The following is a 57,671-nucleotide window of genomic DNA, read 5'->3' as shown; positions in this document are numbered from 1 at the left end:
GCCGCGCAGCGCGCGATGGCCAGCATGTCCGGACCGGCCGCCGACAGCTTCCAGCAGTACCTGGAGAAGTTCGCCGCCGGCGACGGCTCGCACGTCGCCACCACCCTGCAGGCCGGACACGGCCTCGCCCAGAGCCTGCACGGCGCGACCCGGGCGCTGACCGGCACCAAGAACGAGATGATCCGCGAACTCCAGTACGCCAAGGAGTACATCGAGCAGAACCCGGCCGGCAAGAACGACGACATCGCCCAGTCCGAGGGCATCAAGCAGGCCGCCGCCACCTACCACCAGTACATCGGCGAGGTCGGCAATGGCGTCGACGGCATGCTGCGCACCAGCGCCGGCCACATCGCCGACATGACCGGCATGGGCAAGACCTGCACCCTCAACGGCGCGGGCGGTTCCGGGGGCGGCGCCGGTGGCGACGGGACGCTGAGCGCCCGCACCGCCGTGGACGGCCGCCCCGCCCTCGCGATCGACCCGCGGACCGGCCTGCCGATCCCGGCCGGTACCGCCATCGACCCCACGACGGGCCTGCCGATCCCGCCCGGCACGGCGATCGACCCCACGACGGGCCTGCCGCTGGTGCCGGGTGCGGCGATCGACCCGGCCACCGGCCTGCCGATGAACGCCGTCGCCGGTACCGCCCCCTTCGCCATGCCCGCCCCCAACCCGATCGGATTCGACGGGGCCGGCGGTGACGGCGGCGGGGGCGGCGGGGGCGGATCGTACGGCGGTGGCGCCGGTGGAGGCGGCGGCGCGTACGGCGGCGGTGACGGCGCCCACGGCGGGGGCGGCGGGTCGGACACGCCGAGGCTGAAGCCGTTCACCCCGCTGACCCCCACCCAGCTGGACCTCGGCGGCGGCGCGGGCGTCGGCGCCGGCACCCCGACCTTCACGCCACTGCCGCTCAGCCCGAGCCACGGCTCGCTGAACCTCGCCGGGATGTCCGACCTCAACCTCGGCGGGGGCGCGGGCGGTTCGGCGCTCGGCACCGGCCTCGGAGTCGGCGGCGGACTCGGTGGCGCCCTGGGCGGCGGAGCAGGCGGCTCCGGGGCCGGCGGCCTGTCCCCGTTCGGTGGGGCGGGCGGCCTCGGCAGCGCGCTCGGCGGTGCGCTCGGTGGCGCCGGCGCCTTCGGCGGCGGGGCGGACGGCGTCGCCTCGGCGCGAGCGGGCGGCCTCGGCGCGGCGTCGGCCGGCGGCATGGGCGGCGGCATGGGCGGCGCCGCCGCAGCCGGAGCGATGGGCCGCGCCGGCGCGGCCGGTGGTGCCGGAGCCGGAGCCGCAGGCAGTGGGGCCCGGGCCGGCGCCGCGGGCGGCATGGGCGGCGGCATGGGCCACATGCCCGGCGCCGGTGCCGGTGGGCGCGGCGGCGGCGGGGGAGGCCGCAAGGGCAACCGTTTCCTCAGCCCCACCCGCTTCGGCACCGAAGGCGGCGAGGAGGAGGAGCTGCCGACCACGGACGCCGGCATCCTCGGCCAGGCCGGCGATGCCGTCCAGCGGGACCGCCGCTGGCAGCGCGCCCGCCAGGGCTGGCTGGACGACGCACGCGCCGACGGCACCTTCGCGGCACCCGCACCGGCACCCGCGGCCGCCCCCGGCCCCACCAGCGAGCAGGCGGTCCTCAACCAGCTCGCCGGCGTGCTGCTCGGCGCCCCGGCGGGCGGCGACGGCACCGAGCCGGCGACCGCGGCCGAGACGGCGACCGTGCCCGGGACTGCGGCGACGGCCACGGCTCCGGTCGAGCCGGCGGCCCGTCAGGAGCGCGCCGTCACAGCAGTGGAACCGGCCGGCGAGGAGGACGAGGGCTACCTGGAGCGCTCCCGGGCCGCTGCGGCGCGCCGCGGACACCCCGACGCGCCGGAGACCGCCGCCACCCCGGCCGTCTCCGTGGCCGCCACCCCGGGCACCCCGACGGCCGCCGCCCCCGGCACCCCGGCCGCGGAAGCCCCTGCCCGGCCCGCCCCGCTCCGCGAGGAGGGCGGCTACCAGGTCCCCAGCCCCTTCCTGCGCGCCGCACTCACCCGGCTCGCCGCGCCCGCCGCGGACTGAACCGCGCCCGCCCGTCGCACCCGCACTGACGAAGGAACACCGACACCATGAGCAACGACGAGCCGGCCTGGTACGAGGCCGAGGCCACCGCCCGGGTCGAACCCGCCCACCTGACCCGGGTGGAAGGCATGCGGATCGGCACGGTCGCCGCCGAGGGCGTCCCCGCCGAGCCGATGCTCCAGGCGCGCATGGCGGAGGTGCAGGCCGAACCGATGCAGCGGGCCCGGCTGGCCGACGCGATGCCCGCGGAGCCGACGACGCTCCGGGCCGCCGAGATGCAGGCCGAGCCGTTGCAGGCGGTGAGCGGACGGGTCGCGGCTGAGCCGTTGCAGGCGGTGTCGGGGAGGACGGCGGCGGAGCCGTTGCAGGCGGTGTCCGGGACCGAGCGGCTGCAGGACGGGCTCACGGCCCGCACCGCCGTGGACGCCGTCGCCGCGGAGCCGCTGCGCCGGATGTCGGGCACGGTTCCGGCCCAGGCCGCGCAGCAGCGTCTGACCGCGCCGGAGACGGGCAAGCGCAGGGCCGCGTCCGGTGACGGCGGGGGCGGTGCCGGGCAGGGCTTCCGGGTTGCCCCGGAGCAGTACCGGGCGGCGGTCTCGCCGCTGCTCGCCGCGTCCGAGCAGGTCCGCTCCCTCTACACCTCGCTGAGCGCCTTCCTGCCCTCGCTGGAGGCGCAGCACCCGTGGGGCAACGACGAGTCCGGCAAGAAGTTCGCCGAGGGTGAGAAGGGCTACCTGAAGTACAGCAAGGACACCCTGGAGGTCGTCAAGGGCCTGCCCGACGCGCTGAAGGGCATCGCCGACGGCATCAAGGCGATGGCCGAGGGCTACCAGAACGCGGACGAGTCGATCACCTCCGCGTTCAACGGCATGGACACCGGTGCGAGCCCGATTCCCCAGGCGCCGACGCTTCCGAGCGCGCCCGTGAACAACCCCGTACACATCCCGGTGACCCCGCGGATCCGTCCCAGCGGAAGGCACTGACCCATGGCTGTCGAACTCCCCGAGCCCCTCCAGTGGGTTCTCCTGCTGCTCGCGGGCTGCCGTTGGCCCGAGGCGGACGAGGACCAGCTCCGCGACATGGCCGAGCACTGCCGCAAGGCCGCCGAGGGCCTGAAGGACGCCACGCACAGCTCCGACGCCGCGATCAAGCGGGCGCTCGACGGCCAGCAGGGCGTCGCCGCCGAGGCGTTGAACACGTACTGGGCCAAGTTCACCACCGGCAAGGGCACCCAGGAGGACCCCGGCTACCTGCCCGGCGCGATCAACGCGCTCAACGGCATGGGCGACATGCTGGAGCAGATGGCCAACTCCGCCGAGACCGCGAAGATCCAGATCATCGCGCAGCTCGGCATCCTCGCCTTCGAGCTCGCCACCGCCGAGGCCGAGGCCCCGTTCACCGCGGGAGCCTCGCTGCTCCAGGTGCCGGTGATGATCGGGGCCAGCCGGACCGTGGTCTCCACCGTCCTGAAGACCCTGCTCAAGGAAATGCTCCAGATGGCGGCCAAGCAGGCCGCCCAGATGGCCGCGATCAACCTGCTCGCCCAGGGCATCGAACTCGCCGAGGGCCACCGCAAGAGCATCGACACGAAGGAGCTCGGCCAGAACGCGCTCGGCGGCGCGATCGGCGGCGCCTCCGGCCACCTGATCGGCAAGGGCATCGGCGGTGCCGGCAAGAAGCTCGGTATGGAAGGCGCGCTGAACTCCACCGCCGGCAAGATGGGCACCGGCGCGGTCGTCGGCGTCGGCGCGGACGTCTCCACCCAGCTCATCACCACCGGCAAGGTCGACAGCGAGTCCCTGCTCGGCTCCGGACTCTCCGGCGGTGCGGGCGCGGGCCTGCACGCCGGCGCCTCCGCGATCAAGGGCCACGCCAACGCCCCCAAGCCCGCCGAGGTCCCGCACCTGGACCTGCCGAACACCGGCGGGACCCACGACGGACCGCCCACCTTCAACAAGCCCAGCACCTCCACGGGCGAGGCCGGCTACCACGGACCGACCGGCGGCAGCGGCTCCCCGTCCGGCTCCGGCTCCGGCTCCGGCACGCGGTCGGTCGACGACGGGACCGGGACGGCCGCAGGGTCGGGCGCCGGTTCGCACGCGAGCGCCGGGTCGGGATCGGCTTCGGGTCCGGGCCTCGGTTCCGGTGCGGGCACGCACGCGGGCTCGGGCACCGGTACGGGCGCGGGCGAGTCGAAGGTGAACGGGCTGAGCCCGTTCGGCTCGGGACGGTCGAGCGAGGCCCCGGCGTCCGCCGGTGGCAGCCACACCGCACCGCCGACCCACGAGGCGACGGCCGGAGGCGCCGGCAACGTCCCGCGCCAGGGCGGCCACGAGACGCCGACCGCACACGAGCCGGCGCCGCGTCCGGAGGGTGCCGGATCGAACCACGGGCAGGCGGCTCCGCCGGTCGCCCACGAGTCGGTGCCGCGCCAGGAGACGGGTTCGCACGAGTCCGCGCCGCCGCGCCAGGAGCAGGCGCCGCGTCACGAGCAGTCGGTGCGCCCGGAGACGGCCCCGCCGGCCTCGCACGAGTCCGCGCCGCGTCCGGAGGGTTCCAGGCCGGGCCACGAGCAGGCGGCTCCGCCGGTGTCGCACGACCCGGTGGGCCGTCAGGAGAACACGGCCCGTCCGGAGACGGCTCCGCCGGCGTCCCACGAGTCCGCGCCGCCGCGTCAGGAGCAGGCGCCGCGTCACGAGCAGTCGGTGCGCCCGGAGACGGCTCCGCCGGCCTCGCACGAGTCCGCGCCGCGTCCGGAGGGTTCCCGGCCGGGCCACGAGCAGGCGGCTCCGCCGGTGTCGCACGACCCGGTGGGCCGTCAGGAGCAGCCCACCCACGAGCCGGTGGCGCAGCGCGGCGACCACGAGCCGGTGCAGCAGGCGGCGCCCCGGCACGAGCAGCCGGCGCAGGAGCACACACCGGCCCCGGAGCACGCCGGCCAGGGGAGCACGCCGCGGCACGAGCCCGCGGTGGAGCAGAACGGTGCCGGGAACGCTCCGCGCCACGAGCAGCCGCGGCACGAGCCCGCGACCGCGCACGACGGCCCGGAGAACACGCCTCGGCAGGAGCAGCCCGGCACGTCGGGCGGCCCGCGCCCGGCGGTGCACGAGCAGCCGCCGGCAGCTGACCAGGCAGCCGGGCATGCCGGCGGGCCGGTGCGGGGGAGTGTTCCGGAGTCGTCCGACGTGGCGCCGCAGCGCGGTGGCGCGGCGGTGCCCAACCTGTCCGGGATGCTCGGCGGCGCCGCGCACCTGGCCGGGTCCGGCAGTGACACGCACCTCGACGGCGGTACCCGGATCGCGGGCGGTCAGACCCAGACCAGGCCGGCCCCCGGGCCGGAGACGGTGCCGGGGCACGTCGTGCCCGACAGTGCCGGATCCACCGGGCAGCAGCCGGCGGGCACGCCGCCGATGCCGGGCGGGTTCGTGCCCGGCCCGGTGGCCGGCGGCGGCGCCGCCCACAACCCGGGCGGTGGCAGCCGTACGCCGTCGACCCACGGCCCGACCGGTCCGGTGTCGAACCGTCCGGTGGAGCCGACCCCGCAGCCCGCGGGCGGCACCCTCCGGCCGGGTGCGGGCCGTACGTCCGACACCCACGTGCCGCCGCCGCCCCCGCCGCCGCAGCACCAGGCTGGCGGTGCGCCGCGGACCCTCGGCGACCCGAACGGGCCCTCGTCGTCCACGCCCCGCACCGGCCGGACCGGCGACGAGCACCTTCCGCCGCCGCCCCCGCCGCCGTCGGGCAACGACCGGATCCGTCCGATCGACGAGGCACCGACCCCGCACGAGCTGGCGCAGCTGCACCAGCACCCGAACGGCCCGTCGCTGATCCACCCGCCACAGGCGGACGCGGCGGCGCTCGCCCAGTACAAGAGCAACAACAAGTTCAACTTCAAGCTGACCGGCGAGCTGCAGGCCGCGGCGAACACGCTGCCGCACAGCTCGTGGGGACGCCACGACTCGGGCGTCCTGACGCCGAGCGGCAGGCCGGACGTCAAGGTCAGCCCGTACTCGCAGTCGTTCAAGACGCACCTCGACCCGCTGACCCTCAAGGCCCTGCACCCGCACGCCTCCAACGCGATCACCGGGCCGCTGCGCACCGCGCTCGGTGACGGCGCCGTGGAGTTCAACGGAAACCGCGTGCTGGAAGCGGCGGGCGGCCTGGACTTCCGCACGCAGGAGCACTTCCAGCAGCAGGAGATCCGGCGCAACGTGCTGGAGCGACTGGCCCGCCACGACTCGGAGCAGACCTGGCACCCGGTCGGCGAGCAGCGGGTGAACGAGCACCTGGACGGTTCGAACTCCGCCATGGACGGCGCGAACCGGCTGCTGAACGGGCACGGCGGCCACCCCGGCCACGACGGGATCGTGCTGGGCGAGGCGCACAACCAGTCGCCGAGCTGGCGCTTCCTCAACGAGAACATGCACGACCTGAAGGCCGCGGGCGTCGACCGGATCTACGTCGAGTCGCTCCGCGACGACGCCTTCCGCCAGCACCTGGACGAGTTCCAGCGCCCCGGCGGCACCATGTCGCCGAACCTGGAGAAGATGCTCCGCACGTACGACAGCAACACGAACTCCCCGGCGGGCCACGGTCTGTACGAGACCGTGGTGAAGGCCAAGGAGGAGGGCGTGACGGTCCACGCGGTGGACGGCTACCCGGCGCGTCGGCCGGGAGGGGCCGGTCCGCTTCCGCTGCAGGAGCGGGCGCGGCTGCTCAACTCGTACATGAACCACGCCATTTCGGAGAGCGGCGGGACCGGCAAGTACGTGCTGGTCACTGGCAAGGCGCACGTCCACGAGCACCCGAACAGCGACGGGCACCGGATTCCCGGTGTGGCCGAGATGCTGGGCGTCCCGGCGGTGCGGCTGACCGACTCCGGCCGGCCGAACCCGGGCGGTGCGCCGCACGACGCGTCCGCCGCCACCGACCCGGGGAACATGCGGCTCGGCTACCTCGCCCCGGAGCCGACCGGGTACGACCCGGCGAACAGGCCCCTGCAGCACGGCAACGGTGCGCCGCCCGCGCCGCCGGCCGCGCCGGTGCCGCACCAGGGCGAGGGCAGTTCCTCGCAGTCGAACCAGCACCTCGGCAGTGACAACAGCCCACCGCCTCCGCCGGTGTCCCACCAGGGTGAGGGCAGCGGATCGCCCTCCACCCGGAGCCTCGGCAGCGACAGCACCCCGCCGGCCCCGCCCGCCCCGCCGACCCAGCACGGCACGGCCGGATCCTCGCCGTCCGGCCACCAGCCTCCGGCTGCGACCACGACGCCGGCCGCCAGCCACAACGCGCCGCCGTCCACCGCGCACAACCAGCCGCCGACGACGGGTCACACCAACCCGCCCGCCACCGGTCAGCACAACACGCCGTCGACCAGCAGCCACGACCAGTTCCTCGACCGGCAGAGGCAGGCGCGGGACGCGGAGCTGCAGGCTCTCTCCAACCGCACCCCGGTGCGCGACGCGGTGGACCAACTCGGCCGAGAGCAGCGACCGGTGGCGACGCCGCCGGTCGGCGCCGACCGGCTGCGCCAGGACCTGCCGGGCATGACCCCGCAGGAGCGGGCCCGGGAGCTGGCGAGCCTGACGCCGGAGAACCGGCGGTGGCTGGCGCGCGACCCGCAGACGGTGGACGCGCTGAAGAACGGGCTGCCCCCGAAGGACTTCGCCCGCACCGCGGCGGAGCTGATGGTCCACGTGGACCCGCGCGCCGAGCGCGCGGCCTCGGCGCGGCAGGAGGCGCAGCAGCAGATCGCCCGGATGCTCCAGGACCCGGAGACCACCGCGCGGCTGCTGAAGAACGGCGCCGACGTCGTGGTGGTCCCCAAGGACGTGCGGATGCCGGACGTCCCGGAGCTGAACAACCTGCGCGGCGTGCACAACAACTCCTCGGCGGGCGCCGGCCGCGGCTACGACGACATGCGCGGCTCCGGCGGACGCCACTCGGCGGTCACCGAGGAGAACCTGCTCGGCGAGCACACCCCGATCGGGCACGGCGGGCACTACGAGGACGGGTACTCCACCACCACGCACGAGTTCACCCACACCGTGCACCGCTACGGTCTGGACGCGAACGACCAGAAGCTGATCACCGACACCTTCAACCAGAAGCAGGGCGACCCGAACGCCGCCTGGCCGGACGGCCCGCGCCACGACGGCAGCGGGAAGCCGGTCGACAACTACTCCTCGCGCGACGAGCAGGAGTACTTCGCGCAGGTCACCAACGCCTACCTGGGCAACAACCACGGCACCGACCCGTACACCGGCCAGCCGCGCAACAACGGCGCGGACTGGGTCCGGCAGCACGAGCCGGCCGTGCTGCCGCTGCTGGAGCGGCTGTACGGCAAGGACCCGGGCGCGGTGCACGCCGGTCCGGCCAACCCGGTGCACGCCACCGCGGCCGAGAACCGGATGTACGAGGGCTTCCGGGAGTTCATGGACCAGGTCGACGGCAACGGGAGCAACCCCCCGGCCCACCAGCAGCCGACCACGCCGCCGCCCACCCCGCCGGCGGCCAACCCGGCTCAGCACGGCGGGAGTTCCTCCCACCTGCCCCCGCCGCCGCCGAAGGCACCCGGCTTCGGCAGCAAGCCCGCGGCCGACGACGGCTACTCGCACAAGATCGACGGCGAGAAGACCTTCGACGCCATCAAGGACTTCCTGCCGGACTCCGCGGAGTTCGACAAGGTCAAGGACACCCTGAAGAAGTACGAGCGGTCCGCCCTGATCGACGGCGACACCGACGCGATCATGCACGCGTACGAGCAGCAGAAGCAGTTGCACGTCGACGTGCTGCGCCGCAACGTCCCCGAGCAGCTGGACGCGGTCAACCACCGGCTGGACGCGATCGCCCACGAGACGCCGGACCGGCAGGCCGAACTGGCCGGTGAGAAGCACAACCTGGAGACCGCGAAGGCCCACCTGGAGGGCCAGCGGGACCGGCTGGCCGTCTACGAGCACGAGCTGGCCCGGCTCAAGGGCGAACCCAAGGCCGGGACCGCGGAGTTCAAGGCCCTGCAGGACGCCCGCGCGCAGGCCGAGCCGCGGATCGCCAAGGACGCGATGGCGCGGATCGAGGAGCAGCGCAAGTCCGTCGCCGACCTCCGCACCTCGGCCGACCAGCGCCTCCAGGACGCCGAGAACGCCTACCAGGGCGAGAAGACCAAGCGGATCTCCGGCGGCGGCAAGGACGAGAGCGCGGCCGAGAAGGCCGCGAAGACCACCCGGAACGTGTACGAGAGCCGGGTGGAGGACCTCAAGCTCCGCGAGCAGGAGCTCGCCAAGGACCTCCAGGCCCGCAAGGACGCCCTGGCCGGCAACTACGGCGCCACGCCGCCGAAGCCGAAGAAGGGCGCCGACCAGCTGTTCGCGGACGGCGCCTACCGGGCCGCGTTCGGGTACTCGGACCACGGCGTCATGGCGGGCGAGCCGCACGCCGAGAAGACCGCCCGCCGGATGGAGGACGGCAAGGTCAAGCTCGGCACCGCGGTGGTCAACCGCAACCACGTGGTGGCCGACTACATGGTGCACAAGTACGTGACGGCCGCCGTGTTCAAGGCCCGGTCGTTCGGCGACGAGCAGCACCGGGTCGAGGCGTCGCGGACCTTCTCCGACTTCGCCGACACCATGGCGCCCGACCAGCACCGCGTGCTCGACAAGGCCGGCAAGCAGGCCGCCAAGCGGCTCGGCGCCAACGACATGGAGCACGCCGCGCTCGCCTGGCGCGACCTCGGCTACACCGCCAAGGACGTGGACCTGGGCAAGGCCTACGGCAACGACGGGCTGGAGTCCGCCTTCGCCCCCGCGAAGCTGGACGACCCGGCGAGCGCCGCAGCGGCCCGCGACGAGGTGCGCAACCAGCTCGACCGCTCCGGACTGGTCGGACCGGCCAAGGCCGAGTTCGACCGGTACGCGGACACCGTGCAGCGGTTCTCCGACGCCCCGTCGCCGCAGCACCTGGCGGAGATGAAGGACGCCCTCGCGGACGTCCGCACCAAGGTCCGCGAGCAGGCCGTCGAGGACCTCGCCCTGGTCCACGGCATCACCGGGCCGCACCGCCTCGACGACGCCGTCGCGGCCGCCCGGCAGGCCGCCGCCGAGCCGCCCGCCGGCCCCGGCAACTCCCCGGCGCACGAGCGCCTCGCCGACCGGATCGACGACCTGGCGGGCTCGTACGACCGCCTCGGCCAGGACCGGCAGGACCTGAAGAGCCTGGCGGACCAGCTGCGCAACGACCCCGGCGCGGTGCGGCCCGAGCAGCTGGAGGCGTTCGCCGACAAGCTGCCGAACGAGCGCGAGCAGCTGCGGCAGGACGAGGTCGACCGGCGCCGCGAGGAGGCGGCGCAGACCCTCAAGCCCGGCGGCACCCCGGCCGCCCAGCAGAAGGCCGCGGAGAAGCTGCTGCCCAAGGCCGACGCGGACATCGCCGCCGTCGCCCAGCAGTACGGCGGCGGCTTCCCGCGGGCCGGCGCGGGGGAGAACCACCCCGCCGGCCTGTTCGACCGGGCCGTGCAGGCCAAGGTCGAGGACGTGCCGAAGCTGATCGAGGAGATCACCGCCGGCCTGTCCAACAGCGCCTCCAACCTGCGCTTCGGCGACGAACTCACCAACAAGTGGATCCAGAACTTCCTGGACCCGCACGTGGTCCGCGACCAGGACGTGCTCACCGCCGTCGCCAAGGGCGACCTGCCGCCCGAGGCGCTGTACTCGCCGCACACCCTGGACCTGCTGCGCGGCCTGCGCACCCTGGAGGACACCGGCCTCGCCCCGCGCGAGCTGCGCGACCTGATGGCCCCCAAGACCGAGGCCGACATGGTCGACCTCCACCAGCCGGGCCAGAAGCCGAGCGCCAGCGCGGTCAACATCGCCGACGAGCACGGCATGCTGAACCACGCGGGCGGCGACACCCCGGTCTCCTCGTCCGGCGACTTCACCCGTCAGCCGGGGCAGTCCGCCAACCCGGTGGTCGGCTCCGAGGCGCTGCACGACCCCGCCCGCGACGCCCGCCCGGGCGCCGAGGGCCACGAGATCGGCGCCACCCCGCCCCCCGCGACGCCCCGGCCCGCCACGAGCCAGGACACCGACGTGGTGATGGCCACCCAGGACCACGACACGCCCACCGCGTCGCAGGTCCACGACGTGCCGATGGCCTCGCAGGACCACGACGTGCCGATGCTGTCGCAGAACCAGAACCAGAACCAGAGCCAGGACCACTCGATGGCCTCGCAGCAGACCGTCCGGCCGGAGAAGCGGCGGCTCGATCCGGACGACGACGTGCTGATGACCGACGCGCCGCCGTCCAAGCGCCGGGCGACGGACGCCGTCCCGACGCCGCCGCCCCCGCCGCCGGTCACGCACCCCGCCGCGGACGGCCACCAGGGCACCGGCACCCGGGGCTTCGGCTCGCTGCCCTCACCGCCCCCGCCGCCGACCACCGGCCACAACTCCGGCTCCGGGTCCGGTGCTTCGCACCAGACGGCGGCCGAGCACGGAGGCACGCCGGAGCACCAGGGGCCGCAGCACGACGGCCAGCACCACGAGGCCGACCCGCAGCACCCGCACGAGGACGCCGACCAGCAGCTGCCGCCCGTCGAGCCGCTGCTCCCGCCGGTCGGCACCCCCGAGCACGGGATCATGCACGACCCGGGGAGCTTCCTGCGGGACACCCCGGTCGGGGTGGACTTCGGCTCCGGCCTGAAGCTCCGCACCGAGGGGCTGCAGCAGCACCAGGTCAACTCCTTCCTCGCCAGGTTCGAGGACAGCGACCGGCACTGGTTCGCGCTGGTCCGCGACCCCGCCCGCAGCACGCCCGACCGGGACGCCTTCGTGCTGACCCCGGCATGGGAGAAGTACGCCCAGCACAGCGAGGACTTCCGGCCCCCGGCCGGTGTCCGGCTGCCCGACCCGATGCCCGACCACCACTACGTCACCGCGCTGTACGCCCCGTACAAGTCCGGGACGGCGGGCGAGGACCACACCATCGGGCACGTCGAGGTGCCGCTGCACCCGGACCCGGCGCGGCCGGGCGACGCGCTGGTGTTCACCGGCGGCATGAACGGCTGCGCGTTCGTCGCCACCGACGTGAACCCGCACACGGACACCTTCCAGCTGTGGCACTTCCAGTCGTACTCGGCGAAGAACAACCTGATCGGCGGCGCCGACTTCCGGGCCGGCAAGACCGTCACCGACTGGTTCGGCCCGGACGAGTACCGCTCGCCGCACCCGTTCACCTTCGAGGTCACCAACGTCCTGCACCACGGTCCGGACGGCTGGCAGATCACCAGCCAGGAGTCGGTGCAGGAGCACGGCAACCCGCACATCGGCCGGCAGACCACCCGCCCGTTCCGGCTCGACCCGCCCACCGAGGCGGACCGGGTCCGGATGACGGTCGGCCCGTACCACATCAACGCGAAGGAGCAGGTCGAGCGGTTCGACGACCTGGCGAACAAGCTGGTGGGCAAGCTCCCGCCGGCCACCGACCAGAAACTCCTCCCGGTCCGCAACGAGCTGCTCGCACAGGTCCGCGACATGCGGGCCCGGCTCGCCCAGCAGGCCGACGCCGTCGGCGCGCTCAAGCAGCCCGACACCACCATGCAGCAGGTCCACGACGGCGCGGTCGCGCTGCACCAGCAGGCCGCCGCCGACCACCAGTTCGCGCAGGACCAGGCGATGCTGTTCACCGCCCGGATCAGCGCGATGGGCCACTCCAGCGAGCGCTTCCACGAACTGGAGTCGCTGCAGCGCCAGCTCTTCGCCGAGTTCGCCCCGCAGAACGACCGCTCCTGGCTGTCCGTCATGTCCCGTGACAGTGCCGGCCAGTTGCAGAGCCTCGCCGACGCGCAGCAGCACGACCCCGCCGCGGGCTTCGGCTCGCTGCCCACGTCCACGCCGCCCGCCACCACCCACGGCACCGGCACCGGCACCGGCACGCCCGAGCACCGGCAGTCCGATCCGATGGACGTCGACCAGGCCGACCGGACCGCCCCGCACCAGCGGGACGCGGACGGCGACGCCGTGATGCACGAGCCCGCCCAGCCGAACGACCGCAAGCGCGGACGGGACGAGGACGACGACCCGGACGAGCAGCCGGTCGCCGAGCGGGAGGCGAAGCGGCGCCGGACGCCGTCGTACGAGAACACCGACGCGGTGATGCACGACCGCGGCTACCAGGCGGTCGACCGGGAGCACCCGCTCACCCAGGAGCTGGTGCGCTACCTCGGCGGCGAGCCGACGGTGCACCCGCCGATGAGCTCCTTGCTGCTCGGCAAGGTGAACCCGCACGCCGCACCCGTCCACCCGGCCGAGGGCTTCCGGGTCGGCAACGACCTGAACGCCTGCCTGGAGAACGTCGAGGCCTACCGGGACACCCACTTCGGCCGGCCCCGGGTCTCCGGGCAGACGCTGCACGGCACCGTGGAGCCGATCCCCGGCAACACGCTGTGGAAGCGCCACGATGGTCCGGCGCTGTTCGGCGAGGGCGACGCCGCCGTCGCCAAGCTGATGGACACCGTGCGCGCCGGCGGACCCGGCAGCTTCGCCACCGTGCTCGGCGCCGGCAAGGAGGGCGCGGGCCACGCGGTCGCGCTGGTCCACGACCGCGACGGACAGCTGCGGTGGGCCGACCTGACCGACCGCAAGGTCACCCCCGCGACCGGACGGATGCCGGAGAACTTCCGCTCCGGCTGGACGCTGTGGGCGTCGGTCGCCGACCCGCGCGAGAACAACATCTCGGGCCCGCACGACCCGGACTTCATGGACACCTACTCCACCTTCACCCGGCCCGGGCCGGAGCCCACCCCGGAGCCGATGGACGTGGACGGCTTCGGCGAAGGCCGGTCCACCGGCGACCCGAAGGGAGCGTGAGAGGGGGGGGGGCGGAACCGAGGAGGCGGGGACCGCCCAGGTCCTGGACGACCACTCGGGCGGTACGCCGAACACCGGGTCGCCGACCCGCAACGCTCGGGAACCGACGGCCCGGACGCCCAACGGCGACCGGCCCGACGGCCCCGAGGACGGCGCTCCCCGGCGAACCTCCCGAGGCCAGCGATGCGGTCCGCAGGATGATCTCCGCCTGGTCCTGGGCCGTCCGCCCGTGCGGACCTGCCGTCCGGTCCGTCCCTCGACGCATCGGGGGACGGGCCGTTGCCCCTTCGGCCTCCGCCTGGAAGCCGTCCGCCTCGCCAGAGCGCCCCGACGGCGGCTACCCGGCGGCGTCGGGGAGTTGGGGCGGGCAGGTGCCGCCGGGGTCGGTCCGGAGTTCGAAGTGCCAGATCTCGTTGGCGTACACCTGGCACAGGCCGTACCGGGCGCCGTGCTGGATCAGCCAGTAGTCGGCGGCGGTGGGGCCGATGTCCAGTGCCCTGCCGGCCACGTGCGTCGACTTCTCCGGCGTGTTCACGTAGCGCCGGGCCGCGTCCAGGCTCCCGTACCGGGTCACCGCCCGGTCCAGCAGGCGCTGCTGGTACTCCTTGCTGCGCCAGCCGGAGGTGACGGTCATGGTGATGCCTTGGGCCTGCGCGTCGCGGGCGGCCCGCCGGACGGCGTCGAGCAGGGGGCCGTCGAGCTTGCGGACGGCGGGCGCCTCGTCGTCGAAGGGGCTGAGCGCCTCGCCCGCGGCGAGTTCGCCGTCGGCGGTGGTGTCCGAAGTCGCTGCGGCGGCCAGGGTCCGCAGCACCGTGTCGGCGGACGGGGTTCCGCTGACACCGACGGCGAGGGCCGCCAGGACGGCGGTCGCTGCGGCGCCGCCGAGCAGTTGGCGCCGCCGGGTCCGGCGCGTCCTCGTCGCTGTGCTGCCCATGCCTGCCTCCCGGCGTCCGCGTGCGGTGCCGCCGGGCGGGTGCCCGGGCGGTGTGACCATGGGACGGGGCGCGGTGTTCCGAGAGCGTCTGCGCCGGCCGATACGTTTTCGATAGGGCCGTTCACGTCCAATGGGGGCGGGAGCGGATGCCGGAGCAGAGGAGTGGCGCGTGCGGGTCCTGGTGGTGGAGGACGAGGTCTACCTCGCCGAGGCGGTCCAGGCCGGACTGCGGCTGGAGGCGATCGCCTGCGACATCGCCACCGACGGTGATGCCGCGCTGGAGCGGCTGACCGTCCACAGCTACGACGTGGTGGTGCTGGACCGGGACATCCCGGGCACGCACGGCGACGACGTCTGCCGGGAGATCGTGGACCGCGGCCTGGGCTGCCGGGTGCTGATGCTGACCGCGGCGGCCCGCCTGGACGAGAAGGTCGCGGGTTTCGAGATCGGCGCCGACGACTACCTCACCAAGCCGTTCGACCTTCCCGAGCTGGTCGTCCGGTTGCGGTCGCTGGCCCGCCGACCGGCCGGGGGAGCCCCGCCGGTGCTGGAGTGCGCCGGGCTTCGCCTGGACCCGTTCCGCCGCGAGGTGTACCGCGACGGCCGCTACGTCGGCCTGCCGCGCAAGCAGTTCGCCGTGCTGGAGGTCCTGATGCGGGCCGCCGGCGGCGTGGTCAGCGCGGAGGACCTCCTGGAGCGCGCCTGGGACGAGAACGCCGACCCGTTCACCAACGCGGTCCGCATCACCATCTCCGGCCTGCGCAAGCGCCTGGGCGAGCCCCAGGTGATCCAGACCGTGCCGGGCGTCGGCTACCGGCTCTCCGACGAAGGGCCCCGGGCATGACCGCGACCACCGCGCCGGCCGGGCACCGCCCGCGCCGCCTGACGGCCAGGATGCGGCTGACCCTCAGCTACGCCCTCTTCGCCGTCGCGGCCGGCCTGATCTTCGTCGTCGTGGTCTACCTCGGCCTGCGCTGGATCCCCAACTACCCCCTGATGCCCTCCAACCCCCGGGACCGGCTCGACGCCCCGTCGCGGGGGGAGGTCCTCGACGCCCTGCTCGTCACCTGCGGCTACGCGCTGGCCGTCCTGACCGTGGTCGGCCTGGGGGGCGGCTGGATCATCGCCGGGCGGGTGCTGCGGCCGCTGCAGGAGATCACCCGCGCCGCCCACCACGCCGCGAACGGGGCGCTGGAGCACCGCGTCGCCCTGGCCGGCCCCCGCGACGAGTTCACCGACCTCTCGGACGCCTTCGACGAGATGCTGGAGCGCCTGCAGCGGTCCTTCGACGCCCAGCAGCGCTTCGCCGCCAACGCGTCCCACGAGCTGCGCACACCACTGGCCATCACCCGCACCATGCTGCAGGTGGCGGCCGCCGACCCCGGCGGGCAGGACCTGCCGCGCCTGGTCGGCCGGCTCCAGGACACCAACCAGCGCGGCATCGAGATCTGCGAGGCCCTGCTCCAGCTCGCCGAGCTCGGCCACACCGCACCCGCGCTCCAGCCCCTCGACCTCGCCGACGCCGTGCGCGACGCGGTCGCTGCCGTCAGCGAGGAGGCCACCGCCCGCGGCGTCACGGTCACCGCCGAGTACGGTCCGGCACCCGCGAGCGGAAACCCCGTGCTGCTGCGCCAGGCGGCGGTCAACCTGCTCCACAACGCGATCCGCCACAACCTGCCGGCGGACGGGACCGTGACGGTCCGCACCGGCCCGGACCCCGACCGCCCCGGCCGGGTCCTGCTCGCCATCGCCAACACGGGCCCGCGGCTGACGCCCGAGGCGGTCGCCACCTTCACCGAACCGTTCCTGCGCGGACGCGGACGCACCGCCGAGACCGACCCGAGCCGCCGCGGCCACGGCCTCGGACTCGCCATCGTGGCCGCCGTCACCGAGGCCCACCAGGGCCGGCTGCGACTGACTCCGCTGCCGGACGGCGGCCTCCGGGTCGAACTGGGCCTGCCGGAGCGGTGAATCGGCGGGCTCCGGTCGAACGCAGCCCGCCCGTGCCGTGAAACGGCGGTCGCCGGTCGGCTCCGGCCTGCCGGTGCCCGTGAGAGCGGTGATCCCGCTCCGCCGGGCGTGGGCGGGCGTGGGCGGTCTAACGGTGGCGGGATCCGACCCGGCGGTTCCGGCGGCCGTGGAGGGCGCGGCGCTCGTCCTCGGTGAGGCCGCCCCAGACGCCGTAGGGTTCGTGCACCGTGAGCGCGTGCTCCAGGCAGCGGGTGCGCACCGGGCAGGTCGCGCAGATCCGCTTGGCCGCCGCCTCGCGGTCGTCGTGCGCCTGCCCGCGCTCGCCGGACGGGTGGAAGAACAGCTGGGCGTCCTCGCTTCGGCATGCCGCCCGCAGTTGCCAGTCCCATTCCTGGTGGACGGCACCCGGGAGTCGCGATATCACCGTCACGAACAGCTCCTTTCGGCAGGATCGGCCTCCGTCGGGCCGATCGGCACGGGTCGCCGCCGCGTCGTGCCCGTGGCGGGCAGCGTGCGGTTCCTCCGTGCGGAAGGACGGTCGTTCGGCCGCCTGCCCCGGACCCGGCGGGGTATTCGCCACTGCCCGAACCCGTGTTCCCGCCGTTCGCCGTCGCGCGCCGCTACCCGGATGGTCCTCCGCCACCACGCCTGGACCTCGCCGCCGTTGCGCCGGGCCCACACCGCCCCGCCGACGCACCCCGTCCGAGCGGTGTGAACAATGGGCCCGTGCGGAAACGATCACTGACGGCCGCGGCCGTGAACCTGCTGCTCGGCGTTCCCGCGGTCGTGCCGCTGTTCCTGCTGTGGTACTTCGCCTCGAACTGGCCGCTGGCCGCGGTGGGCTGGACCGAGCGGGAGCCCACGGAGAACGACGGCGTGCTGCCGTGGCTGCTCCTCGCGGGGCCGGTGGTCACGCTGTTCGCCCTGGTGTGGTCGCTGGTCAACGTCCACCTGTGGCGCCGGACGGCACTGGCCGCCCGGGCGTACTGGCCGGGGAGCGTCCTGCTGACCCTGGCGCCCACGCTCGCCCTGATCGTCAAGGGGCTGTAGCGCCGTCCTGAGGGGCTCTCAGGGACGCACGGGTTCCAGTCGCAGGTGCCGGGTCGGCCAGGGCGTCGGCTCGGCCGGGCCGAACCAGACCCGGACGTCCTCGCTGGTCCGGACGGGCAGGCGGGGGAAGTCGTTCTCGGCGTGCTCGGTGCGGTGCAGGGCGTGGCCCGGTCCCAGGTGGCGGGCCGCGTACCCGGCGAAGTCGGCGGCGTCGGCGGGGTGGCAGACGGTGGCGAGCACCTCCCGCACGCCCGGCGCGGGCGTGAAGCCCGGTCCGCGCAGCAGCAGGACGTCGTCGCTGTCGATCATGGTGGCGTTGGCCGCGTCCCGGTGCTCCTGCCAGACCGGGCCGGTGTAGAACGCCTCCAGCGCGCGCCGCCGGTGCGCCATGTCGGGGAACGCCCGCAGCCAGACGAACCGGTCCGGGTCGTCCAGGTCGCGGAACCGGCCGCCGACAGTGATGCCGGCGTCCTGCTGACCCGCCACGAACTCGCGCTCGAACAGCTCGACCAGCGTCTCCCGGGCACCGGGACGCAGGGTGTACTGCCGGAGTTCGACGATCCTCATGTCTTCCATGCGCCGCAGGGTAGGTCCGGTCCGCTGACACCTCCTGTCAGTGGACCGGGGCCGGCACCTCTTTTCCCCGGCGTGGAACCGTCCGTACGCCCACCGCCTCCCTAGAGGGCAGACGAAGTCCTGTGGGGGGAACATGATTCGGGCAATCTTCACCGACGAGGCCGGGCTGCTGTGGGCCGTCGTGGCCGCGCTGATCGGCTCCGCCGCCCTCGCGGCGGTCGTCGCGAGGAGGCGCGCGGCGCCGATCCTCCTGCCGGCCTGCGCCGCGGCCTCCACCGCGCTCGTCCTCGCCGCCACCCTCTACCCGCTCCACCCGGGCGCACCGGCCCCGCTGCTGTGCACCGTCCAGCGCGACCTGATCGCCGCGACGTCGAGCACGCAGGGCCTGATGAACATCGCCCTGTTCGTCCCGGCCGCCTTCTCCACCGCCCTGCTCACCCGGCGTCCGGTCGGCACGGGCGTCGCCCTCGCCCTGCTCTCCGCGGCCGTCGAAGCGGTCCAGGCCGTGACCCCGGCCGTCGGGCGCAGCTGCGACACCGGCGACCTGTGGGACAACTCCCTCGGGGCCGCGCTCGGCTGCGGCCTGGCGTTCCTGTGGAGCCGCCGGGTGGGCCCCCGGCCGCTGGTCGCCGGCCGGCGCGAGGCCGTGCGCGGCGCCCTCGCGCTCGCCGGCGGAGTCGGGGTGGTCGCGACCGCGCTCGTTCCGTTCGTCACCGTCGTCCCCGCCGACGCCACGGAGAACACCCAGGCCGGGCCGGCCCAGCGGGCCGCCGCCGCCAAGGCCTACCGGGACTTCTTCGGGCCCGCCGCCGAGACCGTGTCCGTCCAGTTCGTCCGCGGCTTCGACGGCCTGCCCGGCACCATCAGCACCACGGGAGCCCAGGGGAGTCTCACCCTGGCCTGGCCCGGCGGTGAACCGGCCACGGGGCTCGTCGGGCCCCTCCCGGAGGAAGCCCCGGGCGAGCTCACCGACGCCGCGGCCGTCGCCGCCGCCACCCGGTTCGCCCGGGCCCACTTCCCGTGGGCCCTCACGGACAGCCGGACCTCCGTGGAGGTCCGGCCGGACTCCGCGGGCGCCCGGAAGGTCCTGTGGCGGTCCCGGGTCGACGGCGTCCTCATGCCGATGAGCCTCGACGTGATCGTCACCGGGAGCGGCCAGGTCAGCTCGTTCTCCGCCCGGCACATCGACTCGCCCGTCCTCCCCGAGGTGACCGTCACCGAGACGACCGCGCGGAACACCGCGGTCGCGGCCCACCCCGGGGCCGTCGTCACCGGCGCCGATCTCGTCGCCGAGCCCGACCGCAACAATGCCTGGCAGCCGCACTGGGTGGTCAGGCTGACGGCTCAGCAGAGTGGGGGGAGGACCCGGCTCCTGCTGGTCGTCGTCGACGCCGCCACCGGCGCCGTCGTCCCCGCCCCCGGACGCTGAGGCCGCTCCGAAGGCCGGTCCGCGGGCTCTCTGGGGGCCGGTCCGCGGCCGGGCGTCCCGTCGTCCGTGTCAGGCGCCCACGGGTGTCGGGGCGGGACGCGTCCCGCCCCCGGCCGCGGGATCGGTGGCAGTGCGGTGGGTGCGCTCGACGGCCTGGCCCCAGTACGTGCCGGTGACCATGAGGACGGCGCCGAGGGAGGCCCACACGGTGAGGTGTTCGCCGCCGAGGCCGATGCCGATCGCGACGGCCCAGATCGGCTCGGTGCCGAGCAGCAGGCTGGCCCGGCTGGCGGAGGTGCGCTGGACGGCCCAGGTCTGGGCGAGGAAGGCGAAGACGCTGCAGAACAGGGCGAGGTAGAGCAGCTGCGACCAGGTGGCGGCGCTGCTCCCGGCCAGGTCGGGCAGGTGGGACAGGGCCGGTGCGAGGAAGAGCGCCGAGCCGACGACGGTCTGGACGGTCGTCAGGTGGAGCGCGTCCACGGGGTGGCGGGCGGTGAGCCGGCCGACCAGGGCGACGTGTCCGGCCCGGACGACCGCGGCGACCAGCATCAGGGCGTCGCCGAGGCGGAGCGCGTGCAGTCCGGTGCTGGAGGTGAGCAGGCCGACCGCCAGCACGCACAGGCCGGCGGCCGCGAAGAACGCCCAGGGCAGTCGGCGGCTCCCCGCGGTCCGGTCCACCAGCGGGGTCAGCACGATGGTCAGACTGATGATCAGCCCGGCGTTCGCGGCGCTGGTGTGAGCGATTCCGTACGTCTCCAGGGCCAGGACGGCCGCCTGGGTGACGCCCAGCACCGATCCGGCGCGGACCTCCGCCCGGGTCCACGCCCTGCGGCGGAAGGCGACCAGGCCGCCGCACGCCAGCGCGGAGACCGCGTACCGGGCGAACAGCACGGCGGCGACGGGGAGCGCGACGGTGGCGGTCTTGGCCGCCAGATAGCTGGAACCCCAGACCAGGGCGATCAGGAACAGGACGGCATCGGTACGGCGTGCAACGGGCATGCCCCCACGCTGGACCACCTGCAGGTTGAAGACAATCACCAACCTCTAAAGCAAAGCTGTAGCAGACCTACAATGTCCGCATGGACGAGCGGCAACTCCGGATCCTGCGGGAGCTGGGAGAACTGGGCAGCGTCAGCGCGGTCGCCGAGGCCCTGCACGTGACGCCGTCCGCGATCTCCCAGCAACTGCGCCTGCTGCAGCGGTCGATCCCCGTCCCGCTCACCGAGCGCGCCGGACGCCGGGTGGTGCTGACCGAGGGCGGGCAGGCCCTGGCCCGCGCGGCCATCGAGGTGGAGACGGCCCTGGCCCGGGCGCGGCACGCCGTCACCGACTTCGCCGAGCAGCCCGACGGCGACGTCTCGCTGGCCGCCTTCCACAGCGCGGGCTCCACCTTCTTCCCCCTGCTGCTCCGCGGCCTCGCCGGGCCCGGCAACCCGCGCCTGTCGTTCGCCGACCAGGACGTCGCCCAGGACCGCTTCCCCGCCCTCACCCGCGACCACGACCTCGTGCTCGCCCACCGCCTCGACCACGCGCCGCCCTGGCCCCGCACCATCACCGCCGAGACGCTGCTGCGGGAGCCGCTCGACGTCGCCCTGCCGGCCGACCACCCGCTGGCCTCCCGCGCCGTGCTCTTCCCCCGCGACGTGGCCGACCAGCCCTGGATCACCGTCCACGACGGCTTCCCGCTGCTGTCCAGCATCGAGGCCGTCGCCAGCGTCGCGGGCCGCCGCCTCGACATCGTCCACCGCATCAACGAGTTCACCGTGGCCGCCGAGGTGGTGGCCGCCGGCGGAGGTCTGGCGCTGATGCCGCGCTGGACCGCCCGTACACACCCCGGCCTCGTCCTGCGGCCGCTCGGCGACGTCCACGCCCTGCGCCACATCGACGTCCTCCACCGGCCCGAACGCACCGCCCGCCGGGCCGTCCGCACCGTCCTCGCCGAGCTGCGCCGCGCCGCCGCGGAGATCCAGGGCCGGGACACCGCCGCGCGCTAGACCGGTCGGTCGGTCGGCCGGCCGTCGGCGGTGCGGGCGGGCGGCCGGCCGTCGGCGGTGCGGGCGGGCGGCTGCGGTCATCCCGCGGGCTGAGGCCCGGTGCGCGCGCTCCCCCGTGCAGGGGAGCGGGACGGTCCGCGGGACGGACGTCGTCGGCGGGGACGGCGGAGAGCCTGGGAGTCTCGAAAACCCGGAGACTCGGAGGTCATGATGGCTGTTCCCACTGGTCCGGACAGGGACGGTGCTGCCGCCCGGGAGCACGCGGAACGGGGGCGGGGGCTCCGGTGGCGGCGGTGGCCGCTGTGGGTGCCGGCGGCCGCCGCCGTGTGGGGTGTGCTGTACGCCGCCGTCGAGGTCGTGTGGGCGTCGGCCGGCGCGACGGTGCCGTGGACGGCGCACGTCTCGTACGCGCCGGCGGTCCACCTGCTCCTGGCGGCCCTCGCGCTGCTGGCCGGTGGGGCCTGCCTGGCCACCACCCGGACCCTCGGACGGCCGGGCCGGGTGGCGGTGGCGACGGGGCTGACCACGGCGTTGCCGGTGTTCGTCGCGGGGACGGCCGGACTGCCGATCCACGTCGTGACGCTGGCGACGTTCTCCGGGATCGAGAGCGCCACCGGGCTCGCCCAGGTGCTCCTGGACACCGCGGGCGCCACCGTCCTGCTGCTCGCCGGTCTGTCGTACCGCCGGCGGCTGCGCGGTGCCTGCCCCCGGTGCGGGCGGCCGCACCCCGGCCCCGCCGACGGCCCGCTCGTCCACCCGGCGGCCTCGCGGGCCCCGGTGCGGACCCGTGCCGCCGCGTACCTGCTCGTGTGCGGACTCCTGCCGTGGGCGGCGGCCAAGACCGTCTGGACACTGGGTGGCAGCGCGCTCGGCGTCTCGGGCGACGACTGGGAGGCGACGGTGGACGTCCGTGCCTCGGGGCCGTCGAAGGCCCTCGCGTCGGCGGGGATCGACGTGACCGTGCTCGCCGCGACGGTCGGGGTCCTGCTGCTGCTGGGGTTGCTGCACGCGTGGGGGCAGGTGTTCCCACGGTGGGTGCCGTTCCTGTCCGGGCGACGGGTTCCGCGTCTGCTGCCCCTGCTCCCGGCCTGGCTGACCGGCTTCCCGTTGGCGATGTACGGGACCGTCCTCACGGTCGCCGCCCCGCTCGTCGCCCTCGGTGTGCTGCCCGGGGTCGAGCCGTCACCGCCGTTCACCACCCGCTCCGGGATCACCTGGATGATCGGGTTCGGCGGCCTGGCGTTCGCCGGCCTGGGCCTCGGGCTCGTCGTGGCCGCCGGTTCCTACGCCGCCCGCACCCGTCCCGTCTGCGCGGGTGCCGGCGCGGTGGCGGGGCCGTTCGGGTCGGATCGGCGCGGCGCGTGTGGACCTCGTCACATTGGCGCGTGAAAATACTAGGACGTCCTAGTATCCTGGAGTCATCTCCCGGCATCGAGAATGAAGGCCTCCATGAGCGACCTGCACCGCCCTGTGCACCCCGTCCGGCTGGTCACCGCGTCGGCGCTGTTCGACGGGCACGACGCGTCGATCAACATCATGCGGCGGATCTTCCAGTCGCAGGGGGCCGAGGTGATCCACCTCGGGCACAACCGGTCGGTCCAGGAGGTCGTCGACGCGGCGCTGGAGGAGGACGCGCACGGCGTCGCCGTCTCGTCGTACCAGGGCGGCCACGTCGAGTACTTCGAGTACCTGGTCGACCGGCTGCGCGAGCAGGGCGCCGGGCACATCCGGGTGGTCGGCGGCGGGGGCGGCGTGATCGTGCCCGAGGAGATCGTCCGGCTGCGCAACAGCGGGGTGACCATCTTCTCGCCCGAGGACGGCCAGCGGATGGGTCTGGCCGGCATGGTCAACTCGGTCGTCAAGGACTGCGACTTCGACCTGTGGGACGGCCGCGCCGCCGAGGTGGACGCGCTGCTCGCCGGCGACCGGTTCACGATCGCCCGCAGCATCACCGGCGCCGAACTGGGCAAGCTCCCCGAGGAGTTCCTGGCCCGGGTGCGGGCCGCCGCCGCGGCGCGGGTGACCCCGGTCCTCGGCATCACCGGCACCGGCGGCTCCGGCAAGTCCTCGCTCACCGACGAGCTGGTCCGCCGCTTCCGCGTCGACCAGCAGGACAAGCTGCGGATCGCGGTCATCGCGGTCGACCCGACCCGCCGCCGCGGCGGCGGCGCGCTGCTCGGCGACCGGATCCGGATGAACTCCCTCGACGGCCAGCAGATCTTCTTCCGCAGCCTCGCCACCCGCGGCAGCCACGAACTGCCCGAGCACCTCACCGACGTGATCGACGTCGTCAAGGCCGCCGGCTTCGACCTGGTGATCGTCGAGACGCCCGGCATCGGCCAGGGCGACGCGGCCATCGTGCCCTTCGTCGACACCTCGCTGTACGTGATGACGCCCGAGTTCGGCGCCGCCTCCCAGCTCGAGAAGATCGACATGCTCGACTTCGCCGACGTCGTCGCGATCAACAAGTTCGAGCGCCGCGGCGCCAAGGACGCGCTGCGCGACGTCGGACGCCAACTGGTCCGCAACCGCGAGGCGTTCGGCAGCAGGCCGGAGGACATGCCGGTGTTCGGCACCTCCGCGGCCACCTTCAACGACGACGGCGTCACCGCGCTCTACCAGACCCTGCGGACCGCCCTCGCCGGGCACGGGCTGCCGGTGACCGAGGGCGCCCTGCCGGCGGTGTCCGTCCGCCACTCCTCCGGCATCCGCCAGGTCGTCCCCGCCGAGCGGGTCCGCTACCTCGCCGAGATCACCGAGACCGTCCGCGGCTACCACGCCGAGACCGAGCGCCTGGTCGAGGCGGCCCGGTCGGTCCAGCGCCTGGACGCCGTCCGGGGCCAGCTCGCCGACGCCGGCAGCGACGCGGCGAACGTCGAGTCGCTGCTGGCGACCGCCCGCAAGCAGCTCCCGCACGAGGTCACCGAGCAGATCGAGAACTGGCCCGCCGTGGTCGCCTCCTACTCCGGTGACGAGCAGGTCGTCGTCGTCCGGGACAAGGAGATCCGCACCAAGCTGACCCGCGAGTCGCTCTCCGGCAACCTGATCCCGCGCGTCGCGCTGCCCCGCTACGCCGACCACGGCGAACTGGTGGGCTTCTGGCGCCGCGAGAACCTCCCCGGCCTCTTCCCGTTCACCGCCGGCGTGTTCCCGTTCAAGCGGGACGGCGAGGACCCGGCCCGCATGTTCGCCGGCGAGGGCGACCCCTTCCGCACCAACCGCCGGTTCAAGCTGCTCTCCGAGGGCCAGCCCGCCACCCGGCTCTCCACCGCCTTCGACTCGGTCACCCTCTACGGCCGCGACCCCGGCGAGCGCCCCGACATCTACGGCAAGGTCGGCACCTCCGGCGTCTCGGTCGCGACGCTGGAGGACATGAAGGCGCTCTACGACGGCTTCGACCTCGTCGCGCCCAGCACCTCGGTGTCCATGACCATCAACGGCCCGGCGCCCACCGTGCTGGCGTTCTTCCTCAACACGGTCATCGACCAGCAGACCGAGGCCTTCCGCGCCGCCGAGGGCCGCGACCCGTCGCCGGAGGAGGCCGCCGGACTGCGCGCCCGCGCGCTGGCGAACGTCCGCGGCACGGTGCAGGCCGACATCCTCAAGGAGGACCAGGGCCAGAACACCTGCCTGTTCTCCACCGAGTTCTCGCTGCGGATGATGGCCGACATCCAGGAGTGGTTCATCGCCAACAAGGTCCGCAACTTCTACTCCGTCTCCATCTCCGGCTACCACATCGCCGAAGCCGGCGCGAACCCGATCAGCCAGCTCGCCTTCACCCTCGCCAACGGCTTCACCTACGTCGAGGCCTACCTGGCCCGCGGCATGCACATCGACGACTTCGCGCCCAACCTGTCGTTCTTCTTCTCCAACGGCATGGACCCCGAGTACTCGGTGCTCGGCCGGGTCGCCCGCCGGATCTGGGCCGTCGCGATGAAGCACAAGTACGGCGGCAACGAGCGCTCCCAGAAGCTGAAGTACCACGTGCAGACCTCGGGCCGCTCGCTGCACGCCCAGGAGATGGACTTCAACGACATCCGCACCACCCTGCAGGCACTCATCGCGATCTACGACAACGCGAACTCGCTGCACACCAACGCCTACGACGAGGCCGTCACCACCCCGTCCGAGGAGTCGGTGCGCCGGGCGCTGGCCATCCAGCTCATCATCAACCGCGAGTGGGGCCTCGCCATGAACGAGAACCCCCTGCAGGGCTCGTTCGTCATCGACCAGCTCACCGACCTGGTCGAGCAGGCCGTGCTCGCCGAGTTCGACCGCATCAACGAGCGCGGCGGCGTCCTCGGCGCGATGGAGACCGGCTACCAGCGCGGCCGCATCCAGGACGAGTCGATGCTGTACGAGCAGCGCAAGCACGACGGCACCCTGCCCATCATCGGCGTCAACACCTTCCGGGCCCCCGGTGCCGGCGACGGCGAGCCCCAGCAGGTGGAGCTCGCCCGCGCCACCACCGCCGAGAAGGAGTCCCAGCTGGAGCGCGTCCGCGCCTTCCAGGCCGGGCACGGTGCGGAGGCCGAGCAGGCGATCGCCCGCCTGAAGGCGGCCGCCATCGGCGGCGAGAACGTCTTCGAGGTCCTCATGGACGCCGCCCGGGTCTGCTCCCTGCAGCAGGTCACCGAGGCCTTCTTCGAGGTCGGCGGCCAGTACCGCCGCAACGTCTGACGCGCCGCCGCACCCTCCGGCAGCACCCTCCGCCCCGGCCGGCCTTCGGGCCGGCCGGGGCGGAGCGCCGCCCGGGGCCGCCCAGGAGCTGCGGCCCGTCCCGCCGACGGCTCCTAACTCTCCGTCACCAGGCCCAGCATGACCACCACGAACCCGACGGACCCCGCCACGCAGAGCACCACGGGGGCCTTCGTCAGCCAGCGCGGCCGGGGCTCCTTGAGGGTGCGGGAGCCGATCAGCAGACCCCCGCCGACCACGGCGAGCCCCATCACGGCGGCCCCGGTCGGGGCGAGCACCCCGCTGCCCCAGATCCAGGCGTCGTCGTCGACGTACCGGGCACGCACCGAGTCGGGGTGCTCGCCCTTGCACCACCAGGGCTGGTTCGCCCGGTCGCCCCTGCACGAGGACGGCGTCAGGTACGTATCACCCGAACCGCCCCTCAGCTCCACGCCCTCGACCACCGGCCCGCCGCCGTCGGGCCGGAAGTCGCCGTAGCAGTGGTGCGTCCAGACCGTGCCACCGTGCTCGGTGGAGGACGAGTGATCCTGACACTCCGTCACCTTCAGCATGCCGCGGTCGCCCACCAACCCGGCGCCCGCCAGGGTCTGCGACCCGAAGTGCACGAGCACCCAGAGCCCGACCGCCACCACGTTCAGCGCGACGTACCACAGACCGATCCGCCGCGCGGTGCCCCCACCCTCAGCTGCCATCCCTCCACGGTAGGCGCCGGGGGTGACAGGAGTCAGTCCCCCGGCAGCCCTGCTACGCACCCGTGACACAAGGGCCGCCGCACCGCCGGCTGCACCGGCGCCGACCTCAACGTCCTGGAGAACGGCAACGTCGTCACCCGGTGGCGGGGCTGCGCGGTCCGGCAGACCCGCACGGCCCACTGACCCCCGCCCGGCCCGGGCCGCGTCGGGGTCGCCGCCGGCACCGCGTTGCTCCCATCCAGTGCCGCCCGGCCGGGCGAACCCGGGCCGGGCGGGCCCGCCACGGCACCGGGTCCGGCCTGCGGGCGGCGGCCGTCGCCGGGTGGAGCGGCTCCCCGCGTGCTGAGCTGAAGACTCCGTTCACACACCTCGGAGGAAGATTCCCCGTGTCCCGTCTCCGCCCGCTCGGCGTCGCCACCGGCTGCGCCGCCCTGGCCCTGGCCCTGCTCGCCGCCTCGCCCGCCACCGCGGTCGCGCCGCCGCTCTCGGACCCGCACGTGCTCGTCCACTTCGACCCGGCCCTCGGGCAGCTCGCCGAGAACATCGCCCTCGAACCCGACGGCTCCGCCGACGTCACCTTCCTCGCCGCCCGCCAGGTCGCCCGCGTCGGCCTGGACGGCTCCGTGACCGTCCGGGCGACCCTGCCGGCGCCGACCAACCCCGACACCCCCGTCGTCCACTTCCCGGCCGCCAGCGGTCTCGCCCGCGCCGAGGACGGCACCCTGTACATCGGCTACGCCACCGGCGACGACCTCGCCGGCGTCTGGCGGCTGACCCCCGGCGGCGACCTCACCCAGCTCGCCAGCATCCCGAACAGCCTGATCAACGGCCTCACCCTGGACGAGCACAAGGGCACCGTCTACGCCGCCGACTCGGGACGCGGCGTCGTCTGGAGGGTCTCCACCACCACCGGCGAGGCGTCCGTCTGGGCCTCCGGCACGGACCTGGAGCCGGCCGGCTTCATCGGCGCCAACGGCATCAGGAAGCACCACGCCGCCATCTGGGTCTCCAACACCGACAAGGGCACCGTCCTGCGCATCCCGATCTGCCCGGACGGAACCTCGGGACCCGTCGAGACGCGGATCACGGGGCTGGACGGCATCGACGACTTCGGCTTCACCAGCTTCAAGGACGACGCGCTGCTCGCCGCCCTGAACGCCTCCAGCAGGGTCGCGTACGTGACCGCCGACGGGGTCGCGTCCACCGTGCTGACCGCGGCGGACGGGCTCTCCAACCCCACGTCCGTGGCCGTGGACGAGCACCGGGTCTACGTCACCAGTGCCTCGTTCTCCGCCACCCCGCAGGACCCGAACCTGCTGCTGGCGCGCCTCGACCAGTAGGCGCAGGCGGTTCGGAGACGGCGGCCGGTGCCGCCGGACGACTGCGCGGGCCACCCCGATCGGGGTGGCCCGCACTCGTGGTTCAGGCGCGGGCGCTGATCCGGGGGTCGTCGGTGTAGACGGGGTTCTCGTCGCGTTCGTACTGGGACAGGGCGAGTCCCACGCAGAAGAACGTGGGCGCCCATTCGCCGATGAAGATGCCCCAGCGGTCGGCGCGGTCGAGGCCGGCGGCCTCGGCCTTGACGGAGACCATCCAGGAGGCGAAGGACAGGCCGATGGAGGCCAGGCCTGCCATGTAGGCGTGTTCCGATGTCACTCCGGCGTCGTGCAGCTTCTTGATGATCATGAGGGATTCCCGTTCAGGAGTCGACTGCTCGCGGACCGGGGCGGCTACCCGGCAGCGCAGGCCGTACACGAGCGTCCCGGCACGTGTTCCGGCCCCGGTGTCGGGAAAGACGCGTCCGGGTCGGCACCGGGGCGGCCGGGTCGTGGTGGACGGGAGGCGGCGGAGATGGGCGGCGACACGGGCAAGGGCGGCGCGGGCAAGGGCGGCGCGGGCAAGGGCGGCGCGGGCAGGGACGGACACCGGAGGCGGCACGCGCGGCCGCGGGGCATGGACGACGCGACGGTCGAGGCACTCGGCTTGCTGTCCGAAGCACTGGAGACGACCCAGCGGGCCCGCGGGTGCCTGTACGAGTTCCACCAGCTGACCGGCGGTGCGGACCGGACGGTCGGGGAGGCGGTCCGCAGGCTGCGGGCCGCCGGCCACGTCGAGCAGGCCGACCTGGTCGAGCACGAGGTGCAGGGCGCCGACGTCCTGCCCGGCCTGTGGACCTTCCAGATCGTGGAGGCCTACGACGACGGCTACCACCAGCGGTTCACCGAGGTCGAGCGGCAGGTGCGCGACGCCCTGGGCGGGGGCCGCGACCACATCGCCGAGGCCGAGATGAAACAGCGCCGCGAGACGACCTGACGGGCCGGGAGGGAGGTGCTTCGCCCGGGGGAGGGTTTGCGGGCCGCGCTTCGGGTCAGTCGCACCAGGGGATCCGTAGTACCGCGCGAAGGGAAACGGCGACGTGAAGTCGAGCGTGAACGGCACCCGGCCCGCCACGGCGCACCGGGGCGATACGGCCGGACCGGAAGCCGACGGCCACCCGCGACCGGTCAACGAGCTGGTCCACGAGGCCGCGGAACTGGCCTCGCAGCTGGTGCGGCAGGAACTGCGACTCGCCGGGGCGGAACTCGGCGCGAAGGGCAGGCGGGCCGGCTTCGGCGGAGGGCTGTTCGGCGGCGCCGGGCTCCTCGCCGTCATCGGCCTGCAGGCCTTCGTGGCGGCCGCCGTCGCCGGTCTGGCGCTGGTGATGCCGCTGTGGGCGGCCGCCCTGGTGGTGGGAGCCGTCCTGGTGGTGGCCGCCGGGCTGCTCGCCCTGGCCGGCCGCGGCCAGTTCAGGAAGGCGGGGCCGCCCGTTCCGGAGCGGGCGGTCGCGACCACCAGGACCGACATCGAGGTGATCAAGGAGCGTGCGCACCGATGAGCCCCAGGCACAGCACCGACCGGGTCGCGCCCGACGTGGCCGAGCTGACCTCGCAGATCGTCGACACCCATGAACAGCTCGCCGACACCGTCGGCGAACTCGCCGCCGCGATGGACGTCGGCGCCAGGGTGCGCGCGGCGTCCGAGCAGGCGAAGGCGAACGTGGGCCGGGCCGCCGACCGGGTCGGGCGGCGGATCGGCAGCACCGGAGACCGGATGGTGCGAGCGGTCGTCGGACGCCGCCCGGAGACCTCCACCCGTGAACTCGTCCTCCAGACCGCCCGTTTCAGCGGCCCGGTCCTTGCCGGCCTGGGCGGTGTGATGCTCGGCGCCGCGGCCGTCCTGGCCGTGGCCCGCAGACGGTGACGCGGGCCCGGCGGGGCGCGCGAGTATGCTGGCGGCGCGCCCGTCGGGAGGAGGCCCATGCCGCGGCAGCCCACCATGGCCGACATCGCCCGGCAGGCCGGGGTCACCCGGGTGACCGTCTCCTACGCGTTGAACGGCCGTCCCGGTGTCTCGGAGGAGACGCGCCGGCGGATCCTCGACATCGCCCGTGACATCGGCTTCACCGTGAACACCCCCGCACGCGCCCTGCGCGGCGCCGCGGCCCGCCCGGTGGGCATGACCCTGCGCAGGCCCGCCTCCGACGCGCACTCCGTCGAGGTGTTCCGCCGCGAACTGATCAGCGGCATCCAGACCGAACTGGCCGCGCGGGACCTGGGCCTGGCGCTGCAGTACGTGGGCGACGCGGGCGAGGAGACCGCCGTCTACCGGCGCTGGCACGCCGAGCGGCGGGTCGGCGGCGTCCTGGTGTGCGACCTGGAGTCCGACGACCCGCGCCTCGGACCGCTCGCCGGCCTCGGGCTGCCCGCCGTCGTGGTCGGCGGCCCCGTCCCGGGGGACGCCCTCGCCTGCGTCTGGAACGACGACGCGACCGCCGTGGACGCCGCCGTCCGGCACCTGGCGGGGCTGGGCCACCGCGGCGTCGCCAGGATCGGCGGCCCCGCGGGAATGCTGCACACGGCCGTCCGCGACGCCGCGTTCGAGGCGGCGTGCCGGCGGGAAGGTGTCACGGCGGTGATCGCGGCCTCCGACTACACCGTGCGGACCGGAGGGACCGCGACCCGGCGGCTGCTGAGCTCACCGACCCGGCCGACGGCCATCGCCTACGACAACGACGTGATGGCGGTCGCCGGGCTGGCCGTGGCCCGCGAAATGGGACTACGGGTGCCGGACGACCTCTCGATCCTCGCGTTCGACGACTCGCCGCTCTGCCGGGCCGTCCGCCCGGCGCTGACCGTTCTCGGCCGCGACATCGTGGCCTACGGCGCGCACGCGGCGCGGCTGCTGTTCGAGGTGATCGACGGGCGCCCGGCGACGGCCGTGCTGGACCACACCGCCTCCCTGGTGGTCAGGGACAGCACCGCCCCGCCTCCGCCGCACCGGGCCTGAGGGCCCGGAACCCGCCGGCGCGTCAGGGCCGCCCGTCCGCGGGAGCGGCGGTGCTGGCGCGCGGCGTCAGGTGGGCGACCTCCGCCGCCACGTCGGCGGCCGGGCGGCCGTCGACCGCCGCCAGCAGCAGCCGTGCGGCCTGCCGGCCGTACGCCGGGATGTCCCTGGTCAGCGCGGTGAGGGCCGGGTGCACGATGCGGCAGACGGGCGAGTCGTCCCAGGCGACGACGGACAGGTCGCCGGGCACGGAGAGCCCCAGCTCCTGGGCGGCGGCCAGACCGGCGACCGCCATGATGTCGTTGTCGTAGAGCAGCGCGGTCGGCCGGTCGGCCACGTCCAGGAGCTCGCGGGTGGCCCGCGCGCCGGCCGGGCCGGTGTAGTCGGTGTACGCGCAGGAGGCGACCTCGAGCCCGAGCCGGCGGGCGAGCGCGGCGAAGGCGTCGGTCCGCACCCGGGTGTGCGCGAGGCCCGGAATGCCCGCCACGTGGCCGATGCGGCGGTGGCCCAGCGCCGCGAGGTACTCGACGGCCTCCCGGAGGGACACGGCGTCGTCCGACCAGACGCCGGCGACCGCGCCGCCGACCGGGGGAGGGCCGACCACCACGGTGGGGAGACCGAGTTCCCGCAGGAGGGGCAGTCGCGGATCCTCCTCCAGGAGGTCGCAGACCAGCACGCCGTCCACGGCCCGCTCCCGGCTCCACCGCCGGTACACCGCCGCCTCCTGCCCGCGGTCGGCGACCATGTGCAGCAGCAGGGCGTAGGAGCGCAGCGACAGCTCGGCCTCCAGACCGCTGATCAGCTCCATGAAGAACGGCTCGACCCCCAGGGTGCTCGCGGGCCGGTACAGCGACAGGCCGACCGTCCGCGAGGGGGCCCCCGCCAGTGCCCTGGCGGCACTGTCCGCGTGGAAGCCCAGCGCCTCGGCGGCGGACAGGATGCGCCGCCTCGTCGCCTCCGAGACCCCCGGCCGCCCGTTGAGGGCGTACGACACGGCGCCCCTCGACACGCCCGCCGCCCGCGCGACGTCGTTGATGGTCGGACGTTTCACCGCCGGCGCTCCCGTCCCGCTGCGGACCGGGCGGCCGGGCCCGGCGCAGCAACTTTATCGGTTAACCGATCCTAGCCGTCGAGGGCCGCCGCGACCAGGGGAGACCGCCACTGCCGGTGCACCGGACCGGGCGTCAGGGTCGTTCGACGAAGCGCCAGCACCATTGACGGTGTTGTCGGGCGGCCGTATGTTCGTCCCCGCTTACTCGGTTCAGTTCAGGTAAGCGCTCCGGCAGCAAACCCCACACGAGAGAGCCGACCACCATGCGCCAAGCCCTCGCCAGGCTGTCCGCCGGCGGCACCGCACTGGCCACCGCCTTCGCCGCACTGATCCTGGGCGCCCTCCCGGCCCCGGACGCCCAGGCCTTCCCCGCCACCCCCAAGGCGAACGTGCTGGCCTACCTGCAGTCCGTCACCGGCAACCACATCGTCTCCGGCCAGCACAACAAGGAACCCGCCTCCGCGCCCGCCCAGTACACCCAGCAGGTCAAGAACATCACCGGCCAGTACCCGGGCCTGTGGGGCGGCGACCTGATGTTCAACCCCGCCGACGTCGCCAACCGGCAGAGCGTCGTCGACCAGGCCAAAACGGAGTGGGCCAACGGCTCCCTGGTCAACCTGACCTGGCACGTCTGCCCGCCCACCCAGGGCAGCGGCTGCGCCTTCGAAGGCGGCGTCAAGTCCGGTGTCACCGACGCCCAGTTCAACCAGATCGTCACCGACGGCACGGCCCTCAACACCGCCTGGAAGAAGCGCCTCGACGAGGTCGTCCCCTACCTCCAGCAGCTCAAGGACGCCGGCGTGCCGGTCCTGTTCCGCCCGCTCCACGAGATGAACGAGAGCTGGAACTGGTGGGGCCACCGCCCCGGCGCCGACGGCAGCGCGCGCCTCTACCGGATCACCCACGACTACCTGGCCGGCACCAAGGGCCTCTCCAACCTCATCTGGGTCTGGAACGTCCAGGACAACCCCGCGGGCGGCTGGGCCGACTACTACCCCGGCAGCTCCTACGTCGACGTCGTCTCCCTCGACGCCTGGTACAAGTCCTACCCGAGCGCGGCGGACTACCAGCAGATCCTCTCCATCGCCGGCGGCAAGCCCATCGCCATGGCCGAGCTCGGCAAGATCCCCACCGCCGCCCTGCTCGACAGCCAGCCGCGCTGGTCCTACTTCATGCTCTGGTCCGAGCAGTTGACGGGGAACAACACCAACGCCGAGATCCAGACCGGCTACTTCCTGCCGCGCGTCCTCAACCAGGGCGAGATCACCCTGCCCCCCGGTGGCGGCAGCGGCGGCACCGGGGCGATCAGCGGCTACGGCGGCAAGTGCGTCGACGTCCGGGCCGCCGGCACCGCCAACAGCACCCCCGTCCAGCTCTACACCTGCGCCCCCGGCACCGCCCAGACCTGGACCGTCGGCGGCGACGGCACCCTCCGCAACCCCAACTCCGGGCGCTGCCTGGACATCGTCTCCGGCGGCACCGCCAACGGCACCAAGGTCCAGATCTGGGACTGCAACGGCACCGGTGCGCAGCAGTGGCAGGCACAGGCGTCCGGCCAGCTGAAGAACCCCCAGTCCGGCCGCTGCCTCGACATCCCCGGCGGCAGCACCGCGGACGGCACCCAGCTCCAGATCTGGGACTGCAACACCAACGCCTGGCAGAAGTGGACCCTGCCCGGCTGACAGCGGAGCGGACGCTCAGGCCGGGCCCGGCGGCCGACCGGAGCACCCACCGCGTCGGGGAGCCCGGTCGCCCCGGGCCGGACTCCCCGGGGCGGACTCCCCGGGCCGGACTCCCCGGGGCGGCTACGCCTTCCAGGGGTCCCCGTGGGGCAGGCAGCCGAAGGCCTGCAGCCGCTTGTCGACGTCCCTCAGGGCGGCCATGCCCGTCGCGAACTCCTCCCAGCCCCTGGCCTCCGTCTCCTTGGCCTGCTCCGGAGCCATGCTCGGCCCCGGATTGAGGGCCGAGGTGCTCAGGACGGTGCTCATCCCGGAACCGAGGTGCTCGACGGCGGACGCCCAGGCGGCCTGGGTCTCCGGGTCGGGTATCGGGGTGTACGGGCGGGCGGCGCGAACGGCCGCGAACGCCTTGTCCAGCTCGATGACCGCGCGGCCCTCGGCATGCCGCGCCTCGACCCTCGCGACGGAGGTGATCAGATCGTCGAGCTTGTCGGCCCCTCCGTTGCCGTACCAGAGGATCACCAGGGTGTCCATCGGCGTGGCGCTCGGCGACGGCGTAGCCGTGGAGGGCGTGGCGGAGGCGGGCACGGCGGAGGTGCTCGACGTGGCACCTGCCGGCGGGGTGCTCGCCGGGGCGGCGCCGTCGGCCGAGGGCGTGGTGGTGGAGCCGGAACAGGCGGCGAGCAGGAGTGCGGCGGCGACGGCGAGCACCGGCGCCAGGACACGGGCACGAGCAGGCATGGGACCTCCTGGCGGGCAGCGTCGGTCGCTGCCACTGACGGACCATCAGGCTAGCCGCCGCCTCCGACGCCCGAACGGTCGCTGGGCCGGCCCGTCCGTCGGGAGCGAGGGGGGTGTCACTCCTGCATGGACCGTGGCTGCGCGTCAGGCGGGTGGGCTCGGCACGGGCGCGCCGGGCGGGAGCGCCTGCTCGGACCAGATGGTCTTGCCGTGCTGCCCGTAGCGGCTGCCCCACCGTCGGGAGAGTTGGGCGATCAGGAACAGGCCGCGGCCGCCCTCGTCGGTGGTGCGGGCGCGGCGCAGCCGCGGCTGGGTGTTGCTGGGGTCGCTGACTTCGCAGATGAGCGTGGTGTCGTGGATCAGGCGCAGGCCGACGGGCCCGCCCGCGTAGCGGATGGCGTTGGTGACCAGCTCGCTGACGATCAGTTCGGTGGTGAAGGCGAGCTCGTCGAGTGCCCACTCGGCGAGCTTCCCGGTGACGACGGCCCGCGCGGTGGCGACGCCGGAGGGGTCGGCCGGGAACTCCCAGGACACGACGCTGCCCGCGGGCAGCGGCCGGGCGCGGGCGAGCAGGAGGGCGGTGTCGTCGCGCGACGGCAGGTCGGTGCCTTCGGAGACGAGGGCCCGGCCGAGTGCGGTCAGGCCCGGCCCCGACCTCCGCAGGTCGGACAGCCGGGCGGCCAGGCGGTCGAGGTCGCCGCCGAAGCGGTTGACCAGGCCGTCCGTGTAGAGCGCGAGGAGGCTGCCGGGAGGGAGCTCCACGGTGGCCGTCTCGAAGGGCAGGCCGCCCACCCCGAGCGGTGGACCCGGGCGCACCGCCACCGGCCGGACGGTGCCGTCCGGGGTGGCGAGGAGCGGCGGCGGGTGGCCCGCGGAGGCCAGCACGCACCGTCCGGCCACCGGGTCGTGGAGCACCACCAGGCAGGTCGCCCCGACGGTGTCGAGCTGCCCGGGGTCGGCCTCGGCCGCCGAGCGCGCCACCAGGCCGTCGAGGTGGGTGAGCAGTTCGTCGGGGGCGAGCTCGAGGTCCGCGAGGGTCTGGACGGCGGTGCGCAGCCTGCCCATGGTGGCGGTCGCGTGGAGACCGTGGCCGGTGACGTCCCCGACCACCAGGGCCGTGCGCAGCGAGGGCAGGGCGATCGCGTCGAACCAGTCGCCGCCGATCCCGGCGCCGCCGGTGGCGGGCAGGTAGTGGCCCGCGGTCTCCAGCGTGCTGGTGCGGGTGGTGGCGCGCGGCAGCAGGCGCCGCTGCAGGGCGACGGCGGCCCGGTGCTCGCGGGTGTAGCGGCGGGCGTTGTCGACGGCGAGGGCGGCGTGCGCGGCGATCTCGGTCAGCAGGTCCGCGTCCTGGCGGTCGAAGGGCTCCGGGCGTTCGGCGCGCCACACGGCGGCCACGCCGAGCACGAGGCCGCGGGCGAAGAGCGGGGCGACGGCGAGCGAGTGCCCCTTCTCGGGGGCGGTGGCGCGGACGAAGTCCGGATCCGCGAGGCCGCGTTCGAGGGTCGCCCGGTCGACGACCACGGCCCGTCCCTCCTGGAGGACGCGGATCATGCGGCGGTCCGGGAACGGCGGGATGGCCTCGCCCTTCCGGATGAGCTCGGCGGGCCAGTGGCCGGAGGCCGCGTGCACGGCTGCCCGGCGCAGGTGCATGTCGCCTCCGCCGAAGGTCCGGGGCGGTTCGTCGCCGCGCAGGACGGCGTCGGCCAGGTCGACCCAGGCCAGGTCGCCGAAGGCGGGGGCGAGGGCGTCCGCGAGGTCCTGGGCGGTGCGGGCGACGTCCAGGGAGCGGCCGACCGTGCTGGAGACCCGGTGGCGCAGTTCGAGCCGGCGGGCCGCCCGGAAGTGCGCCGTGGCGTCGGTGAGCAGGACAGCGACGCCTCCGGGCCGGCCCCGGCCGTCCTCCAGCCGGAGGGCGGACACGGAGAAGGAGTACTCCTCGGCCGGGTCGCCGAGCGCGCGGACCCGCTGCTCCCGGGCGGCCACCGGTACGCCGGTCTCCAGCACGCCGCGCAGGACGGCCTCGCTCTCCGCGGCGTCCTGCGGGTGCATCACGTCGGCGGGCCGGCTGCCGGCGTCGACCGGCAGCCGGCCGGAGGCCGCCGGTGGGCGGTTGCTCCGCAGCACGGCCAGACCGGTGTCGCGCAGGACGAACCCGATCCGGTCCTGGCCGAGCAGGGCCCGCAGCAGGGCGGTGCCGTCCGCGGCCTCGGCGGCCCGGTCGGCGGGGACGGCCAGGAGGAGGGCACGGCCGGGCGAGGCCGTGGGCAGGACGCGGTACCGCACGGTGACGGTGCCGCCCGAGCCGTCGGTCAGCCGTGCCGTGCCGTGGAGGGGCTGTCCGCCCGGTGCCGGGAGGGCCGGCATCAGGTCGTCACGGTCGGTGACCAGCCGCAGGATCGACCGGCCGAGGACCTCGGCGGCGGAGCGGCCGAGCAGTTCCGCGGCGGTCGTGGACCACGAGACCACGATCCCCCGGGCGTCGATCAGCGCGGTCGCGACGTCGGCGAGGACACCGTCTCCGGACGGGGAGGAACCCATGTGATGATCACCGCCTGGGCGAGGCTGTACGGCCCTTCCCCTCATGATGCCCGGTGCGGTGCGGGTGCCGCCCCCGCGGTGGTCAGCCCCTGCCGTAGACGGCGGCGACGTTGTCGACGGTCGGCCGCCGTCTACGGCAGGGGCTGACGCCCGGCCGTCGGGTCAGCCGTTGCCGATGCGCAGCAGCTTGGCGACGGCGGGGCCGGCGGACTGGGCGCCGTGCAGGCCGCCCTCGACCTCGGCGGCGACGGCGAGGTTGCCGCGGTAGGCGGTGAACCAGCTGTTGGTGTCCTTGCCGTCGACCTCGGCGGTGCCGGTCTTGGCGGCGGCGCCGGGGATGCCGGCCATCGGCTCGGCGGCGGTGCCGCTCTTCGCGGTCTGGGTCATCAGCGTGCGGAGGTTGCCCAGCACGTCGCCGGAGAGCTGTCGGGCGGCGGGCTTCTGCTCCGTGCCGGGGACCAGGACCGGCATCTTGAAGACGCCGCTCTGGACGGTGGCGGCGACCGAGGCCATGCCGAGCGGGTTGGTCTGCACCTTGCCCTGGCCGATGAACTCGGAGGCGGCGCCGGCCATGTTCGACTCGGTGGGGATCTTGGTGTCGAAGTTGGACAGGCCGGTCTTCCACTCCAGGCCGAGGCCGAAGACGTCCTTGGCGATCTTCGGGAGGGTGTCCGGCTTGAGGACGGCGGCGCCCTTCTCGATGAAGGCGGTGTTGCAGGACTGGGTGAAGTCGTCGGCGAAGGTGTTGTTCGGCCGGGCGTCGGGGAAGTCGTTGGCGACCGGGCGGCCGGTGACCATGGTGGTGGCCGGGCAGGCCACCGGGGTGGACGGGGTGACGCCGGCCTCCAGCAGTGCGGCGGTGGTGACGACCTTCATGGTGGAGCCGGGGGCGGTGGCGCCGGAGAACGCCCGGTTCTGGCCGGTGGCCGGGGCGTTGGCGAAGGCCAGGATGTAGCCGGTGCTGGGCTCGATGGCGACCAGTGAGGCGGGCCGGGTGCCGCCCTTGGACTGCTCGGCCACGGCGGCCTCGGCGGCCTGCTGGAGGGTGGCGTCCAGGGTGAGCTTCAGCGCGGGGACGGGCTTGGGCTCCTTGATGGTGAAGAGCTTCTCCGGAGCCCCGCTGCCCGAGTCGGGGCTGATCAGCACGCCCGAACCGGCGTCCTCCGGGGAGCCGCCCTGCGGGGCCTGGGTCTTGAAGCGGTCCAGCACGCCGGTGAGCGAGGGGAAGCCGCCCAGCGGCTTGCCGTTGCGGTCGGTGACCGTGCCGGGGGTGCCGTAGACCGGCTTCACCGCGATGGTCTCGCCCGCGCCGAGGTGCGGGTGGATCACCGACGGGACCCAGTGCACGGCGGCCTTGCCGTCGCTCATCTTCACCAGGCCGAGGACGCCGTCGTAGGCCCACGGGGTGCCGGTCTCGGCGAACTCCATGCTGGCCTTGAACGACAGCGGGACCCCGGTCGGCGCGGCGGCCGTCGAGGACGCGGCCGAGGGCGAGGGTGCGGGCGAGCCGATCGGTCCGCCCACGGTCAGGTGGACCGCGCTCGGCTTCACCTGGTCCCGGAACGCCGTCAGCCCGGCTGTCGCCGCGTCCGGCGCGTCGGTCAGCTTGCCCGCCGCCATCACGTCGCCCTTGGCCCAGGCGTCGAGGAACTCCTTGGCGGCGGCCGCCGCCTGCTCGGCGGTCGGCGGCTCGGCCACCACTGACCGCGGCCCCGCCGCGGCCGCCCGGTCGGACGAGTCGGTCAAGGCCGAGGCGATGTTGTACGCGCCGTAGCCGCCCACGGCCAGCACGGCCGTGGCGACACCGGCGATGCCGATCTTCGCACTCTTGTGCACGGTGCTCTTCCCCCCACAGATCCGTCCGGCGGGGATTCCCCCCGGCGGCCCCGGTTCGGGCCCGCCGGTCCTCCGCCGGAATCCGTCGCCATGTACACACGGCGACGGACCGGGAAAGGTTACACAGCACGGCCGACAGGCGCGGTACCAGGTAGCGCGGCCTGCTGCCTGCCGCCTGCCGTCTCGGGCGGTGTGCTCCCGTACGCGGCGAGGTGCCCCGGTCCGCGTGGACCGGGGCACCTCGGTGGAGCATGCCGTGACTATCCGTCAGGACTCGCGGAGCTGGGCCCACGGCCCGTCCGAGCCGTGGTCACCCTTGGGCGGGCACGGCTTCGGCGGGCACGGCTTGGGCGGGCACAGGCGGGTGTCCCGCACCGTGACCTCCACGCACGGGCAGTCCTTGGTGAGCACGACCTTGCTCACCGGATCGCCCGGGAGGGCGTAGCCGTCCGGAGCCGACACCTCCTGCCAGTAGTACGTGCCGAGCGGGAGGTCGTGCGCCTCGCAGACGCCGTCCTCGCCGGTGGTGCAGGGTTCGCCGACCTTGGTGTCGGCGTTGTTGCCGAAGGTCTGCAGGCCCGGGCGGCCGTTGGTCTCGCGCCACAGCTGGAAGACCGCGCCGGCCAGCGGCTCACCGGTCTCCGCGTCGACCTTGACCACCTTGGTCGAACCCGGACCCTTCTCCGGCGTCCGCTCGTCCTTGACGATGACCGGCACGGTCTGCCCGTCGGCGGCCAGGACCACCGTGCTCACCGGCTGGGCCGGCAGGTCGAAGCCGGGCGGGGCCTGGACCTCCTGCCAGTAGTAGGTGCCCAGCGGCAGGTCCGTCGCACGGCAGACCCCGTTGGCGGGCGTCGTGCAGGGCTCGCCGACCGCCGTGTCCGGGGCGATGCCGGTGGTCTGCAGACCCGGGACGTCGTTGGTCTCCTGCCACAGCTGGAACACCGCGCCCGCCAGCGGCCGGCCGGTCGCCGCGTCCAGCTTGGTGACGCGGGTGGACGCCGTCAGGTCGGGCGTCTTGCGGTCCCGCACGGTCACCGGCACGTTCTGCCCGTCGGTGGCCAGGACGACCGTCGTCGTGCGCTGGAGCGGCAGGTCGTAGCCGGGCGGGGCCGCGGTCTCCTGCCAGTAGTACGTGCCCAGCGGCAGGCCGGTGGCGGAGCACTGGCCGTTGACCGGAGTGGTGCACGGGCTGCCGACCTCGGTGTCGGCGTTGGCGCCGAGGGTCTGCAGGCCCGGGGTGCCGTTGGTCTCCTGCCACAGCTGGAACACCGCGCCCGCGAGCGGGGCGTCGGTCGCCGCGTCCACCTTGGTGACGGTGGTCGAGCCCGAACCGTTCGGCGTCCGGCTGTCCCGGACCGTGACCGGCACGGTCTCCCCGGCGGTGGCGAGCACCACCGTGGTCACCGGCTGGGCCGGCAGGTCGTAGCCGGGCGGGGCCGCGGTCTCCTGCCAGTAGTACGTGCCCAGCGGCAGGTTGTTCGCCGAGCAGATCCCCGTCGCACCGGTCACGCACGGGGAACCGACCGCGGTGTCCGGGATTGCCCCGGTGGTCTGCAGGCCCGTGGTGCCGTTGGTCTCGTGCCAGAGCTGGAAGGTGGCGCCGGCGAGCGGGGCGTCGGTCGCCGCGTCCACCTTGGTGACGGTGGTGGAGGCGGTCGGCGTGGTGGTCTGCGTGTCCTGGACCGTGACCGGCGCGTCCTGCCCGGCCGTGTCGAGGACGACCGTGGTCACTGCCGGGGTGGGGAGGTCGTAGCCGGGCGGGGCTGCGGTCTCCTGCCAGTAGTAGGTGCCGAGCGGCAGGCCGGTGGCGGAGCACTGGCCGTTGGCCGGGGTGGTGCAGGGGTTGCCGACCGCGGTGTCCGGGGTGGCCCCGGTGGTCTGCAGGCCCGGGACGTTGTTGGTCTCGTGCCACAGTTGGAAGACCGCGCCCGCGAGCGGGGTGCTGGTCGCCGCGTCCACCTTGGTGACGGTGGTCGACCCCGTCGCGGCGGGCGTCCGGCTGTCCCGGACGGTCACCGGCACGTTCTGCCCGTCGGTGGTCAGGACGACCGTGGTCACCGGCTGGGCTGGCAGGTCGTAGCCGGGCGGGGCTGCGGTCTCCTGCCAGTAGTAGGTGCCGAGCGGCAGGCCGGTGGCGGAGCACTGGCCGTTGGCCGGGGTGGTGCAGGGGTTGCCGACCGCGGTGTCCGGGGTCGCGCCGGTGGTCTGCAGGCCCGTGGTGTCGTTGGTCTCCCGCCAGAGCTGGAACACCGCGCCCGCCAGCGGCTGCGCGCTCTCGGAGTCGACCTTGGTGACCGAGGTCGAGGCGGTGGGGGTGGGCGTGCCGCACGAGGGGAGGTCGCCGTTGAAGGGGTAGGCGTGGATCTCCGTACCGGTGCCGCCCGAGCCGCCCGAGGTGTGGTTCAGGGTGCCCGTGGTGAAGAACCGGCCGTTGAGGCCCGGCATGTTGACGGTGGTGGTGCTGGCCGGGTTGCCCACCAGGATGCTGCCCTGGAACTGGCCGGTGCCGGTGAAGGTCACCGTCCCGGCGGTCGGGACGTTCCACAGCAGGCGCTCGCGCAGCTTGTTCAAGGGGTCGCTGTCGTCGACCCCGCCGCTGAAGGTGCTGATGGTGCGCGCCGCGCCGACCAGGTTGACCAGCACCGTCGCGTTGGCGGGGATGTTCGCGAAGACGATGCCCTGCTGCGCGCCGCCGCTCGTGGTGAGGTCGAAGTCCACGTTGAAGACCTGCAGCGCCGACGTGCCGTCACCCGTGAACAGCGTCTGGTAGCTCTGGTTGACCGCCGTCCCCGTGGGGGGCCGGGGCGTCCCGATGCCGGCGTAGCACTCGCTGGCCGTCTGCAGCTGACCGCGCAGCGCGGAGTACGGGGCGGCGGCCTGCGAGTCCTGGACGACCGTCCCGTCGATGGTGCCGCTGACCGCGCCGGCGTGGCGGACGACGCCGCCCTCCGCGACCAGCCGCTGCCCCTGGGCGACGGTGATGCCGCCGCCGGTGGTGAGGAAGTCCGAACCGGCTGGCGGGGGGACGCGTGAACCCACGCCCGCGATACCGATGTTGTAGATCGAGCTGACGCCCTGCGCCTTGTTCTGCGAGAAGTTGCCGAGCGTCACCACCTTGCCCTCGGCCTCCGCTGCCGAACCGGAGACGTTGAAGTTGCCGCCGACGAACACGTTGATGTTGGCGTCGCGCCCGGCGAAGTCCCCGTTGTTCACCGGGGGGAACGTCGCGGGACACTCGGCCCCCAGGCACGGCCCGAGCCCGCCGGGAAGCCCGGCCGCCCAGGCTCCGGGGCCGAAACCGGCCAAGCCGAGCGGCAGGAGCGTCGCGGCGAGGCCGGCACTCAGCACCCGGCCGAGCCACCGTTTTCTCCCCGCGGGCGACACGCGCTGATCTGGTTCCACCTGGGTCCTCTCGGGAGTGGGAACGACGAGACGCCCGAGAGTCTCCTGACGACCGGTCGTCCGCGAACCCACGACGCGCTGACATGCCGTCGGACGGCCCGCCCGGACCCCTCCGATGGCCGAACGGGTGGCCACCGAACGGCTGAACCACCGCTGGAGGGAGGGGGCGGGGAGCGGAATCAGGACAGGTCGGCGATCCAGGCGCAGTCGTCCGGGTTGCGCAGCTGCGTGAGGGCGGCGCGCAGTCCGTCCGTCTCCGCGAGGTCCCGGAGCCGGGGGACGGGACCGAGGAGCGCGACGAGGTGGTCGGTGGCCCCGGCGTCGAGGCGCGCGCAGGGCGGTTGTGATCCGGTCCCGGGCCGGGGCGGACACGGCCGCGGACTTTGGATGCCGGGGGAGAAGAGGGGAAGCGGACCCCCGGTCGGCCTCTCCCCAACCATGACCTGGCCCCGGGGAGAGGCCGTCCCGCACCGACCATCCCACAGTCGGCCGCACCCGCGTCGCCCCGTCTCAGTATCCGAAGCGACGCACCGCCGTGGAGCCTCCGTCGGCGGGGCCGCCGCCCGCCGCCCGGCGCGGACCGGGGAAGCGGAACCGCCGGGAAACGCACTGGTCGCACGGCCCCCGAGCAGGGCAGGACGGGGCCGTGCGAGCTCTACTCCTTCGCCGACAGGAGCCGCAAGTACTGCCGCGCTGTCCCGACCCCGCCCGGACGAACCGTCAGGAGCCGGTCCCGCACATGAGCCGTGCGGCCTGCTGCTGGACCTCACCCCGAGGATCGGCGCAGTCCACCAGCCCCGCCACGGGGGACCGGGGCCGGAAGGTGGTCACGGTGCCGACGGCGTCCGCACCGTTGCAGTGGCGGACGAAAGAACTCGTGATCACCCAGTTGAACGCGTACCCGACGAACCGGCCCGGCCGGCTGGTGCTCACGGCCGAGCTCCCCGGGTACGGGCCCAGTACCCCTCCGAACTCCGGCAGGCCGGGGGTGGGCGACTGGTGGACGAAGGCGTCGTACACGCGGCGGGCGTCCGAATCGCCCACGCTCGACGTCGCGGCCGCAGTGATCGGCCGTACGGCCAGCGCACCGGGAAGGTTCAGCGGCCCGCCGCCCGCAGCCGTGACGGTGACCGCCGCGGTGACGTGCGTCAGCGTCTCCGTCTCCACCGCCGGAGTGAACTCGTAGCGCGGGTCCGCGCAGTCGGTCGCCGCCGGCGAGCCGGCGACGGAAGCAGCCGCCGAGGCCGTCACCGAGGCAGACGGAGCGGGCAGGGCCCGGTCGTGATGCGGCGTCGTACAGCCGGCCACCACCAACACCAGCGCGAAGCCCCCCGCACATCGGACGGACCGTCCTCGTCCCATCTCTCCCCCTCCTGGTGCCAGGCGATCGGTCAGGCATCCCGGCGCGGTGGATGATACCGAGGCTGTTGATTGCAGTTCGTCCGACTTCAGGGCAGAGGTTCGTAGAACGGGCGGTCGAGCGCCGGGTTGCGAGAACACCCCGTCATGTCCTCGCCCTTGGGGCAGGCCGACAACCACTCACTGAACGTCATCTCATGGAGCGTCCACGCGGGACTGTCGAACTCCTGGACCACGACGCGCCAGGGCGACGAGGGCGCGTCAGGAACGGGAAGGGAGAACCGTCCTCCCGTCGTGGCCGACGCCACCGGCATCAACTCCCCGGGGTTCGCCCCCGCCTGACTCTGTAGGAGATGGCCGGCGGGGTGCTCCGTCCCTGCTCGACCTGGGGGCCTGGGCGGTGGGGAGTCGTTCGGTGTCGGCGCCGAAGGGGAGGAAGACGGTGCGGCCGGTGAGGAGCCAGGCGCTGCTGACCTTGCGGAAGGTGTCCTCGTAGTGGCCGACGTTGACGGGGAGTCTGGGCTCGATCATTCCGCCCGTGTAGCCGTCGACGCGGTACGTCGTCATGTACGAGACGGCCCGGGCCGTGGTCCCGGATTCGACCGTGACCAGGATGTTGGTCATCAGACGGCGCGACAGCCGGTCGGCCGGGCGGGAGGCGAAGTAGCGGCGCAGGGCTTCGCGTCCCTCGATGCGCCGGTCACCGTGGGGCCAGTGCCAGTAGCCGTCCGGGGTGAACAGGTCGGCCACCGAGCTGGGGTCGCCGAGGTCGAGGCGGTGGATGAAGTCCACGATGAGCCGCTCGCAGGCGCGTTCCGCGAGCAGCCGTTCGACCGGGGTCATGATCTCGTCGTCCATGCCCCCTTCTACCAGCAGCAACGGGCTTCGGGCCAAGGGGTTTTCCGCTCAGTCGAGCCAGTCGAGGTCCTGGATCTCCAGGCCGTCCGCGCCGAGCTCGGTGTTCTCCGCGTGTTCGCGCATCCGGTCGCCGTACACCGGGTGGTCGCTCAGCCCGGTGTAGGTGTCGAAGTCGAGGTCGATCACGTCGGCGAGGTCGGCGAGGTACACGTCCAGGCCCGGGTACATGACGGCCACGTACGGCAGGTCGTCGATGTCGGTCACCAGCACCGGGTACTCGCCCGTCGAGTCGGGTGAGCCCAGGTACAGCAGGCGCCGGGAGTCGCTGCCACCCACCAGCGGCAGGCAGGGGGAGGGCAGCAGCCGCTCGAAGTCGGCGAACATCCCGACCGTCACCCCGCCCGGGCCGTACATCCGCTCGGCGGTCTCGCCGAGCGCCCGGGCGTCGAACACCGGCTCCCGCTCGTCCTCGTACCACTCCAGGTCGGCCAGCCACGAGCCGTCGAACTCCAGCCAGCGTCGCAGGCTCGGCGGCAACGGCCGGTCGCCGGGGAGCCGCAGACGCTCCAGCACCTCGGGAGCCAAGGGCTTGGGCTCGTCCAGGTCCGGTGCGTCCGCCGTCGGCCAGCCGTTCTGCCGCACCCGCTCGATCACGCGGTCGATCAGCGCCGCACCGTGCATGTCCTCGTTCACGCGCGCACTCTCGCACACCCCACCGACACCGGTGCTCGCGAGGGTGGATCGGGTCCGTGAGGCCCGTGCCGTCCGGTGGTGGCGCACCCTTCGTGGCCCGCTCCGCGGTTCGCGTCCCGGGGTGGGGCCTCTCTTGCCGTGCTGGAGCGGCGAGTCGGACGGGCCCGGCGTTCCGCCTGCTTCCAGACGGCGGGGGCATGCGGGGGAGCGGGTTCTCCCTGCCGGACACAGGCGAGGAGCCGATCCGGAGACGGACGACCGGTGTACCGGACCGCGCGGCGGCGGGCAGGCAGCGGACGGCCGAGGCCAGTCCATGTTTCGGGGCCGGTGGGGCGGGACGGCAGGAGGGCGTGCCCGTCGTGCAGGAGTGCGGTGACGGTGGCGCCCGGGGCGGTGTCGAGATCGTCGAGCGGGACCGGGTCCAGGGCGGCGAGGGTGACCGTGCGGGCGCCGTTGCCGCCCGCTCCGGTGACGGCGGCTCACAGCAAGGTCGCCTCCGCGCTCGAGCAATGCTCAAGTTCTGTGGATCAGTTCCGGGAGGAACGCGGAGGGCGTACCTTCCCGATGATCCCGTGATGGTCATCGAGTGCGGACTGTGCGCGCGCCCGTGCTCGCGGTCGGCGACGGCGCCCTCGGGTTCTGGAAGGCCCTGCGCGAGGTCTTCCCCGACACCCGCGAGCAGAGGTGCTGGGTTCACAAAACGGCCAACGTCCTCGACTCCATGCCGAAGTCGGCCCAGCCGGCGGCCAAGAAGGCGATCCAGGACATCTATAACGCCGAGGACCGCCACCACGCCGAGCAGGCCGTCAAAACCTTCGTCAAGCTCTACAGCGCGAAGTTCCCCAAGGCCGTCAAGAAGATCACCGACGACCAGGACGTGCTGTTGGAGTTCTTCGACTTCCCGGCCGAGCACTGGATCCACCTGCGGACCGCCAACCCGATCGAGTCCACCCTTCGCCACCGTGCGACTCCGCACCAAGGTCACCAAGGGCGCCGGATCCCCCACCGCAGGGCTCGCCACGGTGTTTAAGCTCGTCGAGTCGGCACAGGCCCGCTGGCGGGCCGTCAACGGCGCCCACCTCGTCCCGCTCGTCCGCGCCGGCGCACACTTCAGCAAGGGCCGCCTGGTCGAACGCGAGGAGCTCGCCGCCTGATGGACACCCCCGAACCGATGACCGACGACGAGCTTGCCGAGATCGAGGAGGTGGCGAACGCCGCGACCCCGGGGCCCTGGCATGTCCGTCTGCTCGACGACGACTACGCCATGAACCTGGTTGCCATCAGCACCGTCCCCGACACCGGGCTTGGTGAACGCTGGCCGGACTTCGACCACCACGAGAACGTCGCCGCCACCCTCGTCCAGCAACCCCGCTACGTCGATGTCGCAGATGAACGATGGGACGAGAACGCCCAGTTCATCGCCGAAGCCCGCCAGAACATTCCACGTCTGATCGCCGAGATCCGCCGGCTCCGCCAGCTACTCGCAACCAAGGATCAGAGCGTCGGCGAATCCTGACAGGGACCGTCAGTCCACAGAAATTGACAATTCCTCTTCCGCTGCACCCTGATCCAGACCGGCACCGAGTCCTACCGCTACCAGGCCACCCAGGAATCCCTCTTCCCAGCCTCGAACTGATGGACGGCGAAGTCCCGGTGGCCTCCGCGAAGGCTTGGAGGGCCACTCAGGGGCCACTCGGGTTTCTAGCTGACCACAGGGGCGGTGGCCGGCGCACCGCTCGAAGCGGCCGCCGAGGTTGTCCGCCCGGCGGCGTCGCATAGAAGCCCGCCTGGCATGCTGGCCGCATGGATGCTGACGCTCTGTCTCCTGTTCACCTCGACAAGGTGATGGACGGGTTGGCGATGAATTCCGCCCTGCCAGCTTCCATGGTTCGGCGACTGTTCGCCTGGCGGCGGGGCATGGGGAAGGTGGCGAAGCGTCCAGACCTTACCGAGGACATGATCGCCGAGATCCTCGCGATCGACGACCACTGGCTCCTGCACAGCCTGGCGCTCAACGACCGGCTGCCGGACCGGTTCCGTATCCGACTGGCTGCCCATCGGGACGGGGCGGTGCGGGCCGCGCTGGTGATCCACGCCGCGAGCGCGCCGAGGAGGATGCTGGAACAGCTCATCGACGATCCCGATCCACGGGTCCGTGAGTACCTGGCTCAGGGCCACCACACGCCGCCCGACCTCCGGGCCCGCCTCGCCGCCGACTCGGACCCCGCGATCCGTGCCGCGCTGGCGAAGCACTGGCCGCAAGCGCCGGAGGCGGTCCGCCGGGTTCTGCTGACCGATCCCGAGGCCAGGGTCCGCGCCGCGGCCTGTTCGACCTACTACGCGCATCGGCCGCATCCGACACCGCCGTCGGACCTGCTGCCGGCGCTGTTGGCGGACCCGGTGACTCGGGCGGGTGCGGTCATTCACGCCGTTCTCGACGCGGACACCCTGCAGCGGTTCGCCGCGGATCCGGACAGCGAGGTTCGCGCCGAGCTCGCCCGGCATCCTGACCTGCCGCCGTCGGCTCTCGAGGCCCTTGCGGTCGATCCGGCCTTGAGCGTCCGTGTGAAGGTCTTCGCCCGGCCGGACACGCCCGAGCACGTGCGGGCGCAGATCCATGCCTCGGTCCACGAGCTGTCGCGCTCGACGGCTGATCCGGGCCCTGACGCGGACGACGAAGCGGTCCTGCAGTGGTTCCAGAACGAGTTCGCGCCCACGGAACTGCGGATCCTGCGGCTGCCCTGGGTGACGGCCGATCCGCTGCCGCACATCGACTCGCCCTACGTCAGCTTCCGAGTCTCCGCGGCCGCCAGCAAGGCTCTTCCCGCCAACGCGGTGGCCCGACTGCTCGACGACGTGGAGGAGATGGTCCGCCTCACCATGGCCTACACCGCCCCGCAGCTGGTCGATCCCGCGACCGCCGAGAATATCGAGCGCCGCTACCGCCGGCGGGACAAGTTCACGTTCTGGTGGGACAAGAAGGAGGTCCTGACGTTCCCGCCGGCAGCCTTGCGCCGCTTCGCCACCGACCCTGAGCCCCGGCTCCGCTCCTTCGCACCCCGCGATCCGGATCTGCCCTCGGAACTCGCCGAGAAGCTGGCCGCCGACCCCGAAGACCGAGTCCGCCGCGCGGTCGCGCCCCACCGGAACCTCCCGCTCCGGTCCTTGCTCCGTCTCCTCGCTGACCCCTCGGAGCGCGTCGCAGAAGCCGCCGGCGCCTCACCGTTCCTACCGCGCGAGCAGATGGAGCGGCTGCTGAACCGGGCGGGTCTGTAGCCGCTACTCAGGAAGGGCTGGGCCCCACGAGGCCAGCCCTTTTGACACATCCAGGGTGAGGCCCCGGCGACTTGTCAGGGGGCGACCCGGGCCCCGCATCACACGCTATCGACGCCACCACTCTGGCCCCCACGGACACTCCGCCCATGCCTCGGCGGGTCACCCAATCCGCCCCTTATCTCGTTGTGACCACCAACATGGCAAGTTCAACCTGAGTAATACCGATCTTACCCTGAACGGGCTTTTCGACCAGGTGAGTTACGACCGGCTTCGGGTCGTCGGACATTCTCGGCGTTCATGGCAACCCGTGCGGTAGAGATCCCCCCTCACCGCCCCGACTACGGGGTACACGCTGTGGGGGGGACCACGTGCGACAGGGACTTCGCGACGCCCTCGGAGCGGCCGCGCTGCTGGCCGTCCTGACCGCCTGCTCACCGGGCAGCGCGACACCCGCTCCCCCGGCCCCCGCTCCGTCCTCCGCCATGGCCGTGACACCGTCCGCCTCCGCCGCGAACCTGGACGAAGTGATCAACCGCACCCGCACCGAGCTGACGACGACGATGGCCGGAGAAGCCGAGGCCCCCCGACCCGCAGACGCTGATGCTGGTCCAGGCGTGGCCGGGCGGCGCCGCCTACGTCTGGGAGACCCCGGACCAGCGGCAGTGCTTCGCTGAGATCCACCAGGTCACGGTCCAGGTACGGGGCTGCGCCGACCATCCGGTGGACCCGCCGCTCGCCTCCCCCACGGGGGTCACCATGCTCGACACCTTCTTCACCGACGGCTGGGTCCGGCTGATCGGCGCCGACCACCAGGAGGTGACCGGGGCGGCCTGCGGCGACACCCCCCTGACGGTCCGCCGGATCGGCACCGTCGCAGACGGCGCCCGGACCCTGTACGCGCTCTGGTTCCCGAACTACACGAAGGGCGACGTCACCCTGACGACGCTCAACCACGCCGGCGCCACCGCCCGGGCCACCCTTCCGCTCGGCGACATCGGCGACCGCACCTGCACCCCCGTCTCTCACTCAGGTTGAACTCGCGATGTTGATGATCAGCTCGCAGCCAGGCTAATCACCGACATCGCGAGTTCAACCTGAGTAGACCAACGACTAAGCCCCTCAACGGTAGAGACTGCTGAGGGGCTTAGAGCTCGTAAAAGGCTCACGGCTGGAAGATCATCCAGTGCGCAAAACCCTCCTCGTGACTCCGCCCGCCCACAGGTTTTGACAATTGCTCTCCGCGCTCTACGTGGTGGCCGGGCTGATCAGCGCCCTGATGCTGACGCACCTGGGCGACGGCCTCCCGGAACCGGAGGAGACCGCCGTCGCGTACCGCATCGGCCACGTGTTCGGCCCGCTGATCCTTGTCGTGCCGCTGGCGCTGGCCGGGCTGGCCGTGCAGATGGCGACGAAGCAGCGGCGGGCCGAGGCCGTCAGGGAGAGCGCGAAGGCGCAGCACGCGCTGTGGGAGCGGCGGCACTGGGTCTGGCAGGCGGTGTGGCTGTGCCGGCGGTGTCGGGTGTGCTCCGTGCCGGAGGGCGCGGTGGGGCCCGGGTCGGCGGCCTCGCCGGCCATCGCGGTGGCGCAGCTTCCGATGTGGGTGACGGCGACCGCCGACCGGGCGCTCGGTGTACCGGGGGTGGTCGCCGCTTCCTGAGGTTGCGCAGGGGCTCCGGCCGCGGCCGGGGCGGTGCCCGCCGGCGCGTCAGACGCTGGCGACGGCCGTGCCGGCGGCCTCGAACGCGGTGATCTCCTCGGCGGGGGCGGCGGTATCGGTGACCAGGCCGTGCAGGCGGTCGGCTGAGGCCACGTGGGCGAAGGCGGTGCGGCCGAGCTTGCCGCTGTCGGTGGCGACGACCGTGCGGCGGGCGGCGGCCATGGCGGCCTTCTTCACGGTCGCGTCGTCGAGGTCATAGGCGGTCAGTCCGTCGGCGGCGCTGAGGCCGCAGCAGCCGAGGATGGCGGTGTCGAAGCGCAGGGCGGAGATCGAGGCCAGGGTGAGCGGGCCGGTGAGGGCGCCTTCGGTGGCGCGGGGCTGTCCGCCGGGCACGAGCAGGGTGGCCGGGCCGGGGGCGTCGCCGAAGACGTGGACGGCCGGCAGGGACAGCGGCATCACGGTGACGGGTCGCTCGCGCAGCAGGCGGGCGACCTCCAGGCAGGTGGTGCCGCTGTCGAGGAGCACGGTCTCGCCGTCGGCGATCAGCGCGGAGACGGCGGCGGCGATGCGACGCTTGGCGTCGACGGCGTCGCGGGCGCGCAGCGCGAACGGCGGCTCCTCGCCGCGCAGCAGCAGGGTGCGGGCACCGCCGCGGAAGCGCTCGAGGACGCCCTGGGCGGCGAGGGTGTCGAGGTCGCGCCGGATGGTCATCTCGGAGGCGCCGGTCAGCTCCGCGAGTTCGAGGACGGTGGCGCTGCCCGCGTCCCGGACGGCTTGGGCGATCAGGGTGTGGCGCTCCTGGGTGCTCATACGGAGATTGAACCGCATCATGAAACGAACAATCAACCTGTTCGATCGACGGCTTTCGAACACAAGATATGTTCGTTATGGTGGTGGCATGGAACGCTCGCTCCGGGCCGCCCGCGTGGCGACCTACGTCTACTTCGTCCTGTGCGGCACCCTGATGGGCGCCTGGGTGGTGCACATTCCCGCCGTCGAGACCCGGGTCGGCATCAGCCACGCCGCGCTCGGCGGCCTGCTCGTGCTGCTCGGCCTCGGCGCCTTCGCCGGCATGCAGGCGGCCGGTCGCATCACCGACCGCCTCGGCGTGCGCACCGTCGTCCCCGCCTCCGGCGCCCTCTGCGCCGCGTCCCTGGTCCTGCCCGGGCTCGCGCCGAACCCGTGGACGCTGGCCGGCGCGCTGGTGGTCTTCGGGTTCGCCAACGGGTGCCTGGACGTGGCCATGAACGCCCACGCCGTGCACGTGGAGAAGGCCTACGGGCGTCCCGTCATGTCCGGCTTCCACGCCACCTTCTCGGTCGGCGGCGTGGTCGCCGCGCTGGCCGCCGCCGCGGCGACCGCCATCGGCCTGGGCCCGGCCGCCACCCTCGCCGTCCTCGGTGCGGTCGGCATCGCCACCGCCCTGCTGGCCGCGCGCAGCCTGCTGCCCGGAACCGTTCCGGCGGCCGAAGCCGCCGAGGAGCCCTCCGGAGCCCTCCTGCCCGTCGGCGGCACCACCGGCCGCCGGCAGATCCGGATCCTCGCCGTCCTGGCACTGATGGTCATGCTGTGCGAGGGCGCGGCCAACGACTGGAGCGCCCTGCACCTCAAGGACGTCCTCGGCACCCCGGCGGGCACCGCCGCCTTCGCGTACGGCACCTACGCCGCTGCGATGACCACCGGCCGGCTGCTCGCCGACCGCGTCGTCACCCGCCACGGCTCGACGGCGGTCCTGCGCTGGGGAGCGGCCACCGCAGCCGTCGGCATCACCGTCGCGGCGGCGACGCCCTGGGTGTGGGCCGCGTTCGTCGGCTGGGCACTGTTCGGCCTCGGCCTGTCCGGCTGCGTCCCCCAGCTGCTCAGCGCCGCGGGCCACGCCGACCCCACCGCCGCGGGTGCCAACGTCTCGCGGGTGGCCGGACTCGGCTACCTCGGCATGCTCGCCGGTCCCGCCGTCATCGGCTGGCTCACCCACGTCACCGCCCTCAACCACGCCTTCCTGCTGCTCACCCTGATGTGCGCCGCCACCGCCGCGACCGCCGGCATCCTGCGCACCGCCGCCACCCCGGGCGACGCGGGGGCGCGGGGGGTGCCTGTCGAGCTGCCGAGTTCTCGGTGAGCCGTTCGGCGAACTCGTGTCAGTGGTCACGGGTCCACGGCCCGCGCCTCGCCGATCCCCTTCGCGGCGGCCACCGCCACGGCCGCACGCTCGCACCCGGGCAGGCCGTGGGCGTCCGCGGTTGCCCGGACCGTCCTGATCCGGCCCAGGGGCGACCGGGCGACACCGGCGAACGGGACGGGCAGGGCGCCCGCTGCCGCCACCGGCCAGGCCCGCGCACGGGGAGGCAGTCACGATCGGGTGCCGGCGGGTATCGGGAACGCGCTTGACCTCAACCGCGCTTCCCGTCCTACGGTCGCCGTGGGCCTGCGCGGTACGCAGGCCCGAACGCGTAGTGTCAGGAAGGGATTTGCCATGACCGCCCCGCAGATCGCCGACGCCCGACTCGCCGGACAGCCCGCCGCCTACCGGACCGGTGTCGCCTACGAGGCGCTCATCGCGTACACCCGGGCCCAGCAGGCCGAACGCGGCTACGCCCAGCCCCAGTTCTGGCTGCTGCGGAACCCGTCGAAGAACGACGTCTCGCCCGACGGCGCGGGGATGACCGTGTCCGAGCTGCGGGAGGCGATGGCCTCCTGCATCCGGCCGGAGGACGACCTGGCGGCGCAGGCCGGGGCGCTCGTCGAGCGCGGCTGGTTGACCTCGGACGGCGACGACCGGTTGTGGCTCACCGAGGAGGGGGAGCGGGCCCGCGTCCGCCTCGCGCGCAACGCCCCCGCGATCCGCGCCGCGCTCCACGCGGGCATCGACGACGCGGACTACGTCGTCGCGGTGAAGGTGCTCCAGCAGCTGATCCGCAACGCGGGCGGGAAGGTCGCCTGACCGGAACCCGCGGGGCGGGCGGTCAGCCGGCGTCGGCCTCCGCGGCCAGGGCGTCCAACGCCCTGCCGAGCCCGGCCCGTTCGGCCGGGGTGGGGGCGGCCGGGTCGTGCGGCACCAGCGCGGCGGGGTCGACGACGGTGGTGGTGCTCTCCGGGCCGGGCGGACGCGCGGCGAGGGCGAGCAGTGCGCCCGGATCGGGCAGCGGGGCGTCGAGGCGGTCGGCGAGCTGCCGCAGTGCGTCCGCGAGCGGGGGAGGCGGGAAGGGGAAGTCCGCGGGGAGCAGTTCGGCCTGCCGGCCGTGGTCGTCGCCGTGGAAGTCCAGGGTCCAGCCGTCCCGGCCCGGCAGCGGCCAGCTGTGGAGGCCCGGTACGGTCTGGACCGCCTGGATGGAGGCGGTGCGGGCCCGCGGGTCGTAGTGGACGCCGCCGAACGGCATGTCGGTGGGCGCGGGGGTGGCCGGTGCGGCCGCGAGCAGGTCGGTCAGGCCGGGGCCGTCGTCGAGCCATTCGTCGGCCTCGCGATTGGCGCGGAAGCAGCGCGTCGCCGCGGCCGGACCGGGCAGCAGATCGCCCACCACCCGCTGGGCGCCCCAGTGCGAGTAGTGCCGCCGCCAACTGCCGTTCTCCACCACCACGTACTGCGCTCGTGCTCCCACGACCGGCGAGGCCAGCGCCGCCGGACGGCGGGCGACGAACGCTTTTCGGACACCCGCGAGGGGCTGGCTGACGTTCCGTCAGGAAAGCTGCCGGCGTTTGAGTCGCGGCAAACGGGTCACCCGAAGCGGCGAGCGAACCGAACGGGGCGGCCCCGAGCGGATGCCCCGGGTGAGGAGGCAGAGCATGTCCAGCGGTCTGATTGTGGCGATCATCGTGGTCGCCGTGGTGGTGGCGGTGCTCGGTGCTCTCGCCGGCCGCCGCCACCAGCAGCAGCACCCGAGCCTGAGCCGCCGTTTCGGCCCGGAGTACGAGCGCACCCTGGCCCGTCACGGTGGCGATACCGCCGCGGCCGAACGCGAGCTGGCCGGGCGCGTCGAACGTCACCGGGAACTGACGCTGACCCCGCTCAGCAGCGCCGAGCGCGCCCGGGCCGAGCAGCAGTGGGCGCAGGTGAAGGCGCGCTTCGTCGACGACCCCCAGCAGGCCCTGGCCGAGGCCGACGCGCTGCTGGCCCGGGTGGCGCGTGACCGCGGCTACCCCGACTCCGACGTGGACACGCAGATCGACATGGTCTCGGTCGACCACGGCGAGCACGTGGAGTCCTACCGGGCGCTGCACGCGATCTCCCGGCCGGACGCCGCCGGTCGGACCCCGTCCGACACCGAGGAGCAGCGCGCGGCCCTGGTCCGGGCCCGGGGGCTGTTCGTCGCGCTGGTCGGCGCGGACGGCGAGCCGCAGCGCGTCCCCGCCCAGGCCAAGGCCAAGGCACGGGTGCCGGCGCCGCGCGAGGCGCGGTAGCTGCCGCGCTGCGGCCCCAACCCCCCACCAGCACACCGCTTCCGAGGAGGACAGCATGACCACCAGTGACCACAGGCGGCGCACCGACTCCCTCGACGCCGTCGCCGACGCCGACACCGGCCCGGACCGGGCCGGCACCCCCGCCGGCGGCGGGGATCCCGGCGCCACCGCGCGCCGGTCGGAGTGGGCGGAGCAGCCGCGGCACGACACGGCCGACACCCCCCGCGTCCCGCGGAGCGGCACACCGGGCAGGTTCGTGACGACCGCCGAGGCGCCGCGCACCGCGCCGGACGACGGCGCCCCGCGTACCGCGCCGGACGACGGCGCCCCCCGCCCCGTGGTGGCCGTCGGCCCGGGGCCCGCCGCGCCGACGCGTTCCGCCCCGCCCGCTCCGGCCGCCCCGTCCGCCGCCGAACGCACCGGCGAACGCACCGGCGCGGGGAAGGCCGAGGCCCAAGACCGTACGCGGCCCGGCGTGCGACCCGGTGCCGGACCCGCGGGTACGGCGGACGGTGTCGGCGCCCTCCTCCCGCCGGACCTGACCCAGCAGTTGACGCACCGGCTGGACCACGCGGTGGGCACCTTCGTGGACGACCCGCGCCAGGCCGTGCAGGAGGCCGACGAGGCGCTGGACGAGACGGTGCGGCGGCTGACCGACGGCCTGCGCGAGCGCCGCACGGCGCTGCACGACACCTGGCACGCCGACACCACCGGCGAGGACCGGGGCGCGGCGGGCGGCGCCTCTCGGACGGAGGACCTGCGCCTCCTGCTCCGTGAGTACCGGGACCTGGTCCAGCACCTCCTCGCGGTCTGACCACCGGCCGCCCGGGGCCCCGCCCGTCGGGGCCCCGGGCGGCCGGTGGTCAGACCGCGCCCGTGGCCGGGGGCCGCAGCCCGAGCCACTGGTCGGCGTCCCAGGCCCGGAAACGTTCCGCCTCGGTGAACCCCAGCTTTGCCGCGAGGCGCATCGAGCGGTGGTTGGCGGTCTGGGTGGCGAGCACCACCGGTTCGCCGGGAAGGACGCCGGTGAGCCAGCCGAGTGCCGCCGCGCACGCCTCGGCGGCGTACCCCTGCCCCCACGCCCGCGGCAGGAACAGGTAGCCGAGGTCGATCCTGCCCGCGGCGGCCGGGCGGTGGTGCGCCGGTGCCCTCCGGAGCAGGATCTGGCCGATCATCGACCTGTCGAGCTCGACGACGAAGCTCCCCGGCCACCGCTCGGGCACCTCGGGCAGCGTGCGCTCCAGCTCGTCACGCGTCCGGGGGCCGCCGAGGTAGGTGTGCACCTCCGGCGAGGCGAGCAGTTCGACGAACCCGGCGCGGTCCCGCGCCTCGGGCTCGCGGAGCACGAGCCGCTCGGTCGTGATCGGGGCGGGTGGCCAGGCGAAGGAGTGCGCTGCGGTCCTGTCCGGCACGGAAGGCTCCTGATCTTCTCGGTCGCACGATCCGACCACGTGCGGCCGCCCTCGAACGATACCCGGGTGGCATCGCCGGTGCGGGACGGGTCTTGGACCCCAACGGCCGCCCGGCGGTGCACGGGTGGGCATGGCCGAAGAACCGAAGTCCGCCGTCTCGGTGGTGCGTCCCGGGGACGGCGAGACGATCGTTCCGGGCACCACGCGCATGCCGAGGCGGCGGACGCTGCCCGGGGCGGCCTCTTCGAGGCGGACCGGAGGCGATGGGCCACTACGCCCCCGACCCCGCCCGAAGCCCGCCCCGCAGCGGAACGAACGACCCAAGAGGCCACACGGGCAAGGGATTTGCAACTTCGACGGATCCGCGGTGGGCGGCTACCTTCAACGGGTTGTCGGCGACCGGCCGCGGTCGCGCCCCGACCAGGGAGGGACGCATTGCCCCGTCTTGCGCTGTACACCTTCGGCATCCTGAAGTCACCGCTGGCCGACCCCGGGCCGCTCACGCGCGAGTTCTACGCGAGGGGTGAGGCGGTCTACCGGAGGATCGGCCGGCAGCCCGGGTACCTCGCGCATGCCGAGGCGGCGGACGCGGCCCGGGGCGGCCTCTTCGAGGCGGACTGGGGCGCGTGGGGCGAGTTCGCCGTGCCGGCCTGGTACGGCAAGGGCCGCACGGCGGAGACCGCCGCCCTGGCGGCGACGCTCTCGCTCTGGACCGACCTGCGCCCCGCCTTCGAGGCCGTCTACACCGGTTCGCACCGTGAGGCGCTGAACCGGCGTCACGACTGGTTCGAGAGGACGGGGCACCCGACCCACGTGTCCTGGTGGGTCTCCGACGGGGCGACACCCACCTGGCGGGACGGGGTGTCCAGGCTGGAGCGCCTCCACGGGGGCGGCTCCGGGCCGCACGCCTTCACCTTCCACGAGGCGTTCGCGCCCGACGGGACTCCGGCCAGGATCAAGGGCGCCGGACCGGCGAGCGACCGGGCTCGCTGACCCGGCGCTGCCGGCCGGGCCGGGGGCTCACGGCCGGTCGACGGCGTCCGTCACCTGCTGCCAGTCGTCCAGGTCGGCGATCCGGGCCACCAGGGCGGGGCGCATGGCCGTCGCGCCGGCCACGCCGAGGGCGAGGCGCAGCGGGGGGTTGGGGCTGTCGACCGCGGCCCGGATGCCTTCGGCGATCCGCGCCGGGGC

42 protein-coding genes and 2 pseudogenes (2 of these 44 only partly in view) are annotated in these 57,671 nt (G+C 74.0%); 26 read left to right on the top strand and 18 right to left on the bottom strand.

Annotated features, from left to right (window positions below):
- The 3 genes in view from ABEB06_RS04375 to ABEB06_RS04365 are tightly spaced (at most 47 nt apart) and all read left to right on the top strand, a layout consistent with a single transcriptional unit that may run on beyond the window.
- A protein-coding gene (locus tag ABEB06_RS04375) for a WXG100-like domain-containing protein (RefSeq protein ID WP_345695442.1) crosses the window boundary here: on the top strand, positions 1-2,052 show its 3' portion. It extends 171 nt beyond the left edge of the window; 2,052 of the gene's 2,223 nt are visible here — the last part of the coding sequence; its start codon lies beyond the left edge, outside the window; its stop codon occupies positions 2,050-2,052.
- A gap of 47 nt (positions 2,053-2,099) precedes the next feature.
- Complete coding sequence (locus ABEB06_RS04370) at positions 2,100-3,035, top strand: hypothetical protein (protein WP_345695441.1); 936 nt, start codon at positions 2,100-2,102, stop codon at positions 3,033-3,035.
- A 3-nt stretch (positions 3,036-3,038) separates the two neighbouring features.
- A complete protein-coding gene (locus tag ABEB06_RS04365; RefSeq protein WP_345695440.1) occupies positions 3,039-13,913 on the top strand; it encodes a WXG100-like domain-containing protein in 10,875 nt (3,624 codons plus the stop codon).
- 337 nt (positions 13,914-14,250) lie between these two features.
- On the opposite strand, the gene ABEB06_RS04360 is transcribed toward ABEB06_RS04365, so the two are convergent.
- Positions 14,251-14,847 carry a M15 family metallopeptidase gene (locus ABEB06_RS04360; RefSeq protein WP_345695439.1) on the bottom strand — a complete coding sequence of 199 codons (597 nt, stop codon included), beginning with the start codon at positions 14,845-14,847 and terminating at the stop codon, positions 14,251-14,253.
- A 169-nt stretch (positions 14,848-15,016) separates the two neighbouring features.
- On the opposite strand from ABEB06_RS04360, the gene ABEB06_RS04355 reads away from it, so the two are divergent.
- Positions 15,017-15,691, top strand: coding sequence for a response regulator transcription factor (locus ABEB06_RS04355; RefSeq protein WP_345695438.1), 675 nt, complete (start codon positions 15,017-15,019; stop codon positions 15,689-15,691).
- Complete coding sequence (locus ABEB06_RS04350; RefSeq protein ID WP_345695437.1) at positions 15,688-16,818, top strand: sensor histidine kinase; 1,131 nt, start codon at positions 15,688-15,690, stop codon at positions 16,816-16,818. Before ABEB06_RS04355 ends, ABEB06_RS04350 begins: the two co-directional genes overlap by 4 nt.
- Positions 16,819-16,945: 127 nt before the next feature.
- On the opposite strand, the gene ABEB06_RS04345 is transcribed toward ABEB06_RS04350, so the two are convergent.
- Positions 16,946-17,248, bottom strand: coding sequence for a WhiB family transcriptional regulator (locus tag ABEB06_RS04345; RefSeq protein ID WP_345695436.1), 303 nt, complete (start codon positions 17,246-17,248; stop codon positions 16,946-16,948).
- A gap of 296 nt (positions 17,249-17,544) precedes the next feature.
- Between ABEB06_RS04345 and ABEB06_RS04340 the strand changes: the two genes are divergently transcribed.
- Positions 17,545-17,868 carry a hypothetical protein gene (locus ABEB06_RS04340; RefSeq protein WP_345695435.1) on the top strand — a complete coding sequence of 108 codons (324 nt, stop codon included), beginning with the start codon at positions 17,545-17,547 and terminating at the stop codon, positions 17,866-17,868.
- A gap of 18 nt (positions 17,869-17,886) precedes the next feature.
- Here the strand turns inward: ABEB06_RS04340 and ABEB06_RS04335 are convergent, their stop codons facing one another.
- Entirely contained in the window at positions 17,887-18,444 is a 558-nt protein-coding gene (locus ABEB06_RS04335) for an NIPSNAP family protein (protein WP_345695434.1), read from the bottom strand.
- Positions 18,445-18,577: 133 nt separating this feature from the next.
- On the opposite strand from ABEB06_RS04335, the gene ABEB06_RS04330 reads away from it, so the two are divergent.
- On the top strand, positions 18,578-19,873 hold the full coding sequence (locus tag ABEB06_RS04330) for a VanZ family protein (RefSeq protein WP_345695433.1): 1,296 nt from the start codon (positions 18,578-18,580) through the stop codon (positions 19,871-19,873).
- A 69-nt stretch (positions 19,874-19,942) separates the two neighbouring features.
- Here ABEB06_RS04330 and ABEB06_RS04325 read toward each other — a convergent pair whose 3' ends face one another.
- A complete protein-coding gene (locus tag ABEB06_RS04325) occupies positions 19,943-20,872 on the bottom strand; it encodes a DMT family transporter (protein ID WP_345695432.1) in 930 nt (309 codons plus the stop codon).
- An 80-nt stretch (positions 20,873-20,952) separates the two neighbouring features.
- Between ABEB06_RS04325 and ABEB06_RS04320 the strand changes: the two genes are divergently transcribed.
- From ABEB06_RS04320 to icmF, 3 genes are all read left to right on the top strand, one after another.
- On the top strand, positions 20,953-21,867 hold the full coding sequence (locus ABEB06_RS04320; protein WP_345695431.1) for a LysR family transcriptional regulator: 915 nt from the start codon (positions 20,953-20,955) through the stop codon (positions 21,865-21,867).
- Between the two features lie 333 nt (positions 21,868-22,200).
- Complete coding sequence (locus ABEB06_RS04315) at positions 22,201-23,256, top strand: hypothetical protein (protein WP_345695430.1); 1,056 nt, start codon at positions 22,201-22,203, stop codon at positions 23,254-23,256.
- A 60-nt stretch (positions 23,257-23,316) separates the two neighbouring features.
- Positions 23,317-26,547, top strand: a complete 3,231-nt coding sequence (gene icmF, locus ABEB06_RS04310; RefSeq protein WP_345695429.1) for a fused isobutyryl-CoA mutase/GTPase IcmF — start codon at positions 23,317-23,319, stop codon at positions 26,545-26,547.
- 113 nt (positions 26,548-26,660) lie between these two features.
- Here the strand turns inward: icmF and ABEB06_RS04305 are convergent, their stop codons facing one another.
- Positions 26,661-27,257: a hypothetical protein gene (locus tag ABEB06_RS04305; protein WP_345695428.1), complete on the bottom strand. Its 597-nt coding sequence runs from the start codon at positions 27,255-27,257 to the stop codon at positions 26,661-26,663.
- A 386-nt stretch (positions 27,258-27,643) separates the two neighbouring features.
- Here ABEB06_RS04305 and ABEB06_RS04300 point away from each other — a divergent pair, with 386 nt between their 5' ends.
- The gene (locus ABEB06_RS04300) at positions 27,644-28,597 is read left to right on the top strand and encodes an SMP-30/gluconolactonase/LRE family protein (RefSeq protein WP_345695427.1); all 954 of its coding nucleotides are present in this window, start codon (positions 27,644-27,646) and stop codon (positions 28,595-28,597) included.
- Between the two features lie 82 nt (positions 28,598-28,679).
- Here the strand turns inward: ABEB06_RS04300 and ABEB06_RS04295 are convergent, their stop codons facing one another.
- The gene (locus ABEB06_RS04295) at positions 28,680-28,943 is read right to left on the bottom strand and encodes a hypothetical protein (RefSeq protein ID WP_345695426.1); all 264 of its coding nucleotides are present in this window, start codon (positions 28,941-28,943) and stop codon (positions 28,680-28,682) included.
- Positions 28,944-29,210: 267 nt separating this feature from the next.
- On the opposite strand from ABEB06_RS04295, the gene ABEB06_RS04290 reads away from it, so the two are divergent.
- From ABEB06_RS04290 to ABEB06_RS04275, 4 genes are all read left to right on the top strand, one after another.
- Positions 29,211-29,570, top strand: a complete 360-nt coding sequence (locus tag ABEB06_RS04290) for a hypothetical protein (RefSeq protein WP_345701734.1) — start codon at positions 29,211-29,213, stop codon at positions 29,568-29,570.
- Between the two features lie 103 nt (positions 29,571-29,673).
- Complete coding sequence (locus tag ABEB06_RS04285; RefSeq protein WP_345695425.1) at positions 29,674-30,132, top strand: phage holin family protein; 459 nt, start codon at positions 29,674-29,676, stop codon at positions 30,130-30,132.
- Positions 30,129-30,497: a DUF3618 domain-containing protein gene (locus ABEB06_RS04280; protein WP_345695424.1), complete on the top strand. Its 369-nt coding sequence runs from the start codon at positions 30,129-30,131 to the stop codon at positions 30,495-30,497. The genes ABEB06_RS04285 and ABEB06_RS04280 overlap by 4 nt, the downstream gene beginning before the upstream one ends.
- A gap of 57 nt (positions 30,498-30,554) precedes the next feature.
- Positions 30,555-31,583, top strand: a complete 1,029-nt coding sequence (locus ABEB06_RS04275; protein WP_345695423.1) for a LacI family DNA-binding transcriptional regulator — start codon at positions 30,555-30,557, stop codon at positions 31,581-31,583.
- A 22-nt stretch (positions 31,584-31,605) separates the two neighbouring features.
- Here ABEB06_RS04275 and ABEB06_RS04270 read toward each other — a convergent pair whose 3' ends face one another.
- Complete coding sequence (locus ABEB06_RS04270; protein WP_345695422.1) at positions 31,606-32,631, bottom strand: LacI family DNA-binding transcriptional regulator; 1,026 nt, start codon at positions 32,629-32,631, stop codon at positions 31,606-31,608.
- A gap of 263 nt (positions 32,632-32,894) precedes the next feature.
- Between ABEB06_RS04270 and ABEB06_RS04265 the strand changes: the two genes are divergently transcribed.
- Positions 32,895-34,313, top strand: a complete 1,419-nt coding sequence (locus ABEB06_RS04265; RefSeq protein WP_345695421.1) for a glycosyl hydrolase — start codon at positions 32,895-32,897, stop codon at positions 34,311-34,313.
- 123 nt (positions 34,314-34,436) lie between these two features.
- On the opposite strand, the gene ABEB06_RS04260 is transcribed toward ABEB06_RS04265, so the two are convergent.
- The 7 genes and pseudogenes from ABEB06_RS04260 to ABEB06_RS04230 form a co-directional block, all read right to left on the bottom strand.
- Positions 34,437-35,051 (bottom strand): hypothetical protein, encoded by a 615-nt coding sequence (locus ABEB06_RS04260; protein ID WP_345695420.1) that lies wholly within the window; start codon positions 35,049-35,051, stop codon positions 34,437-34,439.
- 144 nt (positions 35,052-35,195) lie between these two features.
- Positions 35,196-37,589 carry an ATP-binding SpoIIE family protein phosphatase gene (locus ABEB06_RS04255; RefSeq protein ID WP_345695419.1) on the bottom strand — a complete coding sequence of 798 codons (2,394 nt, stop codon included), beginning with the start codon at positions 37,587-37,589 and terminating at the stop codon, positions 35,196-35,198.
- 162 nt (positions 37,590-37,751) lie between these two features.
- On the bottom strand, positions 37,752-39,425 hold the full coding sequence (locus ABEB06_RS04250) for a penicillin-binding transpeptidase domain-containing protein (RefSeq protein ID WP_345695418.1): 1,674 nt from the start codon (positions 39,423-39,425) through the stop codon (positions 37,752-37,754).
- Between the two features lie 267 nt (positions 39,426-39,692).
- Positions 39,693-42,641, bottom strand: coding sequence for a SpaA isopeptide-forming pilin-related protein (locus ABEB06_RS04245; protein WP_345695417.1), 2,949 nt, complete (start codon positions 42,639-42,641; stop codon positions 39,693-39,695).
- A gap of 909 nt (positions 42,642-43,550) precedes the next feature.
- Positions 43,551-44,081 carry a hypothetical protein gene (locus tag ABEB06_RS04240; RefSeq protein WP_345695416.1) on the bottom strand — a complete coding sequence of 177 codons (531 nt, stop codon included), beginning with the start codon at positions 44,079-44,081 and terminating at the stop codon, positions 43,551-43,553.
- Between the two features lie 504 nt (positions 44,082-44,585).
- Positions 44,586-45,047 (bottom strand): annotated as a pseudogene (locus tag ABEB06_RS04235) (nuclear transport factor 2 family protein); the annotation flags it as partial.
- Positions 45,048-45,095: 48 nt separating this feature from the next.
- Complete coding sequence (locus tag ABEB06_RS04230) at positions 45,096-45,740, bottom strand: hypothetical protein (protein ID WP_345695415.1); 645 nt, start codon at positions 45,738-45,740, stop codon at positions 45,096-45,098.
- Between the two features lie 583 nt (positions 45,741-46,323).
- On the opposite strand from ABEB06_RS04230, the pseudogene ABEB06_RS04225 reads away from it, so the two are divergent.
- The 5 genes and pseudogenes from ABEB06_RS04225 to ABEB06_RS04205 form a co-directional block, all read left to right on the top strand.
- A pseudogene (locus tag ABEB06_RS04225) lies at positions 46,324-46,894 on the top strand (transposase); the annotation flags it as partial.
- Complete coding sequence (locus ABEB06_RS04220; RefSeq protein ID WP_345695414.1) at positions 46,894-47,256, top strand: hypothetical protein; 363 nt, start codon at positions 46,894-46,896, stop codon at positions 47,254-47,256. The pseudogene ABEB06_RS04225 and the gene ABEB06_RS04220, both read left to right, overlap by 1 nt.
- A 287-nt stretch (positions 47,257-47,543) precedes the next feature.
- Positions 47,544-49,016 carry a hypothetical protein gene (locus ABEB06_RS04215; protein ID WP_345695413.1) on the top strand — a complete coding sequence of 491 codons (1,473 nt, stop codon included), beginning with the start codon at positions 47,544-47,546 and terminating at the stop codon, positions 49,014-49,016.
- Positions 49,017-49,616: 600 nt separating this feature from the next.
- Positions 49,617-50,051: a hypothetical protein gene (locus ABEB06_RS04210; protein ID WP_345695412.1), complete on the top strand. Its 435-nt coding sequence runs from the start codon at positions 49,617-49,619 to the stop codon at positions 50,049-50,051.
- Between the two features lie 196 nt (positions 50,052-50,247).
- Positions 50,248-50,673 (top strand): hypothetical protein, encoded by a 426-nt coding sequence (locus tag ABEB06_RS04205; protein ID WP_345695411.1) that lies wholly within the window; start codon positions 50,248-50,250, stop codon positions 50,671-50,673.
- A 48-nt stretch (positions 50,674-50,721) separates the two neighbouring features.
- Here the strand turns inward: ABEB06_RS04205 and ABEB06_RS04200 are convergent, their stop codons facing one another.
- Entirely contained in the window at positions 50,722-51,483 is a 762-nt protein-coding gene (locus tag ABEB06_RS04200) for a DeoR/GlpR family DNA-binding transcription regulator (RefSeq protein WP_345695410.1), read from the bottom strand.
- A gap of 88 nt (positions 51,484-51,571) precedes the next feature.
- On the opposite strand from ABEB06_RS04200, the gene ABEB06_RS04195 reads away from it, so the two are divergent.
- Positions 51,572-52,792, top strand: a complete 1,221-nt coding sequence (locus ABEB06_RS04195) for an MFS transporter (RefSeq protein WP_345695409.1) — start codon at positions 51,572-51,574, stop codon at positions 52,790-52,792.
- Positions 52,793-53,146: 354 nt separating this feature from the next.
- Entirely contained in the window at positions 53,147-53,614 is a 468-nt protein-coding gene (locus tag ABEB06_RS04190) for a MarR family transcriptional regulator (protein WP_345695408.1), read from the top strand.
- A gap of 22 nt (positions 53,615-53,636) precedes the next feature.
- Here ABEB06_RS04190 and ABEB06_RS04185 read toward each other — a convergent pair whose 3' ends face one another.
- The gene (locus tag ABEB06_RS04185) at positions 53,637-54,269 is read right to left on the bottom strand and encodes a hypothetical protein (protein WP_345695407.1); all 633 of its coding nucleotides are present in this window, start codon (positions 54,267-54,269) and stop codon (positions 53,637-53,639) included.
- A gap of 184 nt (positions 54,270-54,453) precedes the next feature.
- On the opposite strand from ABEB06_RS04185, the gene ABEB06_RS04180 reads away from it, so the two are divergent.
- Both ABEB06_RS04180 and ABEB06_RS04175 read left to right on the top strand, forming a co-directional pair.
- Complete coding sequence (locus ABEB06_RS04180) at positions 54,454-55,068, top strand: hypothetical protein (protein WP_345695406.1); 615 nt, start codon at positions 54,454-54,456, stop codon at positions 55,066-55,068.
- A gap of 55 nt (positions 55,069-55,123) precedes the next feature.
- The gene (locus tag ABEB06_RS04175; protein WP_345695405.1) at positions 55,124-55,882 is read left to right on the top strand and encodes a hypothetical protein; all 759 of its coding nucleotides are present in this window, start codon (positions 55,124-55,126) and stop codon (positions 55,880-55,882) included.
- Positions 55,883-55,931: 49 nt separating this feature from the next.
- Here the strand turns inward: ABEB06_RS04175 and ABEB06_RS04170 are convergent, their stop codons facing one another.
- Positions 55,932-56,480: a GNAT family N-acetyltransferase gene (locus ABEB06_RS04170; RefSeq protein WP_345695404.1), complete on the bottom strand. Its 549-nt coding sequence runs from the start codon at positions 56,478-56,480 to the stop codon at positions 55,932-55,934.
- Positions 56,481-56,915: 435 nt separating this feature from the next.
- On the opposite strand from ABEB06_RS04170, the gene ABEB06_RS04165 reads away from it, so the two are divergent.
- Entirely contained in the window at positions 56,916-57,473 is a 558-nt protein-coding gene (locus ABEB06_RS04165; protein ID WP_345695403.1) for a DUF3291 domain-containing protein, read from the top strand.
- A gap of 27 nt (positions 57,474-57,500) precedes the next feature.
- Here ABEB06_RS04165 and ABEB06_RS04160 read toward each other — a convergent pair whose 3' ends face one another.
- Positions 57,501-57,671, bottom strand: partial view of an SDR family NAD(P)-dependent oxidoreductase gene (locus tag ABEB06_RS04160; RefSeq protein WP_345695402.1) — the end only. It continues 681 nt past the right edge of the window; the window shows 171 of its 852 coding nt (coding positions 682-852); its start codon lies off the right edge, out of view; the stop codon is at positions 57,501-57,503.

Origin of the sequence: Kitasatospora terrestris, from assembly GCF_039542905.1 — a bacterium.
Classification (GTDB): domain Bacteria; phylum Actinomycetota; class Actinomycetes; order Streptomycetales; family Streptomycetaceae; genus Kitasatospora; species Kitasatospora terrestris.
The sequence above is the reverse complement of the archived record's forward strand: the minus strand, read 5'-3'. Positions and strand labels throughout refer to the sequence as shown.

What these genes read in the sequence shown, in the direction of transcription:
- ABEB06_RS04370 (WP_345695441.1), top strand. Translation starts at nt 2,100, where the DNA reads ATGAGCAACGACGAGCCGGCCTGGTACGAGGCCGAGGCCACCGCCCGG.
- ABEB06_RS04365 (WP_345695440.1), top strand. Translation starts at nt 3,039, where the DNA reads ATGGCTGTCGAACTCCCCGAGCCCCTCCAGTGGGTTCTCCTGCTGCTC.
- ABEB06_RS04360 (WP_345695439.1), bottom strand. Translation starts at nt 14,847, where the DNA reads ATGGGCAGCACAGCGACGAGGACGCGCCGGACCCGGCGGCGCCAACTG.
- ABEB06_RS04350 (WP_345695437.1), top strand. Translation starts at nt 15,688, where the DNA reads ATGACCGCGACCACCGCGCCGGCCGGGCACCGCCCGCGCCGCCTGACG.
- ABEB06_RS04335 (WP_345695434.1), bottom strand. Translation starts at nt 18,444, where the DNA reads ATGGAAGACATGAGGATCGTCGAACTCCGGCAGTACACCCTGCGTCCC.
- ABEB06_RS04330 (WP_345695433.1), top strand. Translation starts at nt 18,578, where the DNA reads ATGATTCGGGCAATCTTCACCGACGAGGCCGGGCTGCTGTGGGCCGTC.
- ABEB06_RS04325 (WP_345695432.1), bottom strand. Translation starts at nt 20,872, where the DNA reads ATGCCCGTTGCACGCCGTACCGATGCCGTCCTGTTCCTGATCGCCCTG.
- ABEB06_RS04320 (WP_345695431.1), top strand. Translation starts at nt 20,953, where the DNA reads ATGGACGAGCGGCAACTCCGGATCCTGCGGGAGCTGGGAGAACTGGGC.
- icmF (WP_345695429.1), top strand. Translation starts at nt 23,317, where the DNA reads ATGAGCGACCTGCACCGCCCTGTGCACCCCGTCCGGCTGGTCACCGCG.
- ABEB06_RS04305 (WP_345695428.1), bottom strand. Translation starts at nt 27,257, where the DNA reads ATGGCAGCTGAGGGTGGGGGCACCGCGCGGCGGATCGGTCTGTGGTAC.
- ABEB06_RS04295 (WP_345695426.1), bottom strand. Translation starts at nt 28,943, where the DNA reads ATGATCATCAAGAAGCTGCACGACGCCGGAGTGACATCGGAACACGCC.
- ABEB06_RS04290 (WP_345701734.1), top strand. Translation starts at nt 29,211, where the DNA reads ATGGACGACGCGACGGTCGAGGCACTCGGCTTGCTGTCCGAAGCACTG.
- ABEB06_RS04280 (WP_345695424.1), top strand. Translation starts at nt 30,129, where the DNA reads ATGAGCCCCAGGCACAGCACCGACCGGGTCGCGCCCGACGTGGCCGAG.
- ABEB06_RS04275 (WP_345695423.1), top strand. Translation starts at nt 30,555, where the DNA reads ATGCCGCGGCAGCCCACCATGGCCGACATCGCCCGGCAGGCCGGGGTC.
- ABEB06_RS04265 (WP_345695421.1), top strand. Translation starts at nt 32,895, where the DNA reads ATGCGCCAAGCCCTCGCCAGGCTGTCCGCCGGCGGCACCGCACTGGCC.
- ABEB06_RS04260 (WP_345695420.1), bottom strand. Translation starts at nt 35,051, where the DNA reads ATGCCTGCTCGTGCCCGTGTCCTGGCGCCGGTGCTCGCCGTCGCCGCC.
- ABEB06_RS04255 (WP_345695419.1), bottom strand. Translation starts at nt 37,589, where the DNA reads ATGGGTTCCTCCCCGTCCGGAGACGGTGTCCTCGCCGACGTCGCGACC.
- ABEB06_RS04220 (WP_345695414.1), top strand. Translation starts at nt 46,894, where the DNA reads ATGGACACCCCCGAACCGATGACCGACGACGAGCTTGCCGAGATCGAG.
- ABEB06_RS04215 (WP_345695413.1), top strand. Translation starts at nt 47,544, where the DNA reads ATGGATGCTGACGCTCTGTCTCCTGTTCACCTCGACAAGGTGATGGAC.
- ABEB06_RS04210 (WP_345695412.1), top strand. Translation starts at nt 49,617, where the DNA reads ATGCTGGTCCAGGCGTGGCCGGGCGGCGCCGCCTACGTCTGGGAGACC.
- ABEB06_RS04200 (WP_345695410.1), bottom strand. Translation starts at nt 51,483, where the DNA reads ATGAGCACCCAGGAGCGCCACACCCTGATCGCCCAAGCCGTCCGGGAC.
- ABEB06_RS04195 (WP_345695409.1), top strand. Translation starts at nt 51,572, where the DNA reads ATGGAACGCTCGCTCCGGGCCGCCCGCGTGGCGACCTACGTCTACTTC.
- ABEB06_RS04190 (WP_345695408.1), top strand. Translation starts at nt 53,147, where the DNA reads ATGACCGCCCCGCAGATCGCCGACGCCCGACTCGCCGGACAGCCCGCC.
- ABEB06_RS04180 (WP_345695406.1), top strand. Translation starts at nt 54,454, where the DNA reads ATGTCCAGCGGTCTGATTGTGGCGATCATCGTGGTCGCCGTGGTGGTG.
- ABEB06_RS04175 (WP_345695405.1), top strand. Translation starts at nt 55,124, where the DNA reads ATGACCACCAGTGACCACAGGCGGCGCACCGACTCCCTCGACGCCGTC.